This is a genomic window from Lentzea sp. NEAU-D7 (genome assembly GCF_026242055.1).
GTDB lineage: Bacteria > Actinomycetota > Actinomycetes > Mycobacteriales > Pseudonocardiaceae > Lentzea.
Genome location: NZ_JAPJDL010000003.1, coordinates 1 through 54,822, shown reverse-complemented (window position 1 = coordinate 54,822; position 54,822 = coordinate 1). Strand labels below are relative to the sequence as shown.

Sequence of the window (54,822 nt, the reverse complement as noted above, 5' to 3'; positions counted from 1 at the left end):
CGAGGTGGACGGCTTGCGCGAACTCGTCCGTGCGGCAGGTCAGCACCAGCGGGCGCTTGGCGGGGAACGCCTTGGCGATCCGCGCGAGAGCGTCCGCGCGCTGGTGCGCGGGGACGTCGTCGAGACCGTCGAGCACGGGCAGGATCCGGTGCTGCTCGATCAGCAGGTCAGCGGCGTAACTGCCGTACAGCTCGGTGTTGCGCAGCGCCGGGTGGTCCTCGTACAGCCTGCGCGTGAGCCACGTGCGGATGTCCTCGACCGCCGGGTTCCAGGTCGACAGGGGCAGCAGCACCGGCACCCTGCCGCCGTCGTAGCGGTCCAGCAGCCCGCACGTCAGCAGCATCGCGACCGTCGACTTGCCGGTGCCGGCCTCGCCGATGACCACCATGCGCCGGTTGATCTGCCGTTCGAACGCGCCCACCACCGCGTCGCTGCGTCCGGGCGGCGCGTCCGGCTCGGCGCTCAGGTCCTGCTCAGGTGCGATCCAGTGCAGGTCGAGCAGGTCGGGGTCGGTGAGGCCGCGGGAACGGACCTCCTCGTTCCACTGCGCCTGCAGGCCGACGGCGAGCGCGCGGCACGCCGCGTCGAGGTGCTCGTCGGTGCTCAGCGCGGCGTTGTGCCGGCGGCGGACCCACGGATCGAGCAGCGCCAGCAAGCCCAGGAACGCCAGCGCGAGCACGATCAGCCACAGGTGCGCGTTGATGCCGTGGTCGGTCACGAACAGCCCGGCAGCGGTGAGGACCGCGGTCAGCACGCAACCGGTCAGCAACGCCTGCTGACGGAATCTGGACATGCGTCGCATCATGACGCACCGCATCCACCCGGGGTCGATTCAGTGACCCGTGTCGTGACGTTTGGTTGTTGATCACAGATGCCACCGCAGATCGCCCAGCGTGAGGTGCTGGCCGTCGGGCCCGATCGTGATCCCGAACTGGTCGCGCCGGGGTTTTCCCAGGTCGTGCCAGGCGACGAGCGCGTCCTCCGCGATGTCCCACAGCCGGCGCGGGCCGCCCTGGTCGACGCGGGAACCGTGGTGGTGCACCCAGGATCCGTCCGAATGGGCCAACCAGTTGGGCCCCGCGACGACGTCCCGCAGCGAGATGCCCGCGAAGAACTCGAACGGACTGGCCGGGTCGAGCACGGTGGTGAACGGCAGCGTGGTGGCGCGGCGGTCGAAGGCACCCGCTCCGGCTGGCGCCGGTGGCCGGGCGTGCGCGCGCAACGGCATGAAACGCCCGTCCTCGGTCAGCACGCGTCCCTCGCCGGTGCCGTCGCCGTGGGAGACGATGCGGACGAGACCCGCGCCGATCGGGCGGTGCAGCGTGGTGACCACCAGGCCGCCCGGTTTCGTCTGCTCCAGCCAGGGCAGCGGGATCGTCGCGACGGAGCAGGTGGCCAGCAGGCGGTCGTACGGTGCGCGGGCCGGGTGGCCGAGCGCGCCGTCGCCCGTCACGCAGGTGGGGAAGAAACCGTTGGCGTGCAGGCGTTCGCGTGCTCGCCGTGAGATGTTCGGGTCGACGTCGATCGTGGTCACGTTGCCCGAACCCACGGCGTGGCACAGCAGAGCCGCGTTGTACCCCGTGCCCGTGCCCACCTCGAGCACCGAGTGTCCGGTGTGGACGTCCAGCGCCTCCAGCATGATCACCATGATCGTGGGCATGCTGGACGAGCAGGTCGGTGTGCCGCCGGTCACCGTGTCGTCGCCGTCGAACTGGGTAACCCACACCCGGTCGGCGTAGACGAACTCCAGCCAGCGGGGGTCGCCGGCGGTGAGCTGCTCCCAGTCGCCGCTGTGCAGCTGGCGGTAGAAGCGCGGCAGGAACTCGTGCCGCGGGACGGTCTGAAAAGCCTTGTGCCACTTGGGATCGCGCAGCACGCCATCGCCGAGCAGGTGGTTCGCCAGCTCGGTGCGCAAGGCCCCGGCGTCGTCCATGTCGCCTCCCACGGTATCCCTGTGGCGGAGCACACGCAGCAGTTGCTAGCAGGGTGCTTGCAACTGCTAGCACTCAGCGCTAACGTGGTTGGTGGCACGAGGAACGGGAGCGGGAACAGTGGACAAGTCCATCGACAAAGCAGTCGCGGACCTCGGCCGCAACATCGGTGAGTACATCCGCGAGCAGCGCAACACCGCCAAGATCTCCTTGCGGGAGTTGGCGAAGCAGGCGGGTGTCTCCAACCCATACCTCAGCCAGATCGAGCGAGGTCTGCGCAAGCCCAGCGCGGAGATCCTCCAGCAGATCGCCAAGGGCCTGCGCATCTCGGCCGAAGTGCTCTACGTCGAGGCCGGGATCCTCCAGCAGCGCGAAGGCGGTGCGTTGGCGGACGCCATCGTCGCCGCGACCGATCTGACCGAGCGGCAGAAGCAGGTGCTGCTCGACGTCTACGAATCTTTCAGGCGGGAGAACACCGCCACCAACGAGGAGGACTGATCTCCATGCCGAAGCTCACCCAGGACGACGTTCGCAAGGCCGCCGAGCAGGGCGCCCACGCCGCACGCCAGGCGCTGCTCGCCGCGCTCGGTGCCGGTGACCTCGCCGCCAAGGCGGTCGTCGAGGCCCTCGCGAAGGCCAAGGAGCGTGCCGAAGAGGCCCGCACCCAGGCCAAGGACCTCCCGACCGAGCTGAACGACCTGCGCGACAAGCTGCAGCCGGCCGAGCTCAAGAAGCTCGTCGACGCGTACACCGCCTCCGCGGTGAACCTGTACACCTACCTCGCCGACCAGGGCGAGCAGACGCTGGAGCAGATCAAGGCCCAGCCGCAGGTCAAGCAGGCCGTGGAGCAGGTCGAGCACGCCGTCGAGGCCGCGCAGAAGCGCGCCGAGTCCGCTGCCGCCGACGCCCGCGTGCTCGCGGACGACGTCCTCGGCAAGGTGACCCGCCGGACCCGCTCGGTCGGCGAGAAGGTCGCCCACGAGGTCGAGGACGCCGCCGAGAAGCTGGCCGAGGAGATCGTCGAGGTCGGTGGCGAGGCCGCGCACGAGGTGCGCAGCACCGCCCGCAAGACCGCGAACCGCACGGCGCCGCGCAAGCCGGCGACGACGACCCGCACCACGAGCACGACCACCGCGGCGAAGAAGACCACGCCGAACACCACCAAGTGAGTCGGTGAAAAGTCACCGGGAGGGGAGCAGTCCGCGAGGGCTGCTCCCCTCCCGGCGTACGTGCACGTAGTCTGGTTGCGTGTTCGAAATCCCGATCTTCAGCATCTGGTACCTCGACACCGTCGTGTACTTCGTGTTCGACCTCGTGTTCAGCATCATGGGGCTGTTCGCGTTCTTCCACGCGCTGACCCAGCGCGTGGACGCCTACACGGCGGCCGAGCGCATGACCAAGCCCGCCTGGCTGGGCATCACCGGAGGCGGTACCGCGGCGTTGCTGCTGTTCGGCCCCGGTGGGGTCGGGTCGATCTTCTGGCTGGCCGGCCTCATCGCGGTGCTCGTGTACATGGTGGACGTGCGCCCGAAGCTGATCGAGGTGCAGCGCGGCCCGCGTTGGTGATCACCCGCTCGTACGGCTCCGGCTCGCCGGTGACGCTGGTCGCCCACGGGCTCGGCGCCACCCCCGGCGAGGCGCGGATCCCCGCCTCCGGGCTCCCCGGCACCCGCGTCGTGGTGACGCTGCCCTCGCACGGCGACGCCCCGGACGCGCCCGAGGGCTACTGGGACTACGGCCGGATCGCGGCCGATCTGAGCACCGTTCCCGCTGATCAGGCCGTCGGTGTCTCACTGGGGGCCGGTGCGCTGGTCCGGCTGATGTCGCTCGAACCCGATCGTTTCCGGCGCGTGGCCCTGCTGCTGCCCGCGGTGCTCGACCAGCCCCGGCAGCCGTTCACGCTGCAACAGCTCTCCGACCTGACCGCCGGACCGCCGACCTACGTGGCCGAGCGCCGGGCCGCGCTGACGCGGCTGGCGGCCGCCGCCGAGCAGCTGCCGGGCCAGGTGGCCGTTCCCGACGCCTCCGCGCTGGCCGCGGTGTCCGCTCCGGTGCTGGTCATCGGCGCCGTCGGCGACCCGCTGCACCCCGAGGACGTGGCGAAGGCGACCGTGGCCGCGTTCCCGGACGGGGAACTGTGGCTGGTCGACTCGCCCTCACCGATGATCACCCACCGGACCGAGATCCGGCACCGGTTGGCCTCCTTCCTCGCCGGGTAGCCGAAGTGCATGGCTGAACAGAAGAAGATCGCGTTCCTGGTGGCCGAAGAGGGCATCGAGCAGGTCGAGCTCACCGATCCGTGGGCGCACGTCGAGAAGGCCGGCGGAGTTCCGCGCCTGCTCGCGCCGAAGCTCGGAGAGGTGCGCGGCTTCAACCACCTCACGCCCGCCGACGCGTTCCCCGTCGACACGACCTTCGCCGACGCCGATGCGGACGACTACGACGGTGCCGTCATCCCGGGTGGTGTCGCGAACAGCGACTTCCTCCGCATGGAGAACGACGCCGTGGAACTGGTGAAGGCTCTCGTCGCCGCGGGCAAGCCGATCGCCTCGATCTGCCACGGTCCGTGGCTGCTGGTCGAGGCGGGTGTGGTGCGCGGCAAGATGCTGACCTCGTTCCCGAGCCTGCAGACCGACATCCGCAACGCGGGCGGTGACTGGGCCGACGAAGAGGTCCGGGTGTGCGACATGAACGGGTGGACGCTCGTGACGTCCCGCAACCCCGGCGACCTGCCGGCGTTCAACCGGGAGGCCCTGAAGGCGTTCGGGCTGACCGAGTAGCCGGGATCTGCAGCTCCCGGCGTGTCGATCAGAGGCGGGTCTCGGCGTAGTGCGCCATGGCGTCACGCAGCCACTCGGCCATGTTGTCGCCACCGACCTCGAAGTTGACCCGGAACTCGTCCGAGTCGACGTAGAGGTCGCCGAGGCCCTTGTAGGACTCCCTGTTGGGCGTCCAGCTCAGGCAGATCCAGCGGTAGTGGCGGTCGACCAGCTCCTGCGTCCGCGGAGCGTCGATCGCCGCACCCGCGGTGAACAGCGCGCCGAGCCCCTCGGCGATCTCCCGCCACTGGGCCATGAACTGGTCCGCGTCGGCACGCGTCCAGCCCTTCATCTTCTTGCGGCTCTCCGCGATGTGCTCCCGCGCACCCTCGCCGTAGCGCTCGACGAGCTCGGCCTCGTGCCGTTCCTGCTTCTTCGCGTCGAAGCCGTCGAACAGCTCTTCCATCTTCACTTCGTCCCCTCCTTCCAGTTCCGCGATCGTCCGCGCGACGGTGCTCGCGAGCCGGTCCAGCCGTTGCCGTTCGTCCCGCAGCCACCGGTGGTGGTTGCGCAGGACGGTCAGCTGGTCCGTGCCGTCGAGCATCTCCGCCACCACGTCGAGGCCCAGGCCCAGGTCGCGCAGCAGCAGGATCTGCTGAAGGCGGTGCACCTGTTCCTTCTCGTAGTAGCGGTAACCGTTGTCGCCGATCCAGGCCGGCGGCAGCAGCCCGATCGAGTCGTAGTGCCGCAGCGTCCTGGACGTCACCTTCGACATCCGGGCCACCTGGGCGATCGACCAGGCCATTCCGGTTCCCCCTTCGCGCTCTGGAATCGAAGGTAGAGGTTGACGCAGCGTCAAAGTCAACGCGACTTCTCACCGCGGAGGAGCCAGGCAGGTGGCTGGCAGGATGGTCGAGGTGTGGACCATCGCCGGCTCTCTTGAACCCGTACCCGTTCTCTCCCGCCTCGACCTGGTGCCCGAACCGGTCGCGGCCGCGCTGAAGACCCTGGACGGAGCTGACCGCGTCGCCGTCGCGGAGATCGATCCGACCCTCGCCGACACCGCCGAGTTCTGCGCGCACTACGGTTCGCCGCTCGCCGCCTCGGCCAACTGCGTGGTCGTCGCGGGCAAGCGTGGCGACCAGGTCCGTTTCGCGGCCTGCATGGTGCTCGCGACCATGCGCGCGGACGTGAACGGCGTCATCCGCAAGCGGCTCGACGCGCGCAAGGCGTCGTTCGCGCCGATGGACGAGGCCGTGGCGTTGACCGGCATGGAGTACGGCGGCATCACGCCCATCGGTGTGCCCGGGGACTGGCCGATCCTCATCTCGCCCGAGGTGGCCGCCGCCCCCGAGCTGGTCGTGGGCAGCGGCATTCGCGGCAGCAAGATCCTCATCCCCGGTGACGTGCTGATGAAGCTCACCGGGGCCGAGGTCCTGCCCGATTTGGCCCGCTAGCAGCCGGACGCGCACAGCCGGGTGGTCACCTGGTCCGGGTCGGGTCCGGACGCGGTGACCTGCCACAGCGTGACCAGGCTGTCGTTCGCGGCGGCCGCCGCGGTCGTGCCGTCACACCGGGCTAGGACTGGTACTTGAGCAGCAGCTCGATCGCCTCGTCCACGTCGTCCGTGACGAGGATCCACTGCTCGGCCTCCCGGCCCGCCGCGAGCTTCACCACGAGCGGCGCGGCCGGGATCTCGTCGGTCCAGAAGGCCTTGCCCAGGAAGATCATGGGCGCGGCCGGGCCGACGCTGCCGTAGTAGTTCTGCGTGAAGTCCTGGAAGACCTCCTGGACCGTGCCCGCCTTGCCCGGCGTGTAGACGATGCCGCCGGTCGCGACGGTCAGCAGGCCCTCCTCGCGCACCGAGTTCGCGAAGTACTTCGCGTGCAGCTCGCAGGCCGGGTTGGGCGGCTCGTGGCCGTAGAACCACGTCGGGATGCCGATCGTGCGCGGGGCGTCGAAGCTGCGGATCTCCGGGAACGCCGCGAGCCACCGGCCGATCGACTCGTCGTCACCACCGAACGTCGGGGCCTGCGCGATGGCGTCGAGGACGTCGGTGTTCACCTCGCCGAGCCGGACGCCCAGCGGCACGGCCTCCATCGCGCCCGGCCCGCCGCCGGTCAGCACGGTGAAGCCCGCGTTGCCCAGCGTCGCACCCAGTGCGACGGCGTCGCGGTAGCCGGCGGAGTCGCGGGCGAGCGCGTGGCCGCCCATGACCGCGACCGGCGAGCCCGTCAGCGTCTCGTCGAGGGCCTCGGTGATCGAGTGGTCGTGCAGGCGTTCGGCCAGCGCGTGCAACGGGTCGGGGTGGTGGCCCTGCTGCCTGCTGTGCCGGTAGATCTCCGCGTCCGGGGTGTCCGCGTACGACTTCGGGTTCGCCGGGTCGAAGCCCGCGAACAGCTCCGCGGGCGTGTACAGCTTCGACCGGTAGACGTCGTAGGGCAGGTCCGGGATGACCGGGAAGACCAGCGCTCCCGCGGCTTCCGCCCTGCGCTGCATCGTCTCGCTGAGGGTGCAGCCGAGCAGCAGGGCCCCGTCGAACGGCACCCGCACGTCCTCGCGAGTCAGGTCCAGTCCGATGATGACGGCTTTGCGCAGGTCAGGGGCTGCCCGCAGCTGGTCGAGGTCGGTGATTTCGATCCGCACGGGAAAAAGCCTATGCCTCGGGCGAACCGGCGTGCCGTGGAATCCGAATGAGTTGGTGGGAACTGAGGTCCGCTCGCCGTCCCGAGACGAGCGGCCGCGGGCCGCGCTGCCCAGGAAAGGTTCCCCGCAATGGCCACCGAACTGCTGACCGGATGTGCCGCAAGAGGCGCACGAGTCGTAGATCCCCACCGCGTCGAATACCTGGACTGCGGTGGGTACGGAGTTCCCCTGCTCGGCCACGCCCACCCCGCCGTCGTGCAGGCCGTCGTCGGCCAGGTGCGCCGGCCGTCGCTGCTGGACCGCCTGATGCTCGACCTGGTCACCCCCAACGGGCTCGACCACGTCCACACCTTCGCCTCGGCCTCCGAGGCCGCCCAGTTCGCCGTGGCCCTCGCACAGGCGAACGGCCGCCCACGAGTGCTGACCACCGGCGACGTCCCGTACGGCGGCGTCGACTCGTTGCGCGCCACCCTGGCCTCCGGGCCACCGGCGTGCGTGCTCGTCGAACCGGTCCGCGGCGCCACACCGCCCCCGACGGGCTACCTGAGCTCCGTGGCCGAGGTGTGCCGCGAGTCCGGCGCCCTGCTCGTCGTGGACGAGACGCGCTCCGGCCTCGGCCGCCTCGGCGTCTGGTGGGGACTCGACCTGGACGGCGTGACGCCGGACATCATGCTGGTCGGCGAGGGCCTGTCCGGCGGTGTGCTCCCGATCGCCGCCGTGGTCGCCTCGGCCGACGTCGAGGTGCCGTTGCGCCGAGGCTCCGAAGCCGTGTCACCGCTGGCCTCCGCCGCCGTCAACGCCTGCCTGCGCGCCACGGCGTCCGAGGGCCTGGTGGAACGCGCCAAGCTGCTCGGCGACGAGCTGCTGTTCGGGCTGCGCGCCGTCGTCGCCGGCAAGGCGCACGCGACGGGGCGGGGTCTGCTGCTCGGCGTGGAGCTGCCGGACCAGCGGGCCGCCGACGTGTTCATCGGTGAGCTGCTGCGGTCGCGGGTGCTCGCGGACTTCCGGGGCCGGACTGTCTGCTTCACCCCGCCCGCCGTGATGTCGGCGGAGGACGCGGGGTGGCTGGTGGAGGCGGTGGGCAGGGCCGCGAACAAGATCTGACAACCGCTTCGCACGCACCGCGCACCCCTGCCATGATCACGGCCTGGGGGTGTGCGGTGCGTTTGCTCGTAGTGCTGACGTTGTTCCTGCTGACCGGGTGCGTGCCCGAGAGCAAGACCTCACGCGAGCTCGAAGGCCTGGGCGAGCAGATCGTCGACCACTGGAAGGCACGGCAGGAGGTCGCCGACGCCGACTACGAGTACTCCCAGGGCCTCGCGCCCGACGACTACCACCTGCGCCTCGAGGTCACGCTGAAGGCCGAGGCCGTCACCGACCAGGTCGTGGACGAGATCGTCGAGATCGGCGAGCGGGACTGCTGGCTCGGCCCGTGGGACACCTACAACCCGACCTACGCGGTCCGCCGCACCGACGGCGTGGAGATCCGTTCGGGCACCTTCCACCTGAGGCCCGACATGGAGCAGAAGTGGGGACCTCGCAAGCCCCAGGTGATCCCCACCAGCCGCTAGAAGATCACCGTCTGGTTGCCGTGCACCAGCACGCGGTCCTCCAGGTGCCACCGCAACCCCCGCGCCAGCACCACCTTCTCGATGTCACGCCCCTTGCGCACCATGTCCGCCACCGAGTCGCCGTGGTGCACGCGCATCACGTCCTGCTCGATGATCGGCCCGGCGTCCAGGTCGGCCGTCACGTAGTGGCACGTCGCGCCCACCAGCTTCACGCCGCGGCGGTGCGCCTGGTGGTACGGGCGGGCACCGATGAACGACGGCAGGAAGCTGTGGTGGATGTTGATCGTGCGGCCGCTCCACGCCGCGCAGAGCTCCGGCGGCAGGATCTGCATGAAGCGGGCCAGCACGACGGCGTGCGGGTCGTGCTTCTCGACCAGCTGGCGCAGCTGGGCGAACGCCGCCTGCTTGCCCTCGGGGTCGTTGACCGGGAACGGCACGTGGTGGAACGGAATGCCGTGCGCGCGCGTGATGTCACCGAGCTCCGGGTGGTTGCCGATGACGGCGGACACCTCGACGTCCAGCTCGCCGGTCGCGACGCGGGCCAGCAGGTCGTACAGGCAGTGGCCTTCCTTCGACACCAGGATGACCACGCGCTTGCGCTCGCCCGTGTCGGTGACCGTCCACGTCGACTGCGCGCCCAGCGAGGCCGCCACCTCGGCGAACCGGGTGCGCAGCTCGTCCACGCCGAACGGCAGGGAGTCCGCGCGGACTTCCTGCCGCGTGAAGAACCAGCCCGTCTCGGGGTCGGTGTGGTACGCGGCCTCGACGATCCAGCCGCCGTTCTCCGCGAGGAACGACGAGATCCTCGCGATGATGCCGGTGCGGTCCGGGCAGCCGAAGGTGATCACATAGCGACGCTCAGGCGATGACACGACGCTGAAGTATTCACGGCCTCGGCAGCCCCGCCAACAGCGACTCGTCCCCGGTCACGATCGCGTGACCCGGCCGGGCGTAGACGGCTCGGTAGACCGCGTCCGCGGTGCCCGCGAGGGTGGCGTCCTCGTCGAAGGCCGAGTCCTGCGGTGCGGTGACGACCAACGGCCCGCCCTTCGTCAGCCTGACCTCCCAGGTGCGGCCCGCGTCGGCGGCGTGCACCAGCAGGCGGCCGGTGGCGGTCACGGGGAAGCCGAGCTCGATCCGGCGGGCCACCAGGACGGTGAGGTACTCGTCGACGCCGTCCGCGGCGAACTCCGGGTCGAACACCAGCGACGGCAGCTCGTGACCGGTCGCCAGCTCCGCGTCCAGGCGGTGGATCGACGTCTCGTGCGCCTGCCTGCGCGCCCAGAAACCGGCGAGCTGCGGGCCCTGGAACGTCCACGCGGGACGGTCGGACGGCACCTCGCGCAGCCGGTCGAGGAGCGTGGAAAGCCCCGTGTCCCACCAGGAGAGAGTCTCGTCGAAACCCTCCGGCGCCTTCGGCCACTTCGGCCTGCCGTCCTCGGGTGCGGTCACGACGGCCTCTGCCGCCCACGTGTGCACCTCCGCCAAGTGCCGGACCAGCTCCAGCACAGTCCACTCAGGACACGTGGGAACGGGGGCGTCCGGACCGGCTTTCACAGCGGCCGAACGCATCGACGAAGCCTGGGTCTCGATCTGCGCGACGAAGTCCACGACCCCACATTAGGGTGCGACGGCCGCCCATTCGAGCGTGATTTCCCCGAGCCGCCACCGCCGCCGGTCGTCCAGCACCGGCCAGCCGCGGTCGCGCAGCAGCCGTGCCGACTCCACCCACCGCGCCCGAGGCCCGAACGGCGCGAACGGCGCCGCGGTGGCCCAGCATGCGTCCAGTTCGGTCAGCAGCGCGTGCACGCGCTCGCCCGGCACGTTCTTGTGGATCAGCGCCTTGGGCAGCCGCTCGGCGAGGTCGGACGGCACGTCGATGCCGGACGGCTTGCACGCCAGCGTGAACCGCAGGGGCCCGTCGGCGGACAGCGTCACCCAGGTGCACCGGCGCCCGATCTCGTCGCACGTCCCCTCGACGATCAACCCGCCGGGAGCCAGGCGCGACAGCATCGTGTCCCACGCCTCGAACGACTGCTCCTCGGTGTACTGGCGCAGCACGTTGAAGGCGCGCAACAGCACCGGGCGCGCCCCGGCCAGCTCGAAGCCGCCGCGCCGGAAGTCCAGCAACGGCGGCGCGGCCACGGCCTTGCCCGCGTCCACCCGGTCCTGGTCGATCTCCAGACCGAGCACGCGCACGTCGGGACGGACGGCCCGCAGCCGCGCGGCCATCTCGACGGTGGTGATCGGCGTCGCCCCGTACCCGAGGTCGACCACGAGCGGATCGGCCGCGTCCAGCAGGAAGCCGGACAGCGTCCCGGTCATCCACCGGTCGACGCGGCGCAGGCGGTTCGGGTTGGTCGTGCCGCGGGTCGGAACGCCGAGCGCGCGGGCCCGGCCGGCGGCTAGCCGCGGCTTGCGAGCCATTGCGACGTGAACTCGCTCTCCTTGTCGAGCAGCACCGCGACCTGCTCCGCGATCAGCTTCTCGATCTTGCCGCCGAGGAACGGGATGCTGACCTTGACCTCCCCCGAGAGGGTGAGCTTCGAGCCGGATCCGTTGTCCAGGACGGTGAACGAGCCCTCGAGGCGGCCGGGCACGCCGTTGACCGCCACCTCGACCGTGCCGGCGCCCGCCGCCCACGTCTCCGTGCGCTGGATCACCAGGTCGCCGCCGAGCGCCGCCCTGACCGCCGAGGGCACGTGCTCCGCGGGCACACCCTGCTTCAGCTGGTACGACGTCTTCTCTCCGGTGCTGGAGTACGTCACGAGCTGGGCGTCCTTGCCGCCGATCGCGGCCAGCCGGTCCCGCAGGTAGGTCTCGTCGACCATCGCCCCGAAGACCTTCTCCGCCGAATGGGGTGACGTGGTGTGGTGCTCGATGCGGCGTGCCATGTCGCGGAGGCTACCGTTGACGTCTGTGACCACCACGCAGTCCGTACCTCTGGCCGAGCGCACCACGCTCCGACTCGGTGGCCCGGCCGCGCGGTTCGTCCACGCCACGACCGCCGCTGAGCTGGTCGAAGCCGTGCGAACAGCCGACGCCGCCGCCGACGAGAAGGTCCTCGTGCTCGGTGGCGGGTCCAACCTCGTGATCTCCGACGGCGGTTTCGACGGCACGGTCGTGCACGTCGCCACCAAGGGCTTCCGGCTCGACCCGCTGGGCGGCGGCATCGTCCAGTTCACCGTCGAGGCGGGCGAGGAGTGGGACGCGGTCGTCGCCGAGGCGGTCGCGCAGGGCCTGGGCGGGCTCGAGTGCCTGTCCGGCATCCCCGGCCTCAACGGCGCCACGCCCGTGCAGAACGTCGGCGCGTACGGCGTCGAGATCTCCCAGGTGCTGCAGTCGGTGGACCTCCTCGACCGCCGCAGCGGCAAGGTGCACCAGGTGCCCGCCGCCAAGCTGGGTCTCGACTACCGCACGAGTGTGCTCAAGGGCACGGACAGCGCCGTGGTGCTGCGCACCAGGTTCTCGCTGACCGCCGGGGGCATGTCCGCGCCGATCCGCTACGGCGAGCTGGCGCGCGTTCTCGGTGTGGCGCAAGGTGATCGCGTGCCGGCGGACGAGGCCCGCAAGGCCGTGCTCGAACTGCGGCGCGGCAAGGGCATGGTGCTCGACGCCACCGACCACGACACGTGGAGCGCGGGCTCGTTCTTCACCAACCCGATCATCGACGACTCGACGTTCTCCAGCGTGCTGATCCGCATCGCCGAACGCCTCGGTGCCGACGTCGACGTGCCGAGCTACCCGGCGGGCCACGGCAGGCGGAAGCTCTCCGCCGCGTGGCTGATCGAACGCGCGGGTTTCCGCAAGGGCCACCAGGGTCCCGGCGGCCGGGTCTCGTTGTCCGGCAAGCACACGCTGGCGCTGACGAACCGCGGCGGCGCGTCGACCGAGGACCTGCTGGACCTCGCCCGCGAGGTGCGCGACGGCGTGCGGGGTGCGTTCGGCGTCGAGCTGCACCCCGAACCGGTTTTCGTAGGCGTTCAGCTGTAAGTCCGTCCGGGTGACTCCGTGTGACGAACCGCTACCTGGCGTGTTTCATTGAGGTAGGACCGCTGGAACGGGGGTCGCCATGAGCTACCTCGACGAGAACGCGCGTGAGGTCATCAGACCGGTCAAGCGCATGGTCGAGGACGAGTTCCTGTCCCGGCCGGGCGTGATCGGCGTCGACATCGGTGAGAAGGTCACCCGCGGCCGTCCGACGGGCAAGGCCGCGATCGTGGTCTACGTGTGCGCCAAGGGACCTGAGCACCCGCAGCAGATCCCGGTGGAGGTCGGCGGTGTGCCGACCGACGTGGTCGCGGAGTCGATCGTGCTGCACCGGGCCAGGATCAGCCGCGCCGAGGGGGAGCAGCCCGTCGCGGCGGAGCGGCACGAGGTTCTGCGGGGTGGCATAGGCATCGGCCCGGCCAGGTCGTTCAGGGTCGTGCCGCCCGAGGTCGAGCGTGCCGGCGAGTACGTGATCGCGGGCACGCTCGGCGCGTTCGTGATCACGCGCGACGATCCCGGGAAGGTGTTGGGGCTCACCACTTTCCACGTCGGTTGTGTCGACGACTCGTGGGCGGTGGGCGACGAGTTCGTGCATCCGTCCAGAGTGGACGGCGGGGTGCCCGGTGCCGACCGGATCGCCGTGCTGGACCGGGCGGCGCTCGCGGGCGCGGTGTCGGCGGCGGGGCTGCGGATGGGCGCCAGGCCGTTCCGCGCGGAGGTGCTCGACATCGGCGCGGTCACGGGCAGCGCGAGGGCGAAGATCGGCTCCACCGTGCGCAAGCGCGGCCGCACCACCGAGCTCACGTACGGCGTGATCGAGTCGACGGACTCGACGCTGCGGCTCGACTTCGGCGACGGGATCGGCGTGCGGACCCTGCGCGACCAGATCCGCGTGCACTCGTCCGAACGCTTCGGAGACCACGGTGACTCCGGCGCCGTGCTCGTCGACGCCGACAACTTCGTCGTGGGTCTGTACGTCGCCGGATCGGGCTCGACTGGGTTCGCGAACCCCATCGAGCCCGTCCTCCGTCAGCTGGACGTGGACCTGCTCACTCCCGGTGTGCCCGAGTCGCGGAGGCCTGGGCCCGCGGCTTGAGCACGATCGTGTCGAGGTTCACGTGCGAGGGCCGCGTGACGGCGAACGCGATGACGTCCGCCACGTCGTCCGCCACCAGCGGCGTGATGCCCTGGTAGACCTTGGCCGCGCGCTCGGTGTCGCCGCCGAACCGGTTCGCCGAGAAGTCCGTCTCGACCATGCCCGGCTGGATCTCGGTGATCCGCACCGGCTGGCCCAGCAGCTCGCCGCGCAACGTGCGGTGCAACGCCGACTGGGCGTGCTTGGCGCTCGTGTAGCCCGAACCGTTGTCGTAGGCCTCGAACGCCGCGATGGACGTCACGGACACGATGTGCCCGTCCCCGGACGCGATCAGCTTCGGGATGAACGCCTTGGTCACCAGCAGGGTGCCGAGGACGTTCGCCTCCCACATCCAGCGCCACTCGTCCGCGACGCCCTCGGCGACGGTCGAGAGCCCGCGCGCACCGCCCGCGTTGTTCACGAGCACGTTCGCTTCGGGTACCCGGTCCGCGAAGGCGGCGACGGAGGTCTCGTCGGTGACGTCCAGCTCGATGGCCGTCCCGTCGATCTCCTTCGCGATAACGTGAAGGAGGTCCAGGCGACGTGCGCCGAGCACGACGTGGAAGCCCTCGGCGGCCAACCGCCGCGCGGTGGCCTCGCCGATGCCCGCGCTAGCTCCGGTCACAACTGCGACAGGTCGATTCACGACTGCGATCGTAGGCTGCCGAGCCCGGTGTGACTGACGTCACTCACACCGCGAAGGGGTGCTGGACGTCCACCATGGTGGGAGGTCGAAACCGTGAAGAGAACACTTGTCGCGCTGGTCGCTGGACTGACGCTGCTGACCGGCTGCTCGAGTGTCGAGACGGGCACACCCAAGGCGGACAGCTCGCTGCCGTCCGCGAAGGTGACCCTGTCCCCGGTCGACGGAACCAAGGACGTGCAGGTCACGACCCCGGTCCAGGTCACCGTGGTGGACGGCAAGATCGAGTCCGTCGCACTGAAGTCACCCGAGGGCGCCGACGTCAAGGGCACCCTCACCGAGGACAGGTCGGGTTGGACGACCGCCGAGCCGCTGGGCTACGGCAAGACGTACAGCTACACCGGCAAGGTCGTCGGCTCCGACGGCAAACCCGTCGAGCTCAAGGGTTCGTTCACCACCGTCGCGCCCGGTTCGCAGACCCGCGCGACGCTCTGGCCCTCCGACAACCAGACGGTCGGCGTCGCCGCGCCGATCATGGTCAAGTTCGAGGCGCCGGTGCAGGACAAGGCGACCGTCGAGAAGGCGCTCAAGGTCACCAACTCCGCGAACGTCCAGGGCTCCTGGGCCTGGCTCAGCTCCCAGGAAGTGCACTACCGGCCGGAGAAGTACTGGCCCGCCAACACGACGATCAAGGTCGAGGCCAAGCTCTACGGCGTCAACTACGGCGGCGGCGCGTTCGGCAAGGCCGACGTGACCAGCGACTTCACCATCGGCCGCAACCAGGTCGTGAAGATCGACAACCCGACGCACCGGCTCAAGGTGTTCCGCGACGGCCAGCAGGTCGCGGACTACCCGGCGTCGTTCGGCAAGGACGCGGACCCCGAGCTCACGACGCCCAACGGCACGTTCGTGGTCATGGCGAAGAACGACACGTTCTCGTTCGACAACCCGCGCTACGGCTACACCAACGTCGTGAAGAAGTGGGCCGTCCGGTTCTCGAACCACGGCGAGTTCATCCACGAGAACAACGACAACGCGGCCAACATCGGCACGAACAACACCTCGCACGGCTGCGCGAACCTGCTGGAGGCCGACGCGAAGGCGTACTACGACTCCGCGCTCGTGGGTGACCCGGTCGAGGTGACCGGCTCGATCACGACGCTGCCGCCGCAGTTCGACTGGTACGACTGGCAGCTCACGTGGGAGCAGTGGAAGAGCAAGTCCGCCATCAAGTAGCACCGGCGGGAATGCGTCCCCCGACCAGGTCGTTCGTACAGGTGTGCACCTCAAACACGTGACGGCGGCCGGCGGGGGACGACTGGCCGTACGTGAGTCGGGTCCGGCGCACGCGCCGCCGGTGGTCCTGCTGCACGGCTGGGCGCAGACGGGTGCCGTCTGGGATCTGCCCGGTTTCCACTCCTACGCCGTCGACCTGCGAGGACACGGCGAGTCGGAGGACTTCGGCGACTACCGCGACTCCTCCCGGTGGGCAGCGGACCTCAAAGCCGTGCTCGACCACACCGGGCCCGCGACCGTCGTCGGGTGGTCCTACGGCGGGCTCGTCATCGCCGACCACCTCCGCGTCCACGGCACCGCCGGCATCACCGCGCTGGTGTTCGTGAGCGCCATCACCGAGATCGGCCGCGGTCGCCCCGGAGGCGAGACCGGGCCGGTGATGCGGAACGCACTGCCCGGCGCGATCACCGACGACGCCGTGATGGCCGCGTTCTGCGCGGCCATGGCACCCGTCCTGCCTGCTGAGAAGGTCACCGAGCTCACTGCCGCCGCGGTCTCGGTCAGCCATAAGGTGCGTGGCGAGCTGTTCCGCAGGGATGTGGGCAGCGCCGACGTGTTGAAGGCCGTAGACGTGCCGACCCTGGTCGTGCACGGAACTCAAGACGAGGTGGTCGCCCCCGCGGCCGCCGAGTACTCCGCCGCCCTGATCCCCGGAGCCGAGTTGAGCCTGTACCCCGACACCGCGCACGCGCCCTTCCTGGAACGGCCGGAGCGGTTCGCCGCCGACCTCCTGCGAGTCGCCCGATGAAGCGCGTCGCGGTGCTCTCCGTGCACACCTCGCCGCTCGAACAGCCGGGGACGGGTGACGCGGGCGGGATGAACGTCTACATCGTGCAGACGGCCACCCGGATGGCCCAGCGCGGTGTCGAGGTGGAGATCTTCACGCGGGCCACGTCGTCGGAACTGCCGCCGGTCGCCGAGCTCGCGCCCGGCGTGCGGGTCCGCCACGTCGCCGCGGGGCCCTTCGAGGGCCTGGGCAAGGAGGAGCTGCCCGGCCAGCTCTGCGCGTTCACGGCGGGTGTCCTGCGCGCCGAGGCACGCCACGAGCCGGGCTACTACGACGCGATCCACTCGCACTACTGGCTGTCCGGGCAGGTCGGCTGGCTCGCCCGCGAACGCTGGGGCGTGCCGCTGGTGCACACCGCGCACACGCTGGCCAAGGTGAAGAACCTGGCGCTGGCCGAGGGCGACGCGCCGGAGCCCCGGATGAGGGTGATCGGCGAGGAGCAGGTCGTGGGCGAGTCGGACCGCCTCGTCGCGAACACCGACATCGAGGCCAGCGAGCTGATCAAGCTCTACGACGCGGAGCCGTCCAAGGTGGCCGTCGTGCCGCCCGGGGTGGACCTCGACCGCTTCACGCCTGGTGACCAGGCACGGGCGCGGCAGTGGTTCGGCATCCCGCAGGACGCGGTCGTGCTGGCGTTCGTCGGCCGGATCCAGCCGCTGAAGGCTCCCGACGTGCTGCTCCGGGCCGCCGCCGAGATGCTCGTGCGCGATCCCGGGCTGCGGTCGAAGCTGGTCGTGCTGATCGTCGGCGGGCCCTCGGGCTCCGGCACCGAACGGCCGAAGGCCCTGGAGGAGCTGGCCGCGCAGCTGGGGATCACGGACGTGGTGCGCTTCCTGCCGCCGCAGCCGGGACCGACGCTGGCCGAGGTCTACCGGGCCGCGGACCTGGTCGCGGTGCCGAGCCACAACGAGTCGTTCGGGCTGGTGGCGCTGGAGGCGCAGGCGTGCGGGACGCCCGTGGTAGCGGCAGCCGTCGGCGGGCTGCCGGTGGCGGTCAACGACGGCGTGTCCGGGGTGCTCGTGCACGGGCACGAGCCCGGCGAGTGGGCCTCGGCGATCAACGGGGTCGCTCTGCCGCAGCGGGAGCACCTGGCGAGCAACGCCGTGGGGCATGCGCGACGCTTCTCGTGGGACCGCACGACTGATGCCCTGCTCGCGGGGTACCAAGAGGCGGCAGAAGTGTTCCGCCGGGAGGTTTTCGCTTGAGCGTCGACGCTGTGATCAAGGAGTTCCTGGACGAACGGGAGCTGAAGTACGACCGTCGCGAGCCCGGCAAGTTCTTCGTGACGTTGCCGGGCACCAAGAAGCTGCAGACCAACGTGTGGCTCGTCGAGACGACGCACGCCCTGGTGGTCGAGGCCTTCGTGTGCCGGCGCCCGGACCAGTCGTTCGAGGACGTGTACCGGTTCCTGCTGCGCCGCAACGCACGCCTGTACGGCGTGCACTACACGATCGACGCCGAGGGTGACATCTACCTGGTCGGACGGGTCGGCAAGCACGCCGTGACGCCTGATGAGCTGGACCGCGTGCTCGGGCAGGTGCTGGAGGCGGCGGACGGCGACTTCAACCCGTTGCTCGAGATCGGGTTCGCCGACGCGATCCGGCGGGAGTGGGCGTGGCGGGTGTCGCGCGGCGAGTCGCTCGCGAACCTGCAGGCGTTCCAACATCTCGTTTCGGAGTAGCCGGCGACTCGTTTCGGCCTAGACGGCAACCCGCGGCTCCTCCCGGCCCGTCCGAAGGGCATGCGCAGACCAGGGGTGTGGGTGGGAATCGCGTTGCTGTCGCTGGCCGTGACCGGGTGCGGCAGCGGCTCCAGCAGTGGGATGGCGGCCAAGGACGCTGCTCCGCCGCAGGCGGCACAGCAGAAGGCGCCGCAGCAGGAGAACGCAGGGCAGGCCGTGCAGCCGGTGCAGCAGCAGGAACGCCAGCTGGTGCGCACGGCGAACGTCGACCTCCGCAGCGACGACGTGCTGAAGGCGATCGGCCAGGTCAAGGACCGGGCGGCGGCCGTCGGCGGGTTCGCGGGCGAGGAGGAGTCGACCAAGAGCTCCGGGTCCGTGACCGTGCGGGTGCCGTCGGCCGAGCTGGACAAGGTCGTCCGGGATCTCGCGAGTGTGGGCGAGGTCACCCGCAGCGAGGTGCGCAGTCAGGACGTCACCGATCAGCTGGTGGACGTCGAGGCGCGGATCGCGACGCAGAAGGCCAGCGTCGAGCGGTTGCGCGTGCTGTTCGAGCGGGCCGGGTCGACCTCCGAGGTCGCGCAGGTCGAGCAGGAGCTGACCAAGCGGCAGGCCGACCTGGAGTCGATGCAGCGGCGCAGCGCGTCGTTGAAGGGCCAGGTCTCCCTGGCGACGCTCACCGTCCGGGTCGCGACGGTGCCGATCGCGGCGCCCGAGCCCGAGGAGGTCGGGTTCTTCGGCGCTCTGGCGGGCGGCTGGAACGCGCTGGTCGCGGTCGTCGGCGTGATCTTGATCGGCGTCGGCGCGATGCTGCCGTTCCTGGTGGCGCTGGGTGTGCCCGCCGCGGTGGTGGTCTACCTCCTGCGCAAGCGCAGGCGCGTCACCCGGATGAACGAAGCAGCGTGATCAAGTTCTACTGAGAGTGTGCCTTTGTTGATGCGCGGAACGGCTCGGGAGAGAGGGGGAGTCGCATCGAGCCGTCCCGCGTCAAAGGTCCCCGCTGCTGTGGATCCGTGGACGGGGGGAGCCTGCGGATCCCAAGCGGGCCACGCGATTCGACGGGGGGATGACGAACCGCGCTCGGTGCCTCGCGCTCGTCGAGTAAGCGTGGGAGCCGACTCGCGGAGGCGGTATCAACTTCTCAGATACATCCTTGCGATCACAAGTGCTTGTATTACTCCATTCGAGTGTATTTAGACCTGCTAAGTAACGCATCTGTAGCGATCGAGGAGTCCTTGACCTGCCCAGTGGGCTGGATCACGATGTGCCCACAGGCTGGGTGTACAGCGCTGTACAGCGAGTGAATGAGGTCGCCGCATGGTCTTTCGCAGTCCGTATCCCGATGTCGAGATCCCCGATGTGTCGCTGCACCAGCTGTTGTTCGGCGATATCGCTGACCGGGCGGACCGGGTCGCGCTGATCGACGGCATGTCCGGCGCGACGATGACCTACGGGCAGCTCGCCGGTGCCGTCGACCGCATGGCCGCCGCACTGGCCGCGCGAGGTATCGGCAAAGGTGATGTGGTCGGCATCCTCAGCCCGAACACGCCGTACTACGCCGTCGTGTTCCACGGCATCCTGCGTGCCGGCGCCACGGCGACCACGATCAACGCGCTCTACACGCCCGACGAGGTCGCGCACCAGCTGCACGACGCGGGCGCGAAGATGCTGTTCACGGTGTCGGTGCTGCTGCCGAACGCCGCTCCCGGCGCCGCGAAGGCCGGCGTGACCGACGTGGTCGTGCTCGACGGCGCCGAGGGCTACCCGTCGCTGCCGGAACTGCTGGCGAACGACCACCCGGTGCCCGAGGTGGAGATCAACCCGGCCGAGGACCTCGCGGTGCTGCCGTACTCGTCCGGCACGACCGCGCTGCCCAAGGGCGTGATGCTCACGCACCGCAACCTGGTCGCGAACCTCGTGCAGTGCGACCCGATCATGGCCGACGTCGGGGAGCACACCCGGATCCTCGCCGTGCTGCCGTTCTTCCACATCTACGGCATGCAGGTGCTGATGAACAGCGGCCTGTACATCGGCGGTGTCGTCGTGACGCTGCCGAGGTTCGAGCTGCCGGAGTTCCTCCGGGTCATCGCGGAGTACAAGACCGACCGCGTCTACATCGCCCCGCCGGTCGCCGTCGCCCTGGCCAAGCACCCGATCGTCGACAACTACGACCTCTCCCCGCTCAAGACGCTCTTCTCGGGCGCGGCGCCGCTGGACGAGGACCTGGCCGCCGCCGTGCGCAAGCGCATCGGCTGCCGTGTCGTGCAGGGCTACGGCATGACGGAGATGTCGCCGGTCAGCCACGCCGTCCCGGACGGCCGTGACGACATCTCGGTCGGCACCGTCGGCGTGATCATCCCGAACCTGGAGTGCCGCCTGGTCGACCCCGCCTCCGGTGAGGACGTCGGCGTGGGCGAGCGCGGCGAGCTGTGGTGCAAGGGCCCGAACATCATGAAGGGCTACCTGAACAACCCCGACGCCACCGCCGCCACCCTCGACGACGAAGGCTGGCTGCACACTGGTGACGTGGCCGTCATCGACGCCGACGGCATCGTCTCGATCGTCGACCGCGTCAAGGAACTGATCAAGTACAAGGGCTACCAGGTCCCGCCGGCCGAGCTCGAGGCCGTGCTGCTCACGCACGAGGAGATCGCCGACGCGGCGGTCATCGGCGTGCGCGACGCGGACGGCGAGGAGGTCCCGAAGGCCTTCGTGGTCCGCCAGCCGGGGTCGTCGATCGAGGCCGACGCCGTGATGGCGTTCGTGGCCTCGCAGGTCGCGCCGCACAAGAAGGTGCGCGTGGTCGAGTTCATCGAGGCGATCCCGAAGTCGGCTGCGGGCAAGATCCTGCGCAAGGACCTCCGGGCCCGCGAACAGGCCTGATCCGGAAAGCAGCGGACCACGAACGCCCTGGCGACGACCGTCGCCAGGGCGTTCGCCGTCAGTGCTGGACCGCCGGCTTGCGCACGCGGAAGCGGAGCATCGTCACCTGGCCCGACCGCGTGGTGGCGAACGGCTCCAGGTCGATCCGCCCGAGGTCGGGGGTCGAGAACCGCACGCCGTCGCCGAGCAGCACCGGCAGGACGTACACCAGCACCTCGTCGACGAGTCCTCGCCGCAGGCACTGGCTGGCCAGGTCGGCACCGAGGACCTCCAGGTCCTTCCCGCCCGCGGCCGCACGCGCCGTGGCGACGGCCTCCGCGAGGTCGCACGTGAGGAACGTGATGCCGGGATCCGGCTCCTCCGGCGGCCGGTGCGTCAGGACGAACTGCGGCCCGCCGTCGTAGGACGTGTCCTCCGGGCGCATCCGCTTGGCGACCTCGTACGTGCCCCTGCCGACGAGCATGGCGCCGGTGGCCTGCTCGATCTCGGGGAACGGGTTGTCCCTGAAGTGCTCGATCGCCCAGTCCATCTCGTGGCCGGGACCCGCGATGAACCCGTCCAGCGACATCGACCTGTTCACGACCACCTTGCCGGGAGCGGCATCCGAATCACTCATGGACGTGCAGACCCGGTGCGGACCGCGAACTCATCGGTGCCGGCGGAATCCGCGGATCGTCGCGACCGATCCCATGGCGTGGATCACGGTGCCCTGCCGGGGTACGGCAGGCGGGTCGGCATGGCAGGCTAGCCGCCATGTCTGTCGGAACCTTGGTCCTGCTCCGCCACGGCGAGAGCACGTGGAACGCGGAGAACCTCTTCACCGGCTGGGTGGACGTTCCCCTGTCGGAGAAGGGCGAGAAGGAGGCCCGTCGCGGCGGCCAGCTGCTGCGCGAGGCCGGTGTCCTGCCGGAGATCCTGCACACCAGCCTGATGCGCCGGGCGATCATGACCGCCAACCTGGCGCTCGACGCCGCCGACCGGCACTGGATCCCGGTCAAGCGCGACTGGCGCCTCAACGAGCGCCACTACGGCGCGTTGCAGGGCAAGAACAAGAAGCAGACGCTGGAGGAGTTCGGCGAGGAGCAGTTCATGCTCTGGCGCCGCTCGTACGACACCCCGCCGCCGCCCATCGAGCCCGGCAGCGAGTTCAGCCAGGACACCGACCCGCGCTACGCGGACCTCGGCCCCGACCTGCCGCTGACCGAGTGCCTGCTCGACGTCGTGAAGCGGATGATCCCGTACTGGGAGTCCTCGATCGTCCCCGACCTGCGCACGGGCAAGACGGTCCTCGTGGCCGCGCACGGCAACTCGCTGCGCGCGCTCGTGAAGCACCTCGACGGCATCTCGGACGAGGCCATCGCGGGCCTGAACATCCCCACCGGCATCCCGCTGCGCTACGACCTCGACGAGGACCTGAAGCCGATCAAGCCGGGCGGCGAGTACCTCGACCCGGACGCCGCCAAGGACGCCATCGCCGCAGTGGCGAACCAGGGGCGGTAAAAAGCACACCGAAAAGGGCGCACCCGGCCTCCGGGTGCGCCCTTCTGCGTCCCGAGTGGGCGTCGGCCGCCCTCACCTGGATCGCGAGTTCGCGTCGGTCGTCCGGGTCCCTCTTCGTGTCAACCGCCGAAGGCGATTCGGCGCGAAGCGGGGCCCGGACGACCGACTTCCCGGCGAACTCGCGCGCCGTCTGCGAAGCAGCGGCCAACAAGTACTGTCACGGTTGGGTGAACGGCGCCTGACCAGGGACGGAACAACCGTCCACTGAGGTGTCGCGGGTATCACGGTTCACGCTTCCGCACTAGGCCAAGACACCTCTGAGCTGCTTACCATTCGCCTCGTGACCACAACGGGTTACCTCGCTGTGTCGATCGGCCTCGCGCTCATCGGCGCGATCGCCGCTTTCTTCATCGGCCGGTTCACCGCTCCGAAGCAACCCAGGAAGCCGGAAGGCCTCACGGTCGCCGACCTGATCCAGCAGATCGTGCACGACTCCCACGACGGCATCGTGGTGCTGAACCACTTCGGTGACGTCGTGCTGCACAACCCCCGCGCGGAAGAGCTCGGGATCGTCCGCAACAACCGCGTGGACGACCGGGCGCGCAAGGCCGCCGAGGGCGTCCGGGGCAGCAACGAGGTCGTGTACGTCGACCTCTCGCCGCTGGACGGCTACCGGACGGGCCGGCAGCCCGAGGCCGTGCACGCCGAGGTCCGGCTGCTCGTCGAGGACTTCATCGTCGTCGACGCGACCGACGAGTCCGAGGCCGTGCGGCTGGAGAAGACCCGCCGCGACTTCGTGGCGAACGTCAGCCACGAGCTCAAGACGCCCGTCGGTGCGCTGGCGCTGCTCGCGGAGGCCGTCCTCGACGCGAGCGACGACCAGGACGAGGTGCGCCGGTTCAGCGCGAAGATCATGCAGGAGGCCACCCGCCTCGGCACGCTCGTCACCGAGCTGATCGCGCTCTCACGCCTGCAGGGCGCGGAGAAGCTGCCGGAGCTGAGCGACACCGAGATCGACGTCGTGATCAACGAGGCGCTGTCGCGGTCCAAGCTCGCCGCCGAGTCGGTCAACATCTCGATCAACGTCGACGAGCCCAGCGGGTTCGTCGTACCCGGTGACCGGTCGTTGCTGGTCACGGCGTTGACGAACCTGCTGGACAACGCCGTCGCGTACTCGCCGCCGGGCAGTCCGGTCAGCGTGAGCCGCAGGCTCGTCGACGGGCACGTCGAGATCGCGGTGACCGACCGCGGCATCGGCATCGCCGAGGACCAGCAGATCCGGGTCTTCGAACGGTTCTACCGCGTCGACAAGGCCCGATCGCGTGCGACCGGGGGCACCGGGCTCGGGCTCGCGATCGTCAAGCACGTCGCCGCCAACCACGGCGGTGAGGTGAAGCTGTGGAGCCTGCCAGGAACGGGGTCCACCTTCACGCTGCGGATCCCCGCCGCGGCGGCCGAACAGAATCCGACTCTCGTGCCGTCGGGCACGGGTGACCCAGGAGGAGAGCTGTGACCAGGGTGCTCATCGTGGAGGACGAGGAGTCCTTCGCCGATCCGCTCGCCTTCCTGCTGCGCAAGGAGGGGTTCACCGCGGCGCTCGCGGCCACCGGCCAGGAGGCGCTCGAGGAGTTCGACCGCAACGGTGCCGACATCGTGCTGCTCGACCTGATGCTGCCGGGCATGAGCGGCACGGACGTGTGCAAGCAGCTCCGCCAGCGCTCGGCCGTCCCCGTGATCATGGTGACGGCCCGCGACAGCGAGATCGACAAGGTCGTCGGGCTCGAGCTCGGCGCCGACGACTACGTCACCAAGCCGTACTCGGCGCGCGAGCTCATCGCCCGCATCCGCGCGGTGCTGCGCCGCGGCGGCGAGTCCGAGGACCTGCTCCCGCAGATCCTGGAGGCCGGTCCGGTGCGGATGGACGTGGAACGCCACGTCGTGACCGTCGCGGGGCAGGACATCAGCCTGCCGCTCAAGGAGTTCGACCTCCTGGAGTACCTGCTGCGCAACGTCGGCCGCGTCCTCACCAGGGGCCAGCTGATCGACCGCGTGTGGGGAGCGGACTACGTGGGCGACACGAAGACGCTGGACGTGCACGTCAAGCGGCTGCGGTCGAAGATCGAACCGGACCCGTCCGCACCCCGTCACCTCGTGACGGTCAGGGGTCTGGGTTACAAGTTCGAGTCCTGACGGACACGACCAGGTACCGTTTCCGGCGTGCGCCTGGGCGTTCTCGACGTGGGTTCCAACACCGTCCACCTTCTGGTGGTGGACGCGCATCGTGGTGCCCACCCCATCCCGATGACGTCGGAGAAGACGATCCTTCGTCTCGCCGAGCAGCTCGACGACTCCGGTCAGCTCTCCAAATCGGGGGCTGACCAGCTCGTTCGTGCCGTTGCCGCCGCCAAGGCGTCGGCCAAGCGGTCCGGCTGCGAGGACCTGATGGCGTTCGCGACCTCGGCAGTGCGCGAGGCGGGCAACTCGGCAGAGGTGCTCGACCGGGTGCGCACCGAGACCGGGGTCGAGCTGAAGGTCCTCTCCGGCGAGGACGAGGCGAAGTACACGTTCCTCGCGGTCCGCCGCTGGTACGGCTGGTCCGCGGGCAAGTTGCTGAGCCTCGACATCGGTGGCGGCTCCCTGGAGCTCGCCATCGGCCGCGACGAGAACCCGGACCTGGCCTTCTCCGTGCCGCTCGGCGCGGGAAGGCTCACCAGGACCCGGTTCAAGAAGGACCCGCCCCGGCGTTCGGAGGTCCGCGAGACCACCGACTGGCTCGCCGACCAGCTCGCGCCCGTGGCGCGGAAGCTGAAACGCGCGGGTGAACCCGATCGAGTGGTTGCGACCTCAAAAACTTTCCGAACGCTGGCGCGGCTCACCGGGGCCGCGCCATCGTCTGCCGGGCCCAGGGCACGACGCGTGCTCACCGACGCGGGCCTGCGGCAGCTGATCGCGTTCATTTCCCGGATGTCGGCCAGCGACCTCGCTGAGCTGGAAGGCGTGAGCACGTCGCGCGCCCACCAGCTCGTCGCGGGGGCGTTGGTCGCGGAGGCCACAATGCGAGCCCTGTCACTCACGCAGCTGGAGATTTGCCCCTGGGCACTCCGGGAGGGTGTCATCCTCCGACGGCTGGACCACACTGACGGGACGGACCAGAGCGATACTGGACGGACTGGCCAGACCGGGGCACGGTGGAGTTGATGAGTCGAGAGAGCGGATCGGACCAGACGCAGCGCACAGTCGCTGAGCTGCTCGCCCAGTACGGGGGCAGCGCAGAGAGTGCGCCACGTCGGCGACGCCGCCGGGCTGACGACGAGGAAGACGTCCAGCAGCCGGAGACCGCGCCCCAGTCGATCATCGAGCGGGTGCTGTCCGACAGCGGCCGCCTGATGGCGATCCGCGACGACGACGTACCGCAGCCCGGTCGTCGCGCCGCCCCGGAACCGCAGGCCGCCCCGCCGCCACCCCCGGCCGCCGAGCGCACGGCGTACCAGCCGAAGCCGCCGCCCCCGAAGGCGCCGCAGCCGTCGCAGCAGATGCCGGTGCCGCCCGCCGGGCCGCCGCAGGTCCGCAGACCCGCACCGCCGATGCCCGCGCCGCCCCCGGCCAAGCCGGCCGCGCCCGTGCCACCGCCGCCCGCGGCCACCGAGCAGACCCGGCAGGTGCCGCAGGTCCGCGACCAGCCGTCGAACTCGGGCATGCCGCGCCCGGACGTGCCCGGCCGCCTCGAGGCGCGCCTCGACCAGTCGACGCCGTCGCGCACGAACATCACCCGGCCGCCGAAGCCGGTTCCGCCGTCGGTGCAGATGCCGGTTCCCGGCCCGCCGCGCGAGGCGATGACGGAGCAGCTCCCGCGCATCCCGGCGAAGGCGCCGGTGGACAAGATCGCCGCGCTCGAGACCGAGTCCGTGCTGATCGTGCCGCCCGCCCCGCCCAAGCTGCCGGACCCGCTGCCGGGCAACGTGCCCGACGCCTGGTTCGGTGACGACGACGACGCGGCCGCCAAGACCGACCTGTCGATGGCGCCGATGGAGTCGACCGCGGCGCACCCCGGCCCGTACGTGGACGACGACTCGCAGGAGTACGCCGTCTACCGCCCCGAGGACGACTACCTCGCGGACGACGAGGACGCCGACGACGACGAGGGCCCGGCCGGCCTCGACGACGCCGGCGAGGCCGAGGAGGAGGCGGACGCCGAACCGCGCTCGGCGGGCAAGGAATGGCTGATCATGATCGGCCAGCTCGCCGTCGGCGTGCTCGGCGGCGCGGGCCTGTGGCTCGCGTTCAACTACCTGTGGCGCTCGGTACCCGCCGCCGCACTCGTGGTGGCGCTTGCCGTTACCGTGGGTCTGGTGTTGCTGGTTCGAAAGATCCGCCGAGCGGACGATCTGCAGACCACCGTCCTGGCCGTGCTCGTCGGCCTCATCGTGACCGTCTCACCAGCGGCGATGCTGCTGGTGAAGAGTTGACCTCGCGCATCCCGGTCGGGCTTTCCACGGCCTCGGTCTACCCGCAGCCCGCCGGAGCGGCGTTCGAGATCGCGTCCGAACTGGGGTACGACGGCGTCGAGCTGATGGTGTGGGCCGACCCGGTGTCGCAGGACATCCGGGCGGTCGACCGGCTGTCGGCCCGGACCGGGATGCCGGTGCTGGCCGTGCACGCGCCCTGCCTGCTGATCTCGCAGCGGGTGTGGTCGCCGGACCCGTCGGAGCGCCTGCGCCGGGCCGTCCAGGCCGCGCAGGACCTGGGCTCGCCGACCGTGGTGCTGCACCCGCCGTTCCGGTGGCAGCGCAAGTACGCGGACGGGTTCGCCGAGCTGGTCTCGTCGCTCGAGGACTCGAGCGGGATCGCCATCGCGGTGGAGAACATGTTCCCCGTGCGCCGGCCCCTCGGGCGGGGGCGGTCGGTGGAGATGAACGCGTTCAAGCCCTCCGTCGACCCGACCGACGTCGGGCACCGGAACTACACGCTGGACCTGTCCCATTCCGCCGCCGCGCACATGGACGCGCTGGAGCTGGCGAAGCGGATGGGGGACGGGCTCCGGCACATCCACCTGGCCGACGGGTCCGGGGCGCCCAAGGACGAGCACATGGTGCCTGGGCGCGGGACCCAGCCCTGTGCGGAGCTGTGCGAGCTGCTGGCCCGCGGCGGGTTCGACGGGCAGGTCGTGCTGGAGGTCAACACCCGGCGGGCCGGATCCGCGGCCGCCCGGCGGGAGATGCTCGCGGAGGCCTTGCTGTTCGCACGGCTGCACCTCGACTGGTCCGCCGAGGGCGGCGCAGGGAAGGCTCGGCCGGGGCTGTCGCGCTGAGGCCCGGTGCCGGTCCGGCGAGTGTTCCGGCAAGGGTCGTTCGGCACTGCCGCGGCTCGTCCGGGTTAGGGTTCCCGGTGTGAACCCGCTGCGAGCGTTGATCATGGCCGCGTCTCGCAACGAGACGGTCCGCCATCTCGTCGCCAACGCGCCCATCAGCCGCGATGTCGTGAAGCGGTTCGTCGCCGGGGAGACCACCGCCGACGCCGTCGAGGTCGTGCGGGGCCTCGGGCTGCCGGTGACGCTGGACTACCTCGGCGAGGACACCACGGACAAGGCCCAGGCCGAGAAGACCGTCCAGGCGTACCTGGAGCTGCTCGACGCGCTGCACGCCGCAGGGCTGGCCGAGAAGGCGGAGGTGAGCGTCAAGCTGTCCGCAGTTGGACAGTCGCTCGACGAAGCGCTCGCCCTGACGAATGCCTCCCGGATCTGCGCCGCCGCCGAGCAGTGCGGGACGACGGTCACGCTCGACATGGAGGACCACACCACCACCGACTCCACCCTGCGGGTCCTGCACGAACTGCGCCGCAGCTGGCCGTGGGTCGGTGCGGTGCTGCAGTCGTACCTGCACCGGACCTTGGACGACTGCAAGCAGCTCTCCGGGCCCGGGAGCAGGGTCAGGCTGGTCAAGGGGGCCTACGCGGAGCCTCCCGAGGTTGCGATTCAGGATCCATCCGAGGTTGATCTGAACTACGTGCGGTGCCTGAACGTTCTCCTCGCTGGAGAGGGCTACCCGATGTTCGCCACGCACGACCCGAGGTTGATCGAGATCATTGGCGAACGAGCCCGCTGGTATGACAAAACTGACTTCGAGTACCAGATGCTCTACGGCATCAGGACCGAGGAGCAGAGGCGTCTCGGCACTCGTGTTTATGTTCCCTACGGTGAGCAGTGGTACGGATATCTCATGCGGCGACTTGCAGAACGGCCTGCCAACGTGACCTTTTTCCTGCGGTCGCTGGCCAGCCGCTCATGACCTTCTCGAAGTCCAGCGCGGTGCGGTCGCTCGGTGACGGAACCTTCACCGCGTCCCTGCCCGCCGAGTGGACCGTGGGCCCGAAGCCCCACGGCGGTTTTCTCCTGGCCGTGATGACCCGTGCGGCCGCTCAGGTCGCCGACGGTGATCCGCTGGCCGTGTCCGCGCAGTTCCTCCGCGCACCGGAGGTGGGGCCGGTGCTGGTCCGCACCGACGTGCGCAAGGCGGGGCGGACGGCGACGGTCATCGCGGTGACGCTGGAGCAGCGCGGCCAGGTGTGCGTCGAGGCCTCGGTGACCACCGGGCGGATACCCGAGCACCGGGCCGACTACGTGAACCTGCCGTCGATGCCCGCCGCGCCGCCACCGGGGTCGGTGGAGATGGCGACGTTCCCGACCGGCGGGGTCTACCGGGTGGGCGCGTTGTGCGACCTGCGGGTGGACCGCGAGTCGGCGACGTTCCTCGACCGGCGCACGGACGGGGCGCTGACGCTGAAGCTCTGGGCGCGGCCGACCGACGAGCAGCCAGACCCGTACTTCGCGCTGCTCGCGGGCGACCTGTCGATGCCCGTGACGTTCAACCTCGGTCGTTTCGGCTGGTCACCGACGGTGCAGCTGACGGCGTTGCTGCGGGCCCGGCCCGCTCCCGGCTGGCTGCGCATCCACGTCACCTGCCAGGCGGTGCACGGCCAGTGGTTCGACGAGGACGCCACGGTGATCGACTCGGCCGGCCGGTTGGTGTGCCAGGCACGGCAGCTTGCGCTGACCCCCGCTGTGTGAGACTTGACCGATGACGAAGATCGCGGTGCTCGGCGCGGGCAAGATCGGTGAGGCGCTGCTGTCCGGGCTCTTGCAGGGTGGTCGCGCGGCCTCGGATCTGCTGTTCACGGAGAAGCACGAGTCACGGGCCCGTGCGCTGACCGAGCAGTACGGGTTCGAGGCCGTCACGGTCTCCGGCGCGGCGGCGCAGGCCGACGTGCTGGTCGTGGCGGTCAAGCCGCAGGACATCGAGCCGTTGCTGGTCGAGCTCGCGCCGGTGCTGCGGCCCGGCACGCTGATCGTGTCGCTGTGCGCGGGCCTGCCGACGGCCCTGTACGAGCGCAGGCTGCCCGAGGGAACCCCGGTGGTGCGGGTCATGCCCAACACCCCGATGGTCGTCGGTGAGGCCATGAGCGCCGTCTCCGGCGGCTCCAACGCCACGCCGGAGCACCTCAAGATCGTCGAGGAGCTGCTGTCGACCGTGGGCAAGGTCGCGGTGGTGCCGGAGTCGCAGCAGGACGCGGTGACGGCCCTGTCGGGCTCCGGTCCCGCGTACTTCTTCTACCTGGTCGAGGCGATGATCGACGCGGGCATCCTGCTCGGCATCCCGCGCGACCTGGCCTCGCAGCTGATCATCCAGTCGGCCGTGGGCGCCGCGACGATGCTGGCCGAGGGCTCCTCGCACCCCGTGATCCTGCGGGAGGCGGTCACGTCCCCGGCCGGCACCACGATCATGGCCATCCGCGAGCTGGAGAAGCACGGCGTCCGCGCGGCCATGCTCGCGGCCATCGAGAGCGCTCGCGACAGGTCCGCCGAGCTGGGCCGTCAGCACGAGGACTGACAAGCAACACTGGTTGGACGTCGCAGGAGTCACACCAGTCCCGCTACTCTCAGGGCAGCACGTGCGTGTCGAACCGTCGGTGGGGAAGACCGACGGCACGACACGTGTCTAAGGATGCGGTGATGTATGCCTGCGAAGGAGAACGAACGAACAGGCCTCGCTCAGGTGCAGTTCCTGACCGTGGCCGAGGTGGCCTCGATGATGCGGGTCTCCAAGATGACCGTGTACCGCCTGGTGCACTCCGGTGAACTGCCCGCTGTGCGGGTCGGAAAGTCGTTCCGGGTGCCCGAAAAAGCGGTCCACGCCTACCTGGAGAACGCGTACTTCGACGCTGGCTGAAAGCTGGTGAACCCCGCCGGGTAGACTGGTAGGCCGATCGTGCTTACCGGCGCGCCGTGCTTGACACGGCCAAGGCTGGGGCGCGCCAGTCAAAGCAACGTCTAGAGCTAAGGAACCCGCATGGGCTCGGTCATCAAGAAGCGCCGCAAGCGCATGTCGAAGAAGAAGCACCGCAAGCTGCTGCGCAAGACCAGGGTCCAGCGCAGGAAGCGCGGCAAGTAAGCCCGCATGCGCTCTGCCGCCGCCGGTCTCCTCTCGCAGGAGGCCGGCGGCGGTTGCGTTTCTCCGCCATCCGGCCCCGTCCGGGTGCTTGCGCGGGCACGAATATCACTGCGTGGGACAGCGTCGCACCACCACGGGAACGGGGGCCGCCGTTCGGGTGATTAGCCCGTAAAGCCTTCGTGACCTGCGTCAAGACGGCGTTCCGGCCCCCTCCGGTTCCCGATCTGGTCTGTAGCATCGACCAATCGCAACGCCCTTCGTGCTTGGAGTCGCATGACGCCCAAGGTCGTCCTCGTCACCGGAGTCAGCCGCTTCCTCGGCGGCCACCTCGCCGCGCGCTTCGCCGCGAACCCGGACATCGAGCGCGTGCTCGGTGTGGACACCGAGCCGCCGCCACGCGACCTGCTCCGCCGCATGGGTCGCGCCGAGTTCGTGCGGGCCGACATCCGCAACCCGCTGATCAGCAAGGTCATCTCCACCGCGAACGTCGACACGGTCGTCCACGCGTCCGTCACCGCGAGCCCGGCCGGGCCCACCGGCCGCACGGTGATGAAGGAGATGAACGTCATCGGCACCATGCAGCTGCTGGCCGCGTGCCAGAAGTCGCCCAAGGTGCAGAAGCTCGTCGTGAAGTCCACCAGCGCCGTCTACGGGTCCAGCAGCCGCGACCCGGCGGTGTTCACCGAGGACATGGGCCCCAAGGACCTGCCGTCGTCCGGCTACGCCAAGGACGCGGTCGAGGTCGAGGGGTACGTGCGCGGGTTCGGCCGCCGCAGGCCGGACGTGAACGTCACCACGCTGCGCTTCACGAACTTCATCGGCCCGCGCATCGACACGGTGCTCACGCGCTACTTCGCCCTGCCGGTCGTGCCCACCGTCCTGGGTTACGACGCCCGCGTGCAGCTGCTGCACTCCGAGGACGCCCTGGCGGTCCTGGAACGCGCGACGCTGCACGACCTGCCAGGAGTGTTCAACGTGGGAGGCGACGGCGTGCTGCTGCTGTCGCAGGCGATCAGGCGGGCGGGCAGGCTGAACCTGCCCGTGCCCAGCGCCGCCGTGCCCACGGTCGGTGGCTTCTTCCGGAGCGCCCGGCTCGTCGACTTCTCGCCCGACCAGATGAGGTTCCTCAACTGGGGGCGCGTGATCGACACCACCCTGCTGAAGAAGGAGTTCGGGTTCACGCCGCGGTGGACCACCCAGCAGGCGTTCGACGACTACGTGAACGGCCGAGGTCTGAAGCCGCTCATCGACCCGGAGACGATCGACGCCGCGGAACGGGGAATCCTCGACGCGGCCGCTCGTTTCCGCTGATCTTGTCTTGAGGAGATGAACGCAGTGGCAGGAGCACGCGTTATCCCGCTGCACGACCCGGAACGCGACGCCGCGCGCAGGTCGCGCCACGTCGAGGTGGTTCCCGAGCCGGAGCAGCAGCAGTCCGCGACACCGGACTGGGAACGCAGGCTGGCCGACCTGCTGTCGTTCGCGCGCAGGCGGATCGCCGGCGACTACCAGGTCGACGAGTTCGGGTTCGACCGGGACCTCACCGAGAACGTGCTGATGCCGCCGCTGAAGCCGCTGTACGAGAAGTGGTTCCGCGTCGAGACCATCGGCCTGAACAACATCCCGTCCGCCGGTGGCGCGCTGATCGTGGCGAACCACTCCGGCACCGTGCCGCTCGACGCCCTGATGACGTCGTTCGGCATCGCGTCGGAGCACCCGGCGCACCGCCACATGCGCATGCTGGGCGCGGACCTGGTGTTCCGCACACCGGTGCTCGGCGCGCTGGCCCGCAAGTCCGGCCAGACCCTCGCGTGCAACCCCGACGCCGAGCGGCTGATGTCGTCCGGTGAGCTCGTCGGCGTGTGGCCGGAGGGCTTCAAGGGCATCGGCAAGCCGTTCAAGGACCGCTACAAGCTGCAGCGCTTCGGCCGCGGCGGCTTCGTGTCGGCGGCGCTGAAGACGGGCGCGCCGATCATCCCGTGCTCCATCGTCGGGGCCGAGGAGATCTACCCGATGATCGGCGACATCAAGGCGCTCGCCCGGTTGCTGGGCTTCCCGTACTTCCCGGTGACGCCGTTCTTCCCGCTGCTCGGGCCGCTGGGCGCCATTCCGCTGCCCTCGAAGTGGTACATCGAGTTCGGCGAGCCGATCCGCACCGACGTGTTCGGTGAGAACGCGGCCGACGACCCGATGCTCGTCTTCAACCTGACCGACCAGGTGCGGGAGACGATCCAGCAGACCCTGTACCGGCTGCTCACCCAGCGTCGGAACGTGTTCCTCGGCTGACCAGCGCCTGCACCTCGTCGTAGCTGTACGCGGCGCTGGTGCCGCCGTCGCGCACCGCCAGCGCGGTCGTGACGCTGTGGCGCAGAGCCGCCCTGAACAGCAGTGAGCCGGTGCTGATCCGCTTCACGCCCAGGTCTCCGAGCTCCCGCGGCGTGCGCTGCTGGGCCAGGACGTTGAGCGGGGCGAGCCGCGCGAGCTTCTCGATCTCACGCGGCTCGGTCAGGCCCGCCACGAAGATCCCGTCCGCGCCGGCGTCGACGTAGCGGCGTGCCCGGTCCTCGGTCTCCTCGGTGGCCATGCCCAGCCAGTGGGTGTCGATCCGGGCGTTGAGGAACACCCCTGGTGCACGCTCCTTGACGGCCGTGATGAGCGCTGCCTGCTCTTCGGGTGTCGCCAGGCCGTGCGGACGGCCGTCCTCCAGGTTGACGCCCGCCACCCCCAGGCCCGCGACGAGCTCGGCCACCTCCGGCGGCGGCTTGCCGAAGCCCGACTCCAGGTCGGCGGTGACCGGGCACGGCAGGGTGCTCAGGAGCTTCGCCAGCGCGACGGCCTGCTCGCCGGCCAGGCCCGTGCCGTCCGGGATGCCGTGTGCGGCGGCCACGCCGAGGCTCGTGGTGCCGATCGCGGTGAAGCCCGCCGCGTGCAGGGCCGCGGCTGAGGCGTGGTCCCAGGCGTTGGGGAGGACCAGCGGCTCGTCGCGGTGGTGCAGCGCCCGGAACGCCGTGTTCTTGGCGATGCGGGTCGCCAGGCGGCGGCCGGGGCAGGCGTGCGGGCCGTGGCCGAACGGGTGGTGCTCCAGGCTGACCTCGACCACGCCCCGCGGCGTCTGCCTGCGGGTGATCGGGACCGGAGGGCTCTGGTCCCCGGTGACGAGGCGCTCCGCGAGGGCGTTCGTGGCCGCCCAGGCCTGGACGAGCAGGCCGATCCTCGCCGCCGTCTCCTCGTCGTGGGTCGTGGCCAGGCGCTCCACGGCGGCGTCGGCCGCCGCGGTCACGGGTTCGTGCGGCTGGTAGCACGGTGCGATCTCGGCGATGGCGTCCAACGAGCCGCGGAGCCCCAGCGCGGTGGCCAGCTCGTCGAGCGTGGTGACGTCCACGTCCTCGACGAGCCCGGCCGTCAGAGCGCGCCTGCGGGCGTGGTCCGGGCCGTTGCTGAACCTGACGACGGACGACCTGAGCCAGGCCACCCCCGTTTCCCCCGGCGGGACCTCGGGGACCGGGAGGCGCAGCAGCTCTTCGCTCATGCGGACGACGTTAGGGGCTGGACGGTTCGGTGCCGGCCGAAGCGTTCCGGCCGCAGAATGGCGTCGTGGAAGCACTCGCCCAGATCGCCGGGCTGTTCGCGGACGGGACCCGTGCCGCGATGTGCGGAGCCCTGCTCGACGGCCGGGCGTGGACCGCCCGGGAGCTGGCGGCCCACGCCGGGGTGGCCGCGTCCACCGCGAGCGAGCACCTGACCCGGCTGGTCGAGGGCGGGGTCCTGGTCGAGCACAGGCAGGGCCGGCACCGGTACGTGGCACTGGCAGGGCCGCACGTCGCCGAGCTGCTGGAGGCGATGGCCGCGTTCGCCGGGCCTGCCTCCCGGCCTTCCTCGCTGCGGGCGGCGGCCGTCTCCGAGGCCCTGGCCCGCGGGCGCACCTGCTACGACCACCTCGCGGGCCGGCTCGGCATCTCGCTGAGGTCGGGACTGGTGGAGCTCGGCGTGGTCGGCGACGGGCTCGCGGTCACCGGGACCGGGATGGTCTGGTTGAAGGAGCTCGGGTTCGAGCCGTCCCAGCGCGTGGTCAGCCGGGCGTGCCTGGACTGGACCGAGCGCGTGCCCCACCTGGCCGGCGCGGCCGGGGCGTTCCTCTGCGGGGTGTTCTTCGAACGCGGCTGGGTGCGCCGGATCGGGACGAGCCGTGCCGTCGTGCTCACCCCCGCCGGTGAGCAGGGGTGGCGGGAGCTCGGGCTGCTACCTGACCCTGCGCCGGTAGGCGAGCGTGGCGGCCACAGCTCCGGCCAGGGCACCGGCGCCCAGCACTGACGGGACGCCGATCTTGGCCGCCTTGCGGCCCGTGCGGAAGTCGCGGATCTCCCAGCCCTTGCGGCGGGAGATCTCGCGCAGCTGCGAGTCCGGGTTCACGGCCACCGCGGTGCCCACCACGGACAGCATCGGGACGTCGTTGGACGAGTCCGAGTACGCGGTGCAGCGACGCAGGTCGAGGCCCTCCTTGGCGGCCAGCGAGCGGACGGCCTGGGCCTTCGCCTTGCCGTGCAGCAGGTCGCCGACCAGGCGGCCGGTGTAGATGCCGTTCTCCGACTCCGAGACGGTGCCCAGGGCTCCGGTCAGGCCGAGCCGGCGGGCGATGATCTGGGCGAGCTCGACGGGCGTGGCCGTGACCAGCCAGACGCGCTGACCCGCGTCGAGGTGCATCTGGGCGAGGGCCTGGGTGCCCTTCCAGATGCGGTCGGCCATCAGCTCGTCGAAGATCTCCTCGCCGAGCGAGACCAGCTCGGCGACGCTGCGGCCCGAGACGAACGAGAGGGCCTGCTCGCGGGAGGCCTTGACGGACTCCGGGTCCTCCCGGCCGCCCACCCGGAACTTGAGCTGCTGCCAGACGAAGCCCGCGAGGTCCGAGGACGAGAAGTACTTGCGCGCGGCCAGGCCCCGGGCGAAGTGGAAGATCGACGCGCCCATCATCATCGTGTTGTCCACGTCGAAGAAGGCCGCCGCGGTCAGGTCAGGCGGGACGGTCAGCGACTGTTCGAGCTCTGGCGCCATCGCGGCAGCCTGGATCGCCGCGTCTGCCGATGCCTCGCCGGCTAGTTCGGCCAGCCGGTCGCTCTGCACATCACGCTTGCCTGCCATGTCCCAAGCGTAGCGATCAGGCCGCCACACCCGCTCAGACCTGGTGGAGAACACGTCGTGCGAGTTTTCGCGTGCGGTGCTGATCACACCACGTGTTCGCGTCAACACGACGTGTTGTACTCCGTTCGGCGTAGCGAAGATGATCTACCCGCCTCGTGAACAAGATCATCTCCGTGTTACCCGAGCTCGCCGAGTGCTTCGACAGCGACTCCTGGCGGCCGCGGCTCCTCGACGCAGGTCAGCTCCCCGACCTGTTCGCGACCTCCCGCGTCACCGCTGTGCACGACCGCATCGACGAGCAGGTGGAAGAACTGATCTCCGCCCGGCGGCCCGGCCGGGTCAGGACCCCCGGCGAATGGGCCGCGGCCAAGGCCGAGGTGCTCCGGGGACGAGAGCCCGCCGAGTACGGCACCTGGGTGTTCTACCCCTGGACCGGCCGGCTCGTGCACGTGCTTCCCCGCGACGAGTTCCGGTTCGTCCGCACCGACCGCAACCGGAACAAGATCACGCGCGAGGAGCAGGAGGTCCTGCTCGGCAAGTGCGTCGCGGTGATCGGGTTGTCCGTCGGCAACAGCGCCGCGCTGACCGCCGCGATGGAGGGCGTCGGAGGCAGCTTCCGGCTCGCCGACTTCGACCGCCTCGGCCTCTCGAACCTCAACCGGCTGCGCACCGGCGTGCACGAGCTCGGCGTCGAGAAGACGGTGCTCTGCGCGCGGCAGCTGTTCGAGCTCGACCCGTACCTGGACGTCGAGATCTGGCGCGACGGCCTGACCGGCGAGAACCTCGGGGACTTCCTCGACGGCGCGGACCTGGTCGTGGAGGAGTGCGACACGGCGTGGGTCAAGGTGGCGGTGCGGGAGCAGGCCCGCGCACGGGGCATCCCCGTGCTGATGGACACCAACGACCGGGGCCTGCTCGACGTCGAGCGGTACGACCTGGAGCCGGACCGCCCGCTGCTGCACGGCCGCGTCGGCGACGTCACGGCGGCCGACGTCGCCTGCCTCGATCGCGCCGGGATGGTGCGGCTGATGGTGCAGATGGTCGACGGGACCCGGATCAGCCCGGCGCTGACGCAGGCCATGACCGAGATCGGTCGCACGTTGAGCAGCTGGCCGCAGCTCGCCTCCGGCACCATGCTCGGCGGCGCGATCGTCACCGACGCGGCCCGCCGCATCCTCCTCGGCAGGCCCCAGCCGTCCGGTCGTTACTACGTCGACGTCGAGCAGCTCGTCGGCGGTGCGACATGACCGAGCTGATCGGCCCCAACGTCCGGCTGCGTCCGTTGATGGACGAGGACCTGCCCGTCTACCAGCGCATCTACGGCAGCCCGGTGCTCACGCGCTACCTCGGCGTCGACCGGATGACCCCGGAGAAGGCCGCGGCCGCGTTCTACACGCCCACCCCGCGCAAGCTGGTCTTCGCCATCACCTCGCACGACGACGACACGATGGTCGGCATGATCGGCCTGCTGCTGGAGGAGTACGGCAGCAACGCCATGTGCACGGGCCTGGTGATCCTGCCCGGCTCGCCCGTGAAGGGCTGCGGTTCGGAGGCGGGCAGGCTGCTGTTCGCGCACGCGTTCGGGCCTCTCGGCATCCACCGCGTGTGGGCGGGGCACCGGGCCGACCACACGATGATGAGCGGCGTCATGACCGGCGCCGGCCTCGAACGCGAGGCCACCCTGCGCGAGCTGTTCCGCACGCAGGGCCGCTGGCACGACGTCACCACCTACGCGGCGGTCGCCCACCGCTGGCGCGAGCAGGCGTCGCCGCTGGAGCTCGCGATCATGCGGGGTGCCGTGCTCAGCCGAAGCTGATCCCGGGCAGCAGCGGGAGCGAGATGCTCGGCAGCGGGAGCGGCAGCGGGATCGTGATCCCGGGCTTGCCGGACGTCGGCGGGGTCGAGGTCCCCGGCTTCGCCGGCGGCGCGGTCGACGTGCCCGGCGCCACGGACTGCGTGGGCTGCACGGACGGGTTCACCGAACCGGACGGCACGGGCAGGTCCGTCGGGGCCGGCGGCACCGACGGCGGTTCGCTCCCCGGCGACGAGTTCGGGTCGGTGACGACCGCGGCGCACGCGTCCTTGGCGGGCAGCGGACCGAGGGAGTCGGAGGAACCGCTGGTCACGGTGTCGCAGCCCGCGCGGGCCGCCAGGTCGTGGGCCCGCTGGGCGATGCTCGCCAGCAACCACATCGTCGTGTCGGCGTGGGCGCCCGCGTCTCCGGGGAGCCGGGGGCGCAGGGTGCCGACCTTCTTGTACTGGGCCAGGGCCCAGTCGCGGAGGTCCGGGAGGGCCTTCTCGTCGGACGACGTGGCGTACGTGGTGAGCTGGCGGGCACCCTCGACCGCGTCGGCGTCCAGGTCGGTCAGCGCCGTGAGCTGGGCGGACGGGTCGGAGGAGCGTTCGGCGAGGGTCTCCATCTCGGTGACCCTGGACGCGGCGAACTCCAGGTGCTTGAGGGCGCGGTCCTGGTCGTCGAAGGTCAGGCCGAGCGAGGCGCTTTCGGTGGTGCGCTTGATGCCGTAGAGCGGGTCTCCCGGGAGCGCGTCACGGCTGAGCAGCACACTCATGCCGGCGAGTGACATCAGCAAGCAGAGGACCGCGGCCGCGGCGACCGCTAATCGTGCGCGCGCTCCCACCCGTCTTACCGACGAGAGCGCCAGTGGCTTCTCCGGTGGAGGCGCGGTGAGGACGCGCTGCTTCATCCGTTCGCGCGTCTCCGCGTCCGGGCCGACGTCCATCCGCCGGAGGAGTTCGACGATCGCGAGGTCCTCAGCGAGGTCGTCGTTGCCCACCGGCTGTGGACCGCCTTCAACGGCACGGGCGAATCGCTCGTGCTCCGTCTGCCGCCACCGCGGTGTTCTTCCCTTGCCGTCCATCTCAGCCCGAGTAACGAAGTTGATCTGCTTTGGGTTACGCCCCTGCGATCGCTATCACCGCAACCAGGACGGGAGGATCTGTGCGAGCCGCCTCACGGCCCGGTGTTGCAGGGCCTTCACGGCGCCCTCGTTGCGGTCCATGAGCTGCGCGACCTCGGACACCGTCTTGCCTTCGATGAACCTCAGCGTGATGCACTCGCGCTGATCGTCTCCCAACTGTGAGACGCACCGGAGCAGCTCCGCGTTGGTCGCCTCGGTCATGACCTCCTGCTCGGGGCCGCTCGTCTCCTCGCGGTTGTCCTGCAGCTCGGCGGTCGTGACCTCGAGCCGGTAGCGGCTCGACTTCACGTGGTCGAACACGATGTTGCGGGCGATCGTGACGAACCACGCGCCCACGTCGCGGCCCTGGTAGCTGACCGACCCGATGCTCCGCAGAGCCCTGAGGAAGGTCTCGCTCGTCACGTCCTCGGCGAACGCGCGGTCGCCGCCCACCCGGAAGAGGACATAGCGGAAGACCATGTCGACGTACTTGTCGTACAGCACTCCGAACGCCTCGGTGTCACCCTCTTGGGCGGCCTTGACGAGCTGCCACGGCTCGTCTGCGGCGTTGTCGTGCTGACCCCCCGTCATGGTTCGGGTGGTCCTGATCGTGTTCGGTCGTGCCCGCGCGGTCATCGGCTCGCGGCACCTCCACAGAGTCGCCGTGGCGGCAGCATACGTGTTGTTACTCCGTAGTAGGTAGCGGTCGGTTGCGATGGTAAGACGAGGGAACCGCGGCTTCATGACGCTCGTCACGCGTGGAAGACTGCTCGAAGCGCCCAGTTGTTCATGAGGAGGCCATGTTGACTTCCGCTCGCAATGTGTCAGATCTGGTCCGTGCTTCGGCACAGCGGGGACCCGGCCACGTCGCCTTGGTCGACGTAGCGAGCGGTAAGAGCCTCACGTGGGAAACCATCGACGGCGCGACCGACGCTTTCGCCCGCCATTTGGCTGATTCAGGACTCGAATCGGGCGACCGGGTGGCGGTACGGCTGCCCACGGGCCCCGAGTTCGCGGTCGCGGTGTTCGGCATCCTCCGCGCGGGCGGCGTCGTGGTCCCGACGGGCCCCGGCAACCCGCCGCGCGAGCTCCAGCGCATCCTCGCCGACTCCGGCGCCACGCTGCTCGTGGGCGACGGCGAGGGCTCCGACGCCACGGTGATCGACGTTCCGGACGTCACCGCGACCGCCGAGCCGTTCGAGGCCGTGTGCGGCGGCGAGGACCTGGCCGTCCTCGGCTACACCTCGGGCACCTCCGGCGTGCCGCGCGGCGCGATGCTCTCGCACCGGGCGCTGCTCGCGAACGTCGCGCAGTGCGCCGCGCTCCGCCCCGCCCCGGTCACCGCGGCCGACAGGGTGCTGCTCGCGCTGCCGTTGTTCCACGTCTACGGCCTCGGCCCCGGCCTGCTGCAGGTGGCGGGCGCGGGTGCCACGGCGGTCCTGCTGGAGCGCTTCGAGCCGTCCACCGTCCTCGACGTCATCGCGGAGCACCGCGTCACCACGATGGTCGGCGTGCCGCCCATGTACCGCGCGCTGCTCGCGCACCCGGCCGAGGTGCTGCGCGAGAAGCTGGCCACGGTCCGCCTGTTCACCTCCGGGGCGGCCCCGCTGCCGGCGGGCGTGATCGCGGAGATGCGCGGCGCGATCGGCATCCCGGTCTACGAGGGCTACGGCCTCACCGAGACGGGTCCCGTGCTCACCTCCACCCTGGTCGGCGGCGTGCCGAAGCCGGGTTCGGTGGGCCAGGCGCTGCCGGGCGTCGAGATCCGCCTGGTCGACACGGACGGCTCGGTGCTCGACATCGACGAGGACGAGCCCGGCACCGGCCTGGTGTCCGCGAAGGGCGACAACCTCTTCAGCGGCTACTGGCCCGACGGCGCCCACGGCCCGGACGCGTCCGGCTGGTTCCGCACCGGCGACGTCGGCTTCATCGACTCCGACGGCGACCTGCACCTGGTCGACCGGGCCGGTGACCTGATCATCGTCAACGGCTTCAACGTCTACCCGCACGAGGTCGAGCAGGTCATCTGCGAGCTGGAGCAGGTGCTCGAGGCCGCGGCCGTCGGCGTGCCGGACGAGAAGACCGGCGAGGCGGTGAAGGTCGTGCTCGTGCTGCGCGACGGCCAGGAGCTGACCGCGGAGGCCGTGGTGGCCCACTGCGCCGTGCGGCTCGCCAAGTTCAAGGTGCCGACGTCGGTGGAGTTCGCCCCGGCCCTGCCGCACTCGCCGACCGGCAAGCTCGCCCGCGCCGTCCTGCGCAGGCCTTTGGGAGCATGACGGCATGACCCACCACGTGACGTTGATGAGCCGGGTGTCGTGCCACGCCTGCGAGGAGGCCGCCGTCGAGATCGAGCGGATCTGCGCGGACCTCGGCGCGACCTGGTCGGTCGAGGACGTGGACTCCGACCCGGAGCTGCGGGCCGAGTACGGCGACCGGGTGCCGGTGTTCCTGGTGGACGGGACGGAGCACGGGTACTGGAAGGTGGAGGAGGACCGCCTGCGGGCGGCCCTCGCCCAGTAGCGGCGTCCCGCCCCCGGAAGTTGATTACCGAGGGCTTACGACCTGAGCGAACCAGGGCCGCGCGGGTGTCGAATGAAGGGCATGAAGCCCGCCAAGGCCGCACTCACCGGACTGATCGCCCTCGTCACGGCTCTCGCGGCAGGGCACCTGGTGGCGGCCTTCGTCGGCCTGAGCGCCTCGCCGTACCTGGCCGTGGGCAACGCCGCGATCGACCTCACGCCGTCGTGGCTGAAGGACTTCGCCGTCACCACGTTCGGCACCGCCGACAAGCTCGTGCTGCTCATCTGCATGGGTGTCGTGCTCGTGGGCATCGGCATCGGTGCCGGACTGGCCAGCCGGAACAGTCCCGCGCCGGGGACGCTGGTGGCCGTGCTGCTCGGGTTCGTCGGCGTCGCGGCAGTCGTGACCAGGCCCGACGTCGGCCAGCTCGCCGTCCTCGCGCCCGTCGCCAGCACGGCGGCGGGCGTCTACGCGTTCCGCTACCTGCACCGCGAGGCCGAGGCGAGCGAGAGCAGGCGCGGCTTCCTGGTCACCGCCGGGCTCGCGGTCTTCGCGGGCGTAGCGGGCCAGCTCTTCGGCAGCCGGACGGACGTCGAGGGCTCGCGCCAGGCCGTCGGCGACCTGACGCCGAAGGTCAGGGCGCCGGAGATCCCGGTGAACGCCGACTTCGTCAAGGACGGCACCCCGAGCTTCATCACCAGCAGCGAGGACTTCTACCGGATCGACACCGCGCTGAGCGTGCCGCGGATCAGGGCCGAGGAGTGGGCGCTGCGGGTGCACGGCATGGTCGAGCGGCCGATGGTGCTCACGTTCGAGGAGATCCGCAGCAGGGACCTCGTCGAGGAGACCGTCACGTTGACCTGCGTCTCCAACGAGGTGGGCGGGCCGTACATCTCCACGGCGAACTTCGTCGGCATCAGGATCGGCGACGTGCTGCGGGAAGCCGGCGTGAAGGCGGGCGCGGACCAGTTGTTCAGCACGAGCGACGACGGGTTCACGGCGGGCAGCCCGCTCGACTACGTGCTGGAGAACGGGCTGATCGCGATCGGCATGAACGGCGAGCCGCTGCCCGCCGAGCACGGGTTCCCGGCGCGGCTCGTGGTGCCGGGGCTCTACGGCTACGTCTCCGCGACCAAGTGGGTCACCGACCTCAACGTGACCACGTTCGCGAAGGACCAGGGCTACTGGATCCCGCGCGGCTGGGCGACGCGGGCGCCGATCAAGGTGTCCTCGCGCATCGACCGGCCTTCGAGGATGGGCAAGGTCCAGGGCAGGGCCGTCATCGCCGGAACGGCGTGGGCGCAGCCCAAGGGCGTGGCCGAGGTGGAGGTCCGGGTGGACGGCGGACCGTGGCGCGACGCCGAGCTCGGTGCCGACGTCAGCGACACCACCTGGCGCATGTGGCGGGTCGAGCTGGACCTCCCCAAGGGCAGTCACACGGTCGAGTGCCGGGCCACCGACAAGTCCGGCTTCACCCAGGACCAGGCACGCCTCGACCCGGTTCCCGACGGTGCGACGGGATGGCACTCGGTCACCTTCACCGTCGAGTAGGCGCTCACCCCGTAGTGATCATGAACCGAGGAAGCGCTGGTCACGCCCTGTCACCGGTGCTGTGACACCCGATCACCGACTTTGTGCATGCGTTCACAAGCGGTACGGTGTTCGCATCACCACCACCGCGGGGTCCCTGCGGTGAAGCACACCCGGAGGTCGGAGAGCGTGGTTTCACAGCGGGGCGAAGGTGAGACGACCACCACCCCTGCGGAGGCTGCCGACAAGGAGCGCGCCCGCGCGATCCCCGAGGCCGCCGTGGCCCGGCTCGCCGTGTACCTCCGCGTGCTGTCCGGCATGGCCGAGAGCGGCGTGACGGCCGTCTCCAGCGAGGAGCTGAGCCAGGCCGCGGGCGTCAACGCGGCGAAGCTCCGCAAGGACCTGAGCTACATCGGCAGCTACGGCACGAGGGGCGTCGGGTACGACGTCGAGGTCCTCGTGAGCCACATCGAGCGCATCCTCGGCCTCACCCGCAACCACTCCGTGGCCGTCGTCGGCATCGGTAACCTTGGTCACGCTCTCGCGAACTACGGCGGGTTCCCCGGCCGTGGTTTCCCGGTCACCGCCCTCTTCGACGTGGACGCCGATCTCGTCGGAATCCCTGTTGGGGGCATCCCCGTCAACCACATCGACGAGATCACCGAGGTCTGCCTGGAGCGCGAGGTGTCGATCGGCGTCATCGCGACGCCGCCGCCCGCCGCCCAGTCGGTTTGCGACCGTTTGGTATCTGCGGGCGTCCAGTGCATTCTGAACTTCGCACCAGTTGTCCTTCAGGTTCCAGACAACGTCGAGGTGCGCAAGGTTGACTTGGCGGTCGAGATGCAGATCCTGTCGTTCCACGTCGCTCGACGTGCGGACGAGGCTGCCAGCGTCTCGGTCGGCAACAACGGACTCGGTGTGGACGGGATGGTGATTCGCCCGTGAGCGTGAGCCAGACGGCTCCGGCAGACGTGGTGAGTGCATGAGCGTGCTCGTAGTCGGGCTTTCGCACCGCACCGCCCCAGTCCCGGTCCTGGAACGCGTCACCGTGGCCGAGCCGAACCTGCCCAAGGTCCTCGGCCAGCTGCTCGCCGCCCCCAGCGTCTCCGAGGCGATGGTCCTGTCGACCTGCAACAGGGTCGAGGTCTACGCCGTCGTCGAGTCGTTCCACGGCGGCATGTCCGAGGTCGTCGAGGTCCTGGCGCAGCACGCGCAGATCGAGCCCCAGGCGCTCTACGAGCACTTTTACGTGCATTACGCCGCCGCTGCCGTTGAGCACCTGTTCTCCGTCGCGGCCGGCCTCGACTCGATGGTCGTCGGCGAGTCCCAGATCCTCGGCCAGCTGCGCGGTGCGTACGCGGCGGCGGACGAGGCGGGCACCGTCGGCAGGACCGTCCACGAGCTCACCCAGAACGCGCTGCGCGTCGGCAAGCGGGTGCACACCGAGACCGGCATCGACCACGCGGGAGCGTCCGTCGTGTCCGAGGCCCTCGGTGACGCCGAGGGCCAGCTGGGCACCCTCGTCGGCAAGCGCGCGCTGCTCGTCGGCGCCGGTGCCATGGGCGGCCTGGCCGCCGCCCACCTGCGCCGGGCCGGCATCGGCGAGGTCGTCATCGCGAACCGGACGCAGGCCAACGGTGTGCGTCTCGCCACGTCGCTGAAGGCCGAGGGCGTCCCCGCGACGGCCGTCGACCTGAGCGCGCTGGCCGTCGAGATCGACCTCGCGGACATCGTCTTCGCGTGCACCGGCTCGGTCGACACGGTCGTCCGCGCGGACATGATCAGCGCCCGCTCGCGGCCGTTGGTCATGTGCGACCTGGGCCTGCCCAAGGACGTCGACCCGGCCGCCGCCGAACTGCCGAACGTTCGTGTGGTGGACCTGGAAACGCTGCAGCGCCGCCTCTCCGACGCGCCCGCCGGCCAGGACACGCGCCTCGCGGTCCAGCTGGTCGGCGACGAGGTCAAGGCCTACCTCGCGGGCCAGCGGTCCGCCGAGGTCACGCCGACCGTCACGGCCCTGCGCAAGCGGGCGGCCGAGGTGGTCGACGCCGAACTGCTCCGTCTTGATTCGCGACTTCCCGAACTGGATGCCGCGACACGCGGTGAATTGGCCAAGACGGTGCGCCGCGTTGTAGACAAGCTCCTGCACACGCCGACCGTCAGGGTGAAGGAGCTCGCCTCCGCCCCTGGTGGTACCGGCTACGCGGAGGCTCTCCGCGAACTGTTCGGGCTCGACCCCCAGACGCCTGGGGTTGTCAGTCAGACCAAGCAAGCTCCTGTGGATGGTGAAACGCGGTGACCCGCACCCTACGGATCGGTACCCGAGGCAGCGCACTGGCGCTCGCGCAGACGGGGACCGTGGCCGAGGCGCTGAAGGCTGCCGGAGCACAGGTCGAGATCGTCGTCATCAAGACGCCGGGCGACCTCTCCGACGCGCCCATCGCCCAGATCGGCATCGGCGTCTTCACGTCGGCTCTTCGTGACGCGCTCGCGAACGACGAGATCGACGTCGCCGTCCACTCCTACAAGGACCTCCCGACCGCGCCGGACCCCCGTCTGACGCTCGCGGCCGTTCCGCAGCGCGAGGACCCGCGCGACGCCCTGGTGGCGCGCGACGGTCTCACGCTCGGCGAGCTGCCGCCGGGGTCCACTGTGGGCACCGGATCTCCGCGCCGTGCGGCGCAGCTGGAGGCGTTGGGCCTCGGGCTGGACATCGTCCCGTTGCGCGGCAACGTGGACACGCGCATCGGCAAGGTCCGCAAGGGCGAGCTCGACGCGGTGGTGCTGGCTCGCGCCGGCATCTCCCGTCTCGGCCGCGCGAGCGAGATCACCGAGAACCTGGAGCCCATCCAGATGCTTCCCGCACCCGCGCAGGGTGCGTTGGCAGTCGAGTGCCGGGTCGACGACGTCGACGCCGAGCACCTGATCCAGTCCACTTTGGACGATTCGGCCAGCCGGGCCGCTGTGACCGCCGAGCGCGCCATGCTGGCCGCGCTCGAGGCGGGTTGCAGCGCGCCGGTCGGCGCGCTGGCCGATGTGGTGGAAGACCTCGACGACGACGGGAAGGTCGTGTACCGACTTTCCCTGCGCGGGGTCGCAGCGACGCCGGAGAACGATCTCCTCCGCGCGTCCGCCACCGGTGACTTGACCGAAGCTGAGGGACTCGGCCGGGCGCTGGCCGCCGAGTTGCTCGACCTCGGGGCCGCGGTTCTCAGCGGTCCAGAGGCGTAATCGATGGGGAGTGCCCTGATGACCCGCGCACGCAAGACCCCCGGACGCGTCGCCTTCGTGGGCTCCGGCCCCGGCGACACCGGGCTGCTCACGGTCCGGGCCCACGACTTGCTCACCAGGGCTGAACTCGTGGTCACCGACCCGGACGTCCCCGCGGACGTCCTCGCGACCGTGCCGGAGGGAGTCGAGGTCCGCCCCGCTGTCGGCGAGTCCGCCGACGTGGCCAAGGACCTGGTGAACGAGGCGCGCAACGGTGCGACCGTCGTCCGTCTCGTCGCGGGTGACCCGCTGACGCTCGACTCGGTCGTCAAGGAGGCGCAGGCCGTCGCGAAGTCGACGATCCCGTTCGACGTCGTACCCGGTGTGCCCTCGGGCACCGCGGTTCCGGCGTACGCGGGTGTGGCTCTCGGTGGCGTGCACACCGAGGTCGACGTCCGCGCGGTGACGGACTGGGCCGGCCTCGCCGCCGCGCCCGGCACGCTCGTCCTGCACGCGACCGGCTCGCACCTGGCCGAGGCCGCGTCGAACCTGGTCGAGAACGGCCTCGCGCCCCAGACCCCGGTCGCCGTCACCGCCGAAGGCACCGGCTTCCAGCAGCGCACCGTCGACACCACGCTGGCGGCCGTCGCCGCTGACGCCGGTGAGATGGGCGGCCCGCTGGTCGTCACCGTCGGCGCTGCCGCCGCCGCGCGCTCGAAGCTCTCCTGGTGGGAGTCGCGGGCGCTGTACGGCTGGCGCGTGCTGGTCCCGCGGACCAAGGAGCAGGCCGGCGCGATGAGCGAGCGCCTGCACTCCCACGGCGCCATCGCCGTCGAGGTGCCGACGATCTCCGTCGAGCCGCCCCGCAGCCCCGCGCAGATGGAGCGCTCGGTCAAGGGTCTCGTCGACGGCCGCTACCAGTGGGTCGTCTTCACCTCGACCAACGCCGTCCGCGCGGTGTGGGAGAAGTTCCGCGAGTTCGGCCTGGACGCCCGCGCGTTCTCCGGCGTGAAGATCGCCTGCGTCGGCGAGGCCACGGCCGCGAAGGTGCGCTCGTTCGGCATCATCCCGGAGCTCGTCCCGTCGGGTGACCAGTCGTCCGAGGGTCTCCTCAACGACTTCCCGCCCTACGACGACATCCTCGACCCGGTCGACCGCGTGCTGCTGCCGCGGGCCGACATCGCCACCGAGACACTGGCCGCCGGCCTGCGCGAACGTGGCTGGGAGATCGACGACGTGACGGCGTACCGCACCGTGCGTGCGGCCCCGCCGCCCGCCGACACCCGCGAGATGATCAAGTCCGGTGGCTTCGACGCGGTGTGCTTCACCTCGTCGTCGACCGTGCGGAACCTGGTCGGCATCGCGGGCAAGCCGCACGCCCGCACGCTCGTCGCGTGCATCGGCCCGCAGACCGCCGAGACGGCGCGGGAGTTCGGCCTCCGGGTCGACGTGCAGCCCGAGGAGGCGAACGTGCCCGCGCTGGTCGACGCGCTGGCCGCCCACGCCGCCCGGTTGCGCGCCGAGGGAGCGCTGCCTCCTCCGCGCAAGACCAAGCGCCTGCGCAGGAGCTAGAACAAGCTGAAGCCGTCGGGGCCACTCAAGATCCTTTGAGTGGCCCCTTCGACTCTCTTCAAGTCAGGGAGTCTCCAGATGTACCCACTGCACCGGCCGAGGCGTCTGCGCACGACGCCCGCCATGCGCCGCCTCGTGTCCGAGACCGAGGTGCGCCCGAGGCAGCTCGTGCTGCCCATGTTCGTCAAGGAAGGCCTCGCGGAGCCTGCTGAGATCAGCAGCATGCCGGGCGTTCTCCAGCACTCGCGCGACTCGATGCGCAAGGCCGCGGTCGAGGCCGTGCAGGCGGGCGTCGGCGGCATCATGCTGTTCGGCGTCCCCGCCGAGCGCGACGCCGTCGGTTCCGGCGGCACCGACCCGGACGGCATCCTCAACGCCGCGCTCGCCGACCTGCGCGCGGAACTGGGCGACAGCACCGTTCTCATGTCGGACTGCTGCCTCGACGAGTTCACCGACCACGGCCACTGCGGCGTGCTCGCCGCCGACGGCACGGTCGACAACGACGCGACCCTCGAGGTCTACGGCGAGATGGCCGTCGCGCAGGCGCGCGCCGGTGCCCACGTCGTCGGCCCGAGCGGCATGATGGACGGCCAGATCGCCTTCATCCGCAACGCCCTGGACCAGGCGGGCCTCGCCGACACCGGCATCCTCGCCTACTCCGCCAAGTACGCGTCGGCGTTCTACGGCCCGTTCCGCGACGCCGTCGAGTCGCAGCTCGCGGGCGACCGCAAGACCTACCAGCAGGACCCGGCGAACGCCCGCGAGGCGATCCGCGAGGTGCAGCTGGACCTCGCCGAGGGCGCGGACATGGTCATGGTCAAGCCCGCGCTGCTGTACCTGGACGTGCTGCGCGCGGTCGCCGAGGTGTCGGACGTTCCCGTTGCGGCGTACCAGATCTCCGGCGAGTACGCGATGATCGAGGCCGCCGCCGCGAACGGCTGGATCGACCGGGAGCGCTCGATCCTCGAGTCGCTCACGTCCATCCGCCGCGCCGGCGCGGACATCGTGCTCACGTACTGGGCAGTGGAAGCCGCCCGGTGGCTGGACCGGTAGGCACCCCCGTCCCGAAGCTGGTCGACGTCGCGCGCTGGTTGTGGATCGCCAGCGCGTGCCTCGGCATGCTGCGGTTCCTGGAACAGCTCCTCGACCGCGAGATGCTCGTGGCCGAGGTGCGCCGCCAGAACCCGGCGCTGGGCCAGGACCAGATCGACGCGAGCGTGGACGGCGGTGTCCTCTTCGGACTGCTGATCGCCGTGGCGCTGGTGGTCGCGTACACGCGGCTGGCGAACGCGATGGCACGCGGCCGCAACTGGGCCCGGATCGTGCTGACCGTGCTGGGCGGCGCCTCCGTCGCGTTCGGACTGTTCCGGCTGGTGGCGTGGGGCAGCGGGATCGCCGCGCGGCTCGGGGTGGAGATGCGTCCGGTCGACCTGGCCGTCACGGCGGCCACGACCGTGCTGGAGGCGTCCGCGATCGTGCTGATGTACCGGGCGTCCGCGCACTTCAGGAAGCGGGTCGCGGTGGACAGCGCGATCCGGCCGTCCTAAGTTCGCGACCGTGAAGTCTCCGAAGGAATCGGGCATCCCCGGCACGATCACCGCCGGCTACTGGCTCGTCGTGGCCGGTGCCGTCCTGTGGGTGCTCGCCGCCGTGTTCCAGTTCGCCAACAAGCAGGTGCTGATCGACCAGGTGCGGTCCACGACCACCGACGAGGCGCTGACCACGGAGATGATCGAGTCGACGGCCACGGCGATCGTGGTCGCCGTGCTGGTGGGCTCGGTCGTGCTGGCAGGGCTCGCCGTGTGGTTCGCGGGGAAGGTCAAGGGCGGTCTGAAGAAGAGCCGCACCGGGTTGATGATCACGGTGTTGCTGAACCTGTTCTTCCAGATGATCGGCAACGGGCTGGCCGTCGTTCCGGCGCTGATCGCGATGTCGGGCCTGGTGCTGTTCTACTTCCGGCAGTCGACCGAGTACCTGACCCAGCGCGAGCAACTGGCGTGAAGGGCGACGACACACCCCGGTCCGTTCGCATCGCGGTCGGCCTGTGGCTCGCGATCGCCGTCTTCGTCCTCTTCACGACCGCGGGGCTGTGGTTCCAGCGCGGTGAGGTGCAGCGCCTGACCGGCTGGTCGTCCGGGCAGGTCACGAGCTTCCTGGGCACGTTGTCGGGGGTCGCGCTGATCTTCGTGGTGGCCTACGCGTGGCTCACGAGGCTGTTCCTGAAGCGGAAGAACTGGGCGCGGATCGTGCTCTCGTTCATCGCGATCGTGCACATGGTCTGGATCCTGTTCGTCGGGATCAGCGCTTCGAACTTGGTCACGTTGCTGCTCATCTGTGCCGCAATCGTCTTCACGTGGCAGGCGCGTACGGCACAGTGGCTGGCGGAGGTGCGTGAGCAGTGACCAATCCGCAGGACCCGAACCCCTGGCAGCCGAGCCCGGACACCCCGCAGGCCCATCAGGGCCCGTTCGGCGCGACGGCCGGGACGTACGAAGTGACCGCCGTGAACAACATGGGGCTGCCCATGCCGCCCGCGCCCGAGATGGCACCGCCTCTCGACCACGCCCAGTGGCAGAACCCGGCCACCGCCGGGTGGCAGAACCCCACCACCGCCTACCCCGCCACATCCGGCGGGCACTACCAGGTGAACCAGGTCGCGCAGTCGAGCTACCCGATGTCGCCGGTGCAGTCCCACGAGCTGCCGCCGGCGCGGCCGGCCACGATCAACGCGGCGATGTGGATCTGGATCGTGGGCGCCCTGCTCTCCGTCGCCGTGCTGCCGGTGATGCTGCTCGTCAACGCCGACTTCTTCCTCACCCAGGACACCATCGTCACGGAGGAGGACCGCCGGGCGGGCGAGCTCGGCGTGCGGGCCATGGCGGTGATCTTCGGCTTCGTGATGCTGGTCGCGGCGGCGCCGTACGTCGCGTTCGCGATCGTGCTGCGCAACGGCCAGAACTGGGCGCGCGTCCTGCTCACGATCCTCGGCGGGCTCGGACTCGTGTCGATGATCGGGATCATGTTCGTCTCGATCGGCGCGCGCGTCTGGCAGCCGAGCGTGGCGATCTGCATCGTCGTGATCGGCCTGACCGTCGCGGCCGTCGTGCTGCAGTTCCTGCCGGCGTCGAACAGGTTCGTCCGCTAGTGCTCTACCGCGAGTCCGGCAGCAGCTGGTGGCCGCTCCTGTGGGGCCCGGCGTTCGCCGTCGCCGGGTACCTGGTCGAACGCGTCACCGGGCCCGCGTCCGTGACGCTGTGGGCCGTCGCGGGACTCGGCCTGACCCTCGGCGCGGTGCTGTGGGTCTACGGGCGGGTCAAGACCGGCAGCATCGAGCTCACCGCCGAGGACGCGCGGTTCGGGCGGGAGACTCTGCCGGTCGCGATGATCGAGGCCTGCCAGGACGTCGGCGCCCCGGCCGGGGCGAAGGTGCTCGGTGGCGGCTGGTCGGTGCCCAAGGGCACGACCGCGGTGCCGTTGCGGCTGGCCGACGGTTCGGTGGTGCTGGCGTGGGCACGCGATCCGGAAGCCTTCCTCGCGGCGTTGCGCCGGGTCGTGAGAAGGTGAGCGACGTGACAGAGGCCGTGACTGAGCAGGAGTCGGACGCCGTGGTGGAGGGGCCTGAGCAGGCGCCGCCGGCCGGTCCGAGCCTGCACCAGCCCAAGCGGTGGCTCATCGCCGCGGGTGAGGCCGTCGCGATCGTCCTGCTGGTGGTCGCCGCCGTGTGGTGCTGGAACCGCGGCGTCGTGCGGCTGGAGTACCCGTTCGAGGGGCGCGAGCCGTTGATCTCCACGCGCTACCTGGGCAACTGGCTGGGCACCGCCGCCGGCGCCGTCACGCTGGCCGTGGTCCTCGCTCTCGACGCGGTGCGGCAGGTCCTGCTGGCCGTGCGCACCCGGCCGCAGAAAGCCGCCGACTCCGACATGTGAGACTGGGGTACGTGACTGCGAGTCGATCCCAGGCCCTGTTCGAGCGCGCGTCGACGCTGACCCCCGGCGGGGTCAACTCTCCGGTGCGGGCGTTCCACTCCGTCGGCGGCACCCCGCGCTTCATGGTGCGCGGCGAAGGCCCGCACCTGTGGGACGCGGACGGCAACCGGTACGTCGACCTGGTGGCCTCGTGGGGCCCGATGATCCTCGGGCACGCCCATCCTGCCGTGGTGTCCGCGGTGCAGAAGGCCGCCTCGTCCGGTCTGTCGTTCGGCACGCCCACCGAGGGTGAGATCGAGCTCGCGGCCGAGCTGATCGACCGCGTCGAGCCGGTCCGCCAGGTCCGCCTGGTCAACTCGGGCACCGAGGCCACGATGAGCGCGATCCGTCTCGCGCGCGGCTTCACCGAGCGCCGCAAGGTCATCAAGTTCGCCGGCTGCTACCACGGTCACGTCGACGCGCTGCTGGCCCAGGCCGGCTCGGGCGTCGCGACCCTGGGCCTGCCGAGTTCGCCCGGTGTCACGGGCGCGCAGGCCGAGGACACGATCGTGCTGCCGTACAACGACATCGAGGCCGTGCGCGCGGCGTTCGCGGAGAACCCCGGCGAGATCGCCTGCGTCATCACCGAGGCCGCGGCGGGCAACATGGGCGCCGTCGCGCCCGGCCCCGACTTCAACGCGGGCCTGCGCGAGATCTGCGACGCCGACGGCGCGCTGCTGATCATGGACGAGGTCATGACAGGCTTCCGCGTCTCCCGCGCCGGCTGGTTCGGCCTGGAGCGCGTGCGCGGCGACCTCTACACGTTCGGCAAGGTCATGTCGGGTGGGCTCCCGGCGGCCGCTTTCGGCGGCCGCGCCGACGTGATGGAGCGGCTGGCGCCCTCCGGCCCCGTCTACCAGGCGGGCACGCTGTCGGGTAACCCCGTGGCGGTGGCCGCCGGTCTCGCGACGCTGCGCGCGGCCGACGACGAGGTCTACACGGCCCTCAACCGCAACGCCACGCGCCTCGGCGCGCTCTTCACGGCCTCGCTGACCGAGGCGGGCGTCGAGCACCGCGTGCAGTTCGCCGGGAACCTGGTGAGCGTGTTCTTCGGTTCTACCGAGGTGAAGGACTACGCGGGCGCGCAGGCGTGCGAGACGTGGCGCTTCCCGCCGTTCTTCCACGCCCTGCTCGAGCGTGGCGTCTACGCCCCGCCGTCGGCGTTCGAAGCGTGGTTCGTCAACGCCGCCATGGGTGAAGAGGAGTTCGCCGTGATCGCCGATGCACTGCCGCACGCGGCCCGTGCCGCCAAGGAGGCCCGCAAGTGACCCGCACCGTCGTCCACCTGCTGCGCCACGGTGAGGTGCACAACCCGACCGGCATCCTCTACGGCCGCCTTCCCGGCTTCAAGCTCTCCGAGCGGGGGCAGAAGCAGGCCCTGACCGTGGCCGAGCACCTGGCGGACCACGACATCGTCCACGTCGTGGCGTCGCCTTTGGACCGTGCACAGCAGACCGCCGCGCCCATCTCGGACTCGCATCGCCTCGAGCTGGCGACCGACGAGCGGCTGATCGAGGCCGACAACCAGTTCCAGGGGTTGAAGGTCGCGGTGGGGGACGGGGCTCTGCGGTCTCCCCAGCACTGGCCGAAGCTCGTCAACCCGTTCCGGCCTTCCTGGGGCGAGCCCTACATCGAGATCGCGCATCGGATGATGGGGGCCGTGCAGAAGGCCCGGGCCGCGGCTGAGGGGCATGAGGCCGTCTGTGTCTCGCACCAGCTGCCGATCTGGACCGTGCGGCGGTTCCTGGAGGGGAAGCGGATGTGGCACGACCCTCGCAAGCGGGAGTGCTCGCTCGCTTCGCTCACCTCGTTGATCTTCGACGGGGAGCAGTTGGTTCGGATCGCCTACTCCGAGCCCGTGGGGGCCACCAATCCTCGGGTGACCGGGGCATGAAGCGGTTTCTGGTTTTGGTGTTGTTGCTTGCCGGGTGTACTACCGGGAAGGACGCTGCTCAGGTCGGGGCCGGGGATTTCTATCTCGTGGCTCCTGGTGGGCAGGTCGAGATTCGGTATCCGGTGGGTGAGCGCAAGGAGTTGAAGGGGCTCGAAGGGGAGTCGCTGCTCGAGGACGGGAAGACCGTCCGGCTTTCTGATTACGCCGGGAAGCCTGTTGTGATCAATATCTGGGGGGCCTGGTGCGGGCCCTGCCGGACTGAGGCTCCTGAGATGCAGAAGATCTTCGATGCTGGGACTCAGGTTGTCGGACTGGATGTCAAGGAGACTTCCAAGGAGCAGCCTCGGGATTTCATGAGGTCTCGGTCCTTGACCTATCCGTCTATTTATGATGCTTCTGCTCGTAGTTTTATCAATGTTTTTCGGGGGGTGCCTGCTAATAGCGTTCCCTCTACCTTTGTCGTGGACAAGAGTCATCGGGTTGCTGCTGTGTTCTTGGTGCCGGTGTTGGCTTCGGATTTGCAGCCTGTTTTGGATGAGCTTGCCAAGGAGTGAGGGCGCTGGCTTGGTGGGTGGTTGGGTTGCGGGCGGCGACTTTGGGTTGCGTGCTTTCCCTGGGGGCTCTGCCCCCAGACCCCCGGCAATCTGATCAGGGGGCCCCGCCGCCGGTAGGTAGATGGCACGCCTGTTGCGTTGGGCGGCTGCCTGTTGCGTTGCTGGGTGCGTTGGCGGTGGGGTCCCATCACGAGCCGAGCCAAGAGCGGGCCACATGAGAGAAGGGGTGTCAACTCGACGAAAAGCGTGTCGAGTTGACA

The 54,822-nt window shown here is 70.3% G+C and carries 63 protein-coding genes (1 of these 63 only partly in view); 49 read left to right on the top strand and 14 right to left on the bottom strand.

Translation table 11 applies throughout. From position 1 onward, the window contains the following. Window positions 1-793: the start of an NACHT domain-containing protein gene (locus ORI60_RS07065; protein WP_266035572.1), read on the bottom strand. It extends 1,235 nt beyond the left edge of the window; the window shows 793 of its 2,028 coding nt (coding positions 1-793); its start codon is at window positions 791-793; its stop codon lies beyond the left edge, outside the window. A gap of 72 nt (window positions 794-865) precedes the next feature. Further along, window positions 866-1,933: a methyltransferase domain-containing protein gene (locus ORI60_RS07060; protein ID WP_266035570.1), complete on the bottom strand. Its 1,068-nt coding sequence runs from the start codon at window positions 1,931-1,933 to the stop codon at window positions 866-868. A gap of 118 nt (window positions 1,934-2,051) precedes the next feature. Here ORI60_RS07060 and ORI60_RS07055 point away from each other — a divergent pair, with 118 nt between their 5' ends. The 5 genes from ORI60_RS07055 to ORI60_RS07035 all read left to right on the top strand — a co-directional run bounded on the left by ORI60_RS07055 (window position 2,052) and on the right by ORI60_RS07035 (window position 4,711). Beyond that, window positions 2,052-2,429 (top strand): helix-turn-helix domain-containing protein, encoded by a 378-nt coding sequence (locus tag ORI60_RS07055; protein WP_090066023.1) that lies wholly within the window; start codon window positions 2,052-2,054, stop codon window positions 2,427-2,429. Between the two features lie 5 nt (window positions 2,430-2,434). Then, complete coding sequence (locus tag ORI60_RS07050) at window positions 2,435-3,100, top strand: hypothetical protein (RefSeq protein WP_323055885.1); 666 nt, start codon at window positions 2,435-2,437, stop codon at window positions 3,098-3,100. A gap of 103 nt (window positions 3,101-3,203) precedes the next feature. After that, on the top strand, window positions 3,204-3,497 hold the full coding sequence (locus ORI60_RS07045; protein ID WP_266036577.1) for a DUF2516 family protein: 294 nt from the start codon (window positions 3,204-3,206) through the stop codon (window positions 3,495-3,497). Beyond that, on the top strand, window positions 3,494-4,150 hold the full coding sequence (locus ORI60_RS07040) for an alpha/beta fold hydrolase (RefSeq protein ID WP_266036576.1): 657 nt from the start codon (window positions 3,494-3,496) through the stop codon (window positions 4,148-4,150). Before ORI60_RS07045 ends, ORI60_RS07040 begins: the two co-directional genes overlap by 4 nt. Before the next feature lie 9 nt (window positions 4,151-4,159). Continuing rightward, window positions 4,160-4,711 (top strand): type 1 glutamine amidotransferase domain-containing protein, encoded by a 552-nt coding sequence (locus ORI60_RS07035; RefSeq protein ID WP_266035568.1) that lies wholly within the window; start codon window positions 4,160-4,162, stop codon window positions 4,709-4,711. A gap of 28 nt (window positions 4,712-4,739) precedes the next feature. On the opposite strand, the gene ORI60_RS07030 is transcribed toward ORI60_RS07035, so the two are convergent. After that, on the bottom strand, window positions 4,740-5,495 hold the full coding sequence (locus ORI60_RS07030; RefSeq protein ID WP_266035566.1) for a MerR family transcriptional regulator: 756 nt from the start codon (window positions 5,493-5,495) through the stop codon (window positions 4,740-4,742). 103 nt (window positions 5,496-5,598) lie between these two features. On the opposite strand from ORI60_RS07030, the gene ORI60_RS07025 reads away from it, so the two are divergent. Next, complete coding sequence (locus tag ORI60_RS07025) at window positions 5,599-6,147, top strand: YbaK/EbsC family protein (protein ID WP_266036575.1); 549 nt, start codon at window positions 5,599-5,601, stop codon at window positions 6,145-6,147. Between the two features lie 121 nt (window positions 6,148-6,268). Here the strand turns inward: ORI60_RS07025 and ORI60_RS07020 are convergent, their stop codons facing one another. Beyond that, on the bottom strand, window positions 6,269-7,336 hold the full coding sequence (locus tag ORI60_RS07020; protein ID WP_266035564.1) for an LOG family protein: 1,068 nt from the start codon (window positions 7,334-7,336) through the stop codon (window positions 6,269-6,271). A gap of 129 nt (window positions 7,337-7,465) precedes the next feature. Between ORI60_RS07020 and ORI60_RS07015 the strand changes: the two genes are divergently transcribed. Then, on the top strand, window positions 7,466-8,440 hold the full coding sequence (locus ORI60_RS07015) for an aminotransferase class III-fold pyridoxal phosphate-dependent enzyme (protein ID WP_266035562.1): 975 nt from the start codon (window positions 7,466-7,468) through the stop codon (window positions 8,438-8,440). Window positions 8,441-8,496: 56 nt separating this feature from the next. Continuing rightward, window positions 8,497-8,907 carry a hypothetical protein gene (locus ORI60_RS07010; RefSeq protein WP_266035560.1) on the top strand — a complete coding sequence of 137 codons (411 nt, stop codon included), beginning with the start codon at window positions 8,497-8,499 and terminating at the stop codon, window positions 8,905-8,907. Here the strand turns inward: ORI60_RS07010 and purU are convergent. Genes purU through ORI60_RS06990 form a run of 4 tightly spaced genes read right to left on the bottom strand, consistent with a single transcriptional unit; the run spans window position 8,904 to window position 11,801 of the window. Next, entirely contained in the window at window positions 8,904-9,755 is an 852-nt protein-coding gene (purU, locus tag ORI60_RS07005) for a formyltetrahydrofolate deformylase (RefSeq protein WP_323055884.1), read from the bottom strand. The two genes, ORI60_RS07010 and purU, sit on opposite strands and share 4 nt — an antisense overlap. Before the next feature lie 37 nt (window positions 9,756-9,792). Beyond that, window positions 9,793-10,518 carry a maleylpyruvate isomerase N-terminal domain-containing protein gene (locus ORI60_RS07000; protein WP_266035557.1) on the bottom strand — a complete coding sequence of 242 codons (726 nt, stop codon included), beginning with the start codon at window positions 10,516-10,518 and terminating at the stop codon, window positions 9,793-9,795. Between the two features lie 9 nt (window positions 10,519-10,527). After that, on the bottom strand, window positions 10,528-11,334 hold the full coding sequence (locus tag ORI60_RS06995) for a class I SAM-dependent methyltransferase (RefSeq protein ID WP_266035554.1): 807 nt from the start codon (window positions 11,332-11,334) through the stop codon (window positions 10,528-10,530). Further along, window positions 11,313-11,801: a DUF2505 domain-containing protein gene (locus ORI60_RS06990; protein WP_266035552.1), complete on the bottom strand. Its 489-nt coding sequence runs from the start codon at window positions 11,799-11,801 to the stop codon at window positions 11,313-11,315. Before ORI60_RS06990 ends, ORI60_RS06995 begins: the two co-directional genes overlap by 22 nt. On the opposite strand from ORI60_RS06990, the gene ORI60_RS06985 reads away from it, so the two are divergent. Further along, the gene (locus ORI60_RS06985; protein WP_266035551.1) at window positions 11,800-12,900 is read left to right on the top strand and encodes a UDP-N-acetylmuramate dehydrogenase; all 1,101 of its coding nucleotides are present in this window, start codon (window positions 11,800-11,802) and stop codon (window positions 12,898-12,900) included. The two genes, ORI60_RS06990 and ORI60_RS06985, sit on opposite strands and share 2 nt — an antisense overlap. A 79-nt stretch (window positions 12,901-12,979) precedes the next feature. Further along, a complete protein-coding gene (locus ORI60_RS06980) occupies window positions 12,980-13,993 on the top strand; it encodes a hypothetical protein (protein ID WP_266035549.1) in 1,014 nt (337 codons plus the stop codon). On the opposite strand, the gene ORI60_RS06975 is transcribed toward ORI60_RS06980, so the two are convergent. Continuing rightward, a complete protein-coding gene (locus tag ORI60_RS06975; RefSeq protein ID WP_266035547.1) occupies window positions 13,947-14,678 on the bottom strand; it encodes an SDR family NAD(P)-dependent oxidoreductase in 732 nt (243 codons plus the stop codon). The genes ORI60_RS06980 and ORI60_RS06975 overlap by 47 nt on opposite strands. A gap of 93 nt (window positions 14,679-14,771) precedes the next feature. Here ORI60_RS06975 and ORI60_RS06970 point away from each other — a divergent pair, with 93 nt between their 5' ends. The 6 genes from ORI60_RS06970 (at window position 14,772) to ORI60_RS06945 (ending at window position 21,319) form a co-directional block, all read left to right on the top strand. After that, window positions 14,772-15,911, top strand: a complete 1,140-nt coding sequence (locus ORI60_RS06970) for a L,D-transpeptidase (protein WP_266035545.1) — start codon at window positions 14,772-14,774, stop codon at window positions 15,909-15,911. Window positions 15,912-15,954: 43 nt separating this feature from the next. After that, window positions 15,955-16,719 (top strand): alpha/beta fold hydrolase, encoded by a 765-nt coding sequence (locus ORI60_RS06965; protein ID WP_266035543.1) that lies wholly within the window; start codon window positions 15,955-15,957, stop codon window positions 16,717-16,719. Continuing rightward, entirely contained in the window at window positions 16,716-17,963 is a 1,248-nt protein-coding gene (gene mshA, locus ORI60_RS06960) for a D-inositol-3-phosphate glycosyltransferase (protein WP_266035541.1), read from the top strand. Before ORI60_RS06965 ends, mshA begins: the two co-directional genes overlap by 4 nt. Next, window positions 17,960-18,439, top strand: a complete 480-nt coding sequence (locus ORI60_RS06955; protein ID WP_030477947.1) for a YbjN domain-containing protein — start codon at window positions 17,960-17,962, stop codon at window positions 18,437-18,439. Before mshA ends, ORI60_RS06955 begins: the two co-directional genes overlap by 4 nt. A gap of 81 nt (window positions 18,440-18,520) precedes the next feature. Further along, complete coding sequence (locus ORI60_RS06950; RefSeq protein ID WP_266035540.1) at window positions 18,521-19,342, top strand: DUF4349 domain-containing protein; 822 nt, start codon at window positions 18,521-18,523, stop codon at window positions 19,340-19,342. Between the two features lie 411 nt (window positions 19,343-19,753). Continuing rightward, window positions 19,754-21,319 (top strand): 4-coumarate--CoA ligase family protein, encoded by a 1,566-nt coding sequence (locus ORI60_RS06945; protein ID WP_266035538.1) that lies wholly within the window; start codon window positions 19,754-19,756, stop codon window positions 21,317-21,319. 58 nt (window positions 21,320-21,377) lie between these two features. Here ORI60_RS06945 and ORI60_RS06940 read toward each other — a convergent pair whose 3' ends face one another. Further along, window positions 21,378-21,935, bottom strand: coding sequence for a dihydrofolate reductase family protein (locus tag ORI60_RS06940; protein WP_266035536.1), 558 nt, complete (start codon window positions 21,933-21,935; stop codon window positions 21,378-21,380). Window positions 21,936-22,072: 137 nt separating this feature from the next. Between ORI60_RS06940 and ORI60_RS06935 the strand changes: the two genes are divergently transcribed. The 13 genes from ORI60_RS06935 (at window position 22,073) to ORI60_RS06875 (ending at window position 33,549) form a co-directional block, all read left to right on the top strand. After that, window positions 22,073-22,819, top strand: a complete 747-nt coding sequence (locus ORI60_RS06935) for a phosphoglyceromutase (protein ID WP_266035534.1) — start codon at window positions 22,073-22,075, stop codon at window positions 22,817-22,819. 340 nt (window positions 22,820-23,159) lie between these two features. Further along, window positions 23,160-24,332 carry a sensor histidine kinase gene (locus ORI60_RS06930; RefSeq protein ID WP_266035532.1) on the top strand — a complete coding sequence of 391 codons (1,173 nt, stop codon included), beginning with the start codon at window positions 23,160-23,162 and terminating at the stop codon, window positions 24,330-24,332. Then, entirely contained in the window at window positions 24,329-25,009 is a 681-nt protein-coding gene (locus ORI60_RS06925) for a response regulator transcription factor (protein ID WP_030477953.1), read from the top strand. Before ORI60_RS06930 ends, ORI60_RS06925 begins: the two co-directional genes overlap by 4 nt. Before the next feature lie 27 nt (window positions 25,010-25,036). Then, window positions 25,037-26,017: a Ppx/GppA phosphatase family protein gene (locus ORI60_RS06920; RefSeq protein ID WP_266035530.1), complete on the top strand. Its 981-nt coding sequence runs from the start codon at window positions 25,037-25,039 to the stop codon at window positions 26,015-26,017. Then, window positions 26,017-27,285 (top strand): hypothetical protein, encoded by a 1,269-nt coding sequence (locus tag ORI60_RS06915; protein WP_266035528.1) that lies wholly within the window; start codon window positions 26,017-26,019, stop codon window positions 27,283-27,285. Before ORI60_RS06920 ends, ORI60_RS06915 begins: the two co-directional genes overlap by 1 nt. After that, entirely contained in the window at window positions 27,282-28,127 is an 846-nt protein-coding gene (locus ORI60_RS06910; protein ID WP_266035526.1) for a sugar phosphate isomerase/epimerase family protein, read from the top strand. Before ORI60_RS06915 ends, ORI60_RS06910 begins: the two co-directional genes overlap by 4 nt. 79 nt (window positions 28,128-28,206) lie before the next feature. Then, on the top strand, window positions 28,207-29,103 hold the full coding sequence (locus ORI60_RS06905) for a proline dehydrogenase family protein (protein ID WP_266035524.1): 897 nt from the start codon (window positions 28,207-28,209) through the stop codon (window positions 29,101-29,103). Beyond that, complete coding sequence (locus ORI60_RS06900; RefSeq protein ID WP_266035522.1) at window positions 29,100-29,882, top strand: thioesterase family protein; 783 nt, start codon at window positions 29,100-29,102, stop codon at window positions 29,880-29,882. Before ORI60_RS06905 ends, ORI60_RS06900 begins: the two co-directional genes overlap by 4 nt. Window positions 29,883-29,892: 10 nt before the next feature. Continuing rightward, window positions 29,893-30,702, top strand: coding sequence for a pyrroline-5-carboxylate reductase (proC, locus tag ORI60_RS06895; protein ID WP_266035520.1), 810 nt, complete (start codon window positions 29,893-29,895; stop codon window positions 30,700-30,702). A gap of 126 nt (window positions 30,703-30,828) precedes the next feature. After that, window positions 30,829-31,041: a helix-turn-helix domain-containing protein gene (locus tag ORI60_RS06890; protein WP_030477960.1), complete on the top strand. Its 213-nt coding sequence runs from the start codon at window positions 30,829-30,831 to the stop codon at window positions 31,039-31,041. 120 nt (window positions 31,042-31,161) lie between these two features. Next, on the top strand, window positions 31,162-31,263 hold the full coding sequence (locus ORI60_RS06885) for a 30S ribosomal protein bS22 (protein WP_015105422.1): 102 nt from the start codon (window positions 31,162-31,164) through the stop codon (window positions 31,261-31,263). Window positions 31,264-31,536: 273 nt separating this feature from the next. Beyond that, window positions 31,537-32,574 (top strand): NAD-dependent epimerase/dehydratase family protein, encoded by a 1,038-nt coding sequence (locus ORI60_RS06880; RefSeq protein WP_030477961.1) that lies wholly within the window; start codon window positions 31,537-31,539, stop codon window positions 32,572-32,574. Window positions 32,575-32,589: 15 nt separating this feature from the next. After that, complete coding sequence (locus ORI60_RS06875; protein WP_266035503.1) at window positions 32,590-33,549, top strand: lysophospholipid acyltransferase family protein; 960 nt, start codon at window positions 32,590-32,592, stop codon at window positions 33,547-33,549. Here ORI60_RS06875 and ORI60_RS06870 read toward each other — a convergent pair. Then, window positions 33,518-34,792 carry an isocitrate lyase/PEP mutase family protein gene (locus ORI60_RS06870; protein WP_266035501.1) on the bottom strand — a complete coding sequence of 425 codons (1,275 nt, stop codon included), beginning with the start codon at window positions 34,790-34,792 and terminating at the stop codon, window positions 33,518-33,520. The two genes, ORI60_RS06875 and ORI60_RS06870, sit on opposite strands and share 32 nt — an antisense overlap. A 65-nt stretch (window positions 34,793-34,857) precedes the next feature. On the opposite strand from ORI60_RS06870, the gene ORI60_RS06865 reads away from it, so the two are divergent. Then, a complete protein-coding gene (locus ORI60_RS06865) occupies window positions 34,858-35,574 on the top strand; it encodes an ArsR/SmtB family transcription factor (RefSeq protein WP_266035500.1) in 717 nt (238 codons plus the stop codon). Here the strand turns inward: ORI60_RS06865 and ORI60_RS06860 are convergent. Then, on the bottom strand, window positions 35,503-36,399 hold the full coding sequence (locus tag ORI60_RS06860) for an HAD family hydrolase (protein ID WP_266035499.1): 897 nt from the start codon (window positions 36,397-36,399) through the stop codon (window positions 35,503-35,505). The two genes, ORI60_RS06865 and ORI60_RS06860, sit on opposite strands and share 72 nt — an antisense overlap. A gap of 155 nt (window positions 36,400-36,554) precedes the next feature. On the opposite strand from ORI60_RS06860, the gene ORI60_RS06855 reads away from it, so the two are divergent. Together ORI60_RS06855 and ORI60_RS06850 are read left to right on the top strand one after the other, a co-directional pair. Then, entirely contained in the window at window positions 36,555-37,646 is a 1,092-nt protein-coding gene (locus ORI60_RS06855; protein WP_266035498.1) for a ThiF family adenylyltransferase, read from the top strand. Next, window positions 37,643-38,215 (top strand): GNAT family N-acetyltransferase, encoded by a 573-nt coding sequence (locus ORI60_RS06850; protein WP_266035497.1) that lies wholly within the window; start codon window positions 37,643-37,645, stop codon window positions 38,213-38,215. The genes ORI60_RS06855 and ORI60_RS06850 overlap by 4 nt, the downstream gene beginning before the upstream one ends. Here ORI60_RS06850 and ORI60_RS06845 read toward each other — a convergent pair. Together ORI60_RS06845 and ORI60_RS06840 are read right to left on the bottom strand one after the other, a co-directional pair. After that, window positions 38,202-39,194 carry a DUF5667 domain-containing protein gene (locus tag ORI60_RS06845; protein WP_266035496.1) on the bottom strand — a complete coding sequence of 331 codons (993 nt, stop codon included), beginning with the start codon at window positions 39,192-39,194 and terminating at the stop codon, window positions 38,202-38,204. The two genes, ORI60_RS06850 and ORI60_RS06845, sit on opposite strands and share 14 nt — an antisense overlap. A 138-nt stretch (window positions 39,195-39,332) precedes the next feature. After that, entirely contained in the window at window positions 39,333-39,908 is a 576-nt protein-coding gene (locus tag ORI60_RS06840; RefSeq protein ID WP_266035494.1) for a sigma-70 family RNA polymerase sigma factor, read from the bottom strand. 209 nt (window positions 39,909-40,117) lie between these two features. On the opposite strand from ORI60_RS06840, the gene ORI60_RS06835 reads away from it, so the two are divergent. The 17 genes from ORI60_RS06835 to ORI60_RS06755 all read left to right on the top strand — a co-directional run bounded on the left by ORI60_RS06835 (window position 40,118) and on the right by ORI60_RS06755 (window position 54,562). After that, entirely contained in the window at window positions 40,118-41,593 is a 1,476-nt protein-coding gene (locus ORI60_RS06835) for an AMP-binding protein (protein ID WP_266035492.1), read from the top strand. A 4-nt stretch (window positions 41,594-41,597) separates the two neighbouring features. Beyond that, window positions 41,598-41,837, top strand: a complete 240-nt coding sequence (locus ORI60_RS06830) for a glutaredoxin family protein (protein WP_266035490.1) — start codon at window positions 41,598-41,600, stop codon at window positions 41,835-41,837. 81 nt (window positions 41,838-41,918) lie between these two features. Further along, window positions 41,919-43,388, top strand: a complete 1,470-nt coding sequence (locus ORI60_RS06825) for a molybdopterin-dependent oxidoreductase (RefSeq protein WP_266035489.1) — start codon at window positions 41,919-41,921, stop codon at window positions 43,386-43,388. 168 nt (window positions 43,389-43,556) lie between these two features. After that, window positions 43,557-44,312 (top strand): redox-sensing transcriptional repressor Rex, encoded by a 756-nt coding sequence (locus ORI60_RS06820; protein ID WP_416234366.1) that lies wholly within the window; start codon window positions 43,557-43,559, stop codon window positions 44,310-44,312. Between the two features lie 37 nt (window positions 44,313-44,349). Further along, window positions 44,350-45,666 (top strand): glutamyl-tRNA reductase, encoded by a 1,317-nt coding sequence (locus ORI60_RS06815; RefSeq protein ID WP_266035487.1) that lies wholly within the window; start codon window positions 44,350-44,352, stop codon window positions 45,664-45,666. Continuing rightward, on the top strand, window positions 45,663-46,598 hold the full coding sequence (gene hemC, locus ORI60_RS06810; protein WP_266035486.1) for a hydroxymethylbilane synthase: 936 nt from the start codon (window positions 45,663-45,665) through the stop codon (window positions 46,596-46,598). Before ORI60_RS06815 ends, hemC begins: the two co-directional genes overlap by 4 nt. Window positions 46,599-46,616: 18 nt before the next feature. Next, a complete protein-coding gene (locus ORI60_RS06805; protein ID WP_266035484.1) occupies window positions 46,617-48,149 on the top strand; it encodes a bifunctional uroporphyrinogen-III C-methyltransferase/uroporphyrinogen-III synthase in 1,533 nt (510 codons plus the stop codon). Between the two features lie 78 nt (window positions 48,150-48,227). Continuing rightward, entirely contained in the window at window positions 48,228-49,202 is a 975-nt protein-coding gene (gene hemB / locus ORI60_RS06800; RefSeq protein WP_266035482.1) for a porphobilinogen synthase, read from the top strand. After that, window positions 49,187-49,696, top strand: coding sequence for a hypothetical protein (locus tag ORI60_RS06795; RefSeq protein WP_266035480.1), 510 nt, complete (start codon window positions 49,187-49,189; stop codon window positions 49,694-49,696). Before hemB ends, ORI60_RS06795 begins: the two co-directional genes overlap by 16 nt. A gap of 10 nt (window positions 49,697-49,706) precedes the next feature. Beyond that, on the top strand, window positions 49,707-50,150 hold the full coding sequence (locus tag ORI60_RS06790) for a hypothetical protein (protein ID WP_266035478.1): 444 nt from the start codon (window positions 49,707-49,709) through the stop codon (window positions 50,148-50,150). Further along, window positions 50,147-50,551: a hypothetical protein gene (locus ORI60_RS06785; protein ID WP_266035476.1), complete on the top strand. Its 405-nt coding sequence runs from the start codon at window positions 50,147-50,149 to the stop codon at window positions 50,549-50,551. Before ORI60_RS06790 ends, ORI60_RS06785 begins: the two co-directional genes overlap by 4 nt. Further along, a complete protein-coding gene (locus tag ORI60_RS06780) occupies window positions 50,548-51,294 on the top strand; it encodes a hypothetical protein (protein ID WP_266035474.1) in 747 nt (248 codons plus the stop codon). The genes ORI60_RS06785 and ORI60_RS06780 overlap by 4 nt, the downstream gene beginning before the upstream one ends. Then, window positions 51,294-51,713, top strand: coding sequence for a DUF3093 family protein (locus ORI60_RS06775; protein WP_266035473.1), 420 nt, complete (start codon window positions 51,294-51,296; stop codon window positions 51,711-51,713). The genes ORI60_RS06780 and ORI60_RS06775 overlap by 1 nt, the downstream gene beginning before the upstream one ends. Window positions 51,714-51,718: 5 nt before the next feature. After that, window positions 51,719-52,075, top strand: coding sequence for a hypothetical protein (locus ORI60_RS06770; RefSeq protein ID WP_266035471.1), 357 nt, complete (start codon window positions 51,719-51,721; stop codon window positions 52,073-52,075). Between the two features lie 11 nt (window positions 52,076-52,086). Next, a complete protein-coding gene (hemL, locus tag ORI60_RS06765) occupies window positions 52,087-53,382 on the top strand; it encodes a glutamate-1-semialdehyde 2,1-aminomutase (protein WP_266035469.1) in 1,296 nt (431 codons plus the stop codon). Then, the gene (locus ORI60_RS06760) at window positions 53,379-54,008 is read left to right on the top strand and encodes a histidine phosphatase family protein (RefSeq protein WP_266035467.1); all 630 of its coding nucleotides are present in this window, start codon (window positions 53,379-53,381) and stop codon (window positions 54,006-54,008) included. Before hemL ends, ORI60_RS06760 begins: the two co-directional genes overlap by 4 nt. Continuing rightward, window positions 54,005-54,562, top strand: coding sequence for a TlpA family protein disulfide reductase (locus tag ORI60_RS06755; RefSeq protein ID WP_266035465.1), 558 nt, complete (start codon window positions 54,005-54,007; stop codon window positions 54,560-54,562). The genes ORI60_RS06760 and ORI60_RS06755 overlap by 4 nt, the downstream gene beginning before the upstream one ends. Window positions 54,563-54,822 lie beyond the last annotated feature (260 nt).

What these genes read in the sequence shown, in the direction of transcription:
- ORI60_RS06940 (WP_266035536.1), bottom strand. Translation starts at nt 21,935, where the DNA reads ATGAGTGATTCGGATGCCGCTCCCGGCAAGGTGGTCGTGAACAGGTCG.
- ORI60_RS07025 (WP_266036575.1), top strand. Translation starts at nt 5,599, where the DNA reads ATGGTCGAGGTGTGGACCATCGCCGGCTCTCTTGAACCCGTACCCGTT.
- ORI60_RS06890 (WP_030477960.1), top strand. Translation starts at nt 30,829, where the DNA reads ATGCCTGCGAAGGAGAACGAACGAACAGGCCTCGCTCAGGTGCAGTTC.
- ORI60_RS06825 (WP_266035489.1), top strand. Translation starts at nt 41,919, where the DNA reads ATGAAGCCCGCCAAGGCCGCACTCACCGGACTGATCGCCCTCGTCACG.
- ORI60_RS06980 (WP_266035549.1), top strand. Translation starts at nt 12,980, where the DNA reads ATGAGCTACCTCGACGAGAACGCGCGTGAGGTCATCAGACCGGTCAAG.
- ORI60_RS07035 (WP_266035568.1), top strand. Translation starts at nt 4,160, where the DNA reads ATGGCTGAACAGAAGAAGATCGCGTTCCTGGTGGCCGAAGAGGGCATC.
- ORI60_RS06885 (WP_015105422.1), top strand. Translation starts at nt 31,162, where the DNA reads ATGGGCTCGGTCATCAAGAAGCGCCGCAAGCGCATGTCGAAGAAGAAG.
- ORI60_RS06995 (WP_266035554.1), bottom strand. Translation starts at nt 11,334, where the DNA reads ATGGCTCGCAAGCCGCGGCTAGCCGCCGGCCGGGCCCGCGCGCTCGGC.
- ORI60_RS06945 (WP_266035538.1), top strand. Translation starts at nt 19,754, where the DNA reads ATGGTCTTTCGCAGTCCGTATCCCGATGTCGAGATCCCCGATGTGTCG.
- ORI60_RS06935 (WP_266035534.1), top strand. Translation starts at nt 22,073, where the DNA reads ATGTCTGTCGGAACCTTGGTCCTGCTCCGCCACGGCGAGAGCACGTGG.
- ORI60_RS07050 (WP_323055885.1), top strand. Translation starts at nt 2,435, where the DNA reads ATGCCGAAGCTCACCCAGGACGACGTTCGCAAGGCCGCCGAGCAGGGC.
- ORI60_RS06985 (WP_266035551.1), top strand. Translation starts at nt 11,800, where the DNA reads ATGTCGCGGAGGCTACCGTTGACGTCTGTGACCACCACGCAGTCCGTA.
- ORI60_RS06900 (WP_266035522.1), top strand. Translation starts at nt 29,100, where the DNA reads ATGACCTTCTCGAAGTCCAGCGCGGTGCGGTCGCTCGGTGACGGAACC.
- ORI60_RS06850 (WP_266035497.1), top strand. Translation starts at nt 37,643, where the DNA reads ATGACCGAGCTGATCGGCCCCAACGTCCGGCTGCGTCCGTTGATGGAC.
- hemB (WP_266035482.1), top strand. Translation starts at nt 48,228, where the DNA reads ATGTACCCACTGCACCGGCCGAGGCGTCTGCGCACGACGCCCGCCATG.
- ORI60_RS06755 (WP_266035465.1), top strand. Translation starts at nt 54,005, where the DNA reads ATGAAGCGGTTTCTGGTTTTGGTGTTGTTGCTTGCCGGGTGTACTACC.
- ORI60_RS06990 (WP_266035552.1), bottom strand. Translation starts at nt 11,801, where the DNA reads ATGGCACGCCGCATCGAGCACCACACCACGTCACCCCATTCGGCGGAG.
- ORI60_RS06840 (WP_266035494.1), bottom strand. Translation starts at nt 39,908, where the DNA reads ATGACGGGGGGTCAGCACGACAACGCCGCAGACGAGCCGTGGCAGCTC.
- ORI60_RS07030 (WP_266035566.1), bottom strand. Translation starts at nt 5,495, where the DNA reads ATGGCCTGGTCGATCGCCCAGGTGGCCCGGATGTCGAAGGTGACGTCC.
- ORI60_RS06815 (WP_266035487.1), top strand. Translation starts at nt 44,350, where the DNA reads ATGAGCGTGCTCGTAGTCGGGCTTTCGCACCGCACCGCCCCAGTCCCG.
- ORI60_RS07015 (WP_266035562.1), top strand. Translation starts at nt 7,466, where the DNA reads ATGGCCACCGAACTGCTGACCGGATGTGCCGCAAGAGGCGCACGAGTC.
- ORI60_RS06805 (WP_266035484.1), top strand. Translation starts at nt 46,617, where the DNA reads ATGACCCGCGCACGCAAGACCCCCGGACGCGTCGCCTTCGTGGGCTCC.
- ORI60_RS06875 (WP_266035503.1), top strand. Translation starts at nt 32,590, where the DNA reads ATGAACGCAGTGGCAGGAGCACGCGTTATCCCGCTGCACGACCCGGAA.
- ORI60_RS06880 (WP_030477961.1), top strand. Translation starts at nt 31,537, where the DNA reads ATGACGCCCAAGGTCGTCCTCGTCACCGGAGTCAGCCGCTTCCTCGGC.
- ORI60_RS06870 (WP_266035501.1), bottom strand. Translation starts at nt 34,792, where the DNA reads ATGAGCGAAGAGCTGCTGCGCCTCCCGGTCCCCGAGGTCCCGCCGGGG.
- ORI60_RS06830 (WP_266035490.1), top strand. Translation starts at nt 41,598, where the DNA reads ATGACCCACCACGTGACGTTGATGAGCCGGGTGTCGTGCCACGCCTGC.
- ORI60_RS06915 (WP_266035528.1), top strand. Translation starts at nt 26,017, where the DNA reads ATGAGTCGAGAGAGCGGATCGGACCAGACGCAGCGCACAGTCGCTGAG.
- ORI60_RS07060 (WP_266035570.1), bottom strand. Translation starts at nt 1,933, where the DNA reads ATGGACGACGCCGGGGCCTTGCGCACCGAGCTGGCGAACCACCTGCTC.
- ORI60_RS06860 (WP_266035499.1), bottom strand. Translation starts at nt 36,399, where the DNA reads ATGGCAGGCAAGCGTGATGTGCAGAGCGACCGGCTGGCCGAACTAGCC.
- ORI60_RS06835 (WP_266035492.1), top strand. Translation starts at nt 40,118, where the DNA reads ATGTTGACTTCCGCTCGCAATGTGTCAGATCTGGTCCGTGCTTCGGCA.
- mshA (WP_266035541.1), top strand. Translation starts at nt 16,716, where the DNA reads ATGAAGCGCGTCGCGGTGCTCTCCGTGCACACCTCGCCGCTCGAACAG.
- proC (WP_266035520.1), top strand. Translation starts at nt 29,893, where the DNA reads ATGACGAAGATCGCGGTGCTCGGCGCGGGCAAGATCGGTGAGGCGCTG.